The organism is Marinobacter fuscus, from assembly GCF_003007675.1.
In the GTDB taxonomy this organism is placed as follows: Bacteria; Pseudomonadota; Gammaproteobacteria; order Pseudomonadales; family Oleiphilaceae; genus Marinobacter; species Marinobacter fuscus.
Map to the genome: position 1 here is coordinate 1 of NZ_PXNP01000008.1, position 46,693 is coordinate 46,693.

The following is a 46,693-nucleotide window of genomic DNA, read 5'->3' on the forward strand; positions in this document are numbered from 1 at the left end:
TGCCTTCGTAGCGGGCGTAAAACGCACTCAAATCCAGCTCCTCGACAACATCACTGACAAAATAGGCCAGGTGGCCATCAGGCAGCCACTCGTTCAGGCTTGGGGGAAGGAGCAATTCCTGGTCGGGCGAGTACGGGCGGAAAGTGGTTCCCATCAGACGTCCTGTTGCCGAAAAATTTTCGGTTTATTATGCCAGAAACGGGCTTCTGCCGCGCAGACTCCTAGCCAAAGCCTGGCTCTCGGCCCACATCCAAAGAGACTACACCCGCTGGTTTATTATTCAGCGGACGCCAAGACCTGCTGAAAGAAGCGATCCAGATCCTGAACCTCTTCCAGGCACAGGCTGTGCTCCATAGGGTAACGGTGATACTCCGGCTGATAGCCGAGGGATTGCAGCTTTGACAATGCGGCCTGGCCAAGAGACTCCACCACCATCGGGTCGTGACTGCCATGGCCGATAAAAACCGGCAACTGGCGATTGGCCTCGCTCAGCCCGATAGAATCGACGGTGGCAAAATAGGTAGACAGCGCAAACAGGCCCCCCAGGCGTTCCGGGTAGCTCAGTGCCAGTTCATAGGCCACCGCCCCCCCCTGGGAAAAACCACCCACCACGATATCGGTACTGGCCAGCCCCCGGGCACGCTCCTGCTCAATCAACCGGGCCACCATGGCTGCCGAAGCCCGCAACTGCGAGGTGTCGACCGTGCGGTCGATGTTCATCGCCAGAATGTCGTACCAGGCAGGCATCACCATGCCGCCATTGATGGTGACGGGCAATTCGGGGGCATGGGGAAAAATGAACCGAACCGGTTGCTCGCGGCCGACCGTCAGCTCCGGCACGACCGGCTCGAAGTCATGGCCACTGGCACCCAGCCCGTGCAGCCAGATTACGGCTTTCTTCGGGTCTGGCCCGGTGTCGATTTGCAGAGTCTGAAGTGTCGTCATTTTGTGGCCCGCATGTTGAACTGAGGGCCGACTGTATCACTCTTTACAACTCTTTATCACTCTTGCTATCACCCCGTGGAACGGATGAGAAAGCGGCGGAGGGCTTTCGTAAAACCACGCTCACGCGGCCTTGCGAAAGCCCTCCATCCGCACGGCCTTGTCACGGCTACGCTTGTAGCGGGTTTTGTCTTCCACTACCCGCATCTGGTATTTAGGTGTTCTCAGCTCGCGCTGCACTGCGCTGTGCCGGGTAGCTTGCGCCTTCTTTCTGGCCATAGTGGCTCTCCTGCGGTCAGGGTGATCATTACGGCGCTGACTATAGCACCCTATTTTCAATCGGCAAGGTAAGCAATCACACTCATTGTCCGGGCAGCCAACTGACGGTCAAATAGTCAGACATCAACTAAGGAATGCTTCTGTGCTCATAGCCACCCTTGCCATTGTTGCCGGCCTTACCTTGCTGGTCTGGAGTGCCGACCGGTTTGTTGAAGGGGCCGCGTCTGTGTCTGCCTACGCTGGCCTGCCGCCGCTACTGATCGGCATGGTGGTGGTCGGGTTTGGCACCTCGGCACCGGAAATGGTGGTTTCGGCCCTGGCTGCAACCCAGGGCAATCCGGGCCTGGCCTTAGGCAACGCCTACGGTTCCAATATCACCAATATTGCGTTGATTCTGGGGTTGACCGCACTCATCACTCCCATTGCCATGCACTCGCGCATTATGCGCCGGGAGTTGCCGATACTGACACTGGTTACTCTCGGCGCCAGCTGGTTGCTTTTCGACGGCAACCTGAGCCGGATGGATGCGCTTGGCCTGCTGCTGGTATTTGCGCTGGTACTGGGCTGGAGCATCTGGAGCGGCATGACCAACACCGACGATGCCCTGGCGCCACAAGTAGATGCTGAATTATCGGCACACCACCTACCCGTGCGCAAGGCCGCGATCTGGCTGGTGATCGGGCTGATCCTGCTGATTGCCAGTTCCCGATTGCTGGTGTGGGGCGCCACGGATCTTGCCATGCGCTTTGGGGTAAGCGATCTGATTATTGGCCTGACCATTGTCGCCATCGGCACCTCCCTGCCAGAGCTGGCGTCTTCGGTGATTGCTGCCCGAAAAGGCGAGAACGATCTGGCCCTCGGTAACATCCTGGGCTCGAACCTGTTTAACACCCTGGCAGTGGTCGGTATTGCTGGCAGCATTGCGCCGATGGACGTGGCCGATGAGCTGTTGACGCGCGACTTGCCAGTGATGATCGGGCTGACAATGGCGCTGTTTGTGATGGGCTATGGCTTTCGTGGCCCGGGGCGAATCAACCGCTTTGAAGGGCTTATTTTGATGCTCACCTTTGCCGGTTATACCGGCTACCTGTTAACCACCGTTCTCTAGAAACCTGCGCGGCAGACACCGTGCCGGGCGAGCGCACTCCCATTAGTCAGGAGTGCGCTCTGTAGCGGGTTTCTGCCGCTGGTATCAGAACGTATAGTTTGCCGATACCCACAAACGGCGACCTTCGTCACTGTTCGCATAAACGTTGCCGTATTCGGTGCCGTTCTCATACGAACGATAATCAATGAAGTCCTTGTCCAGAAGGTTGTAGATAGTGGCGTTGAAGCTCAGGCTCTCCGTCGCTTGGAAGCTGCCACCCAAATGCAGCACCGCATAGGCCTTGAAGTCGCCCAGGTCTGCAAAGGAAGGGGCACCCCGCACGCGCTCACGGTTACGATAACGCTCACTCTCGTACTGGGCCTTCAGCCAGGTAGACCACCGGGGGGCTGGCTGCCATTTCAGAGACGCATTGGCCATATGCTCGGGCGTATCCGTCAGCGGCTCACCTTTGTTTTCGCCCGATTTTTGCTCACTGTCAGTATAAGTATAGTTCAGGCCCAGGCGCAGGCTATCCAGCACACGCAGTTCGGTAGCCACCTCAACGCCTTGGGTAATCGCTTCATCGATGTTGATATCCCGCCCGAACACTTCCGCTTTCGGCCAGTCACCACGATCCACACAGCCCGGGCGGTTGGGGTTATCTTCCCAGGAACAGTTCAGCTCATCCGGGCCAGCGGCAATTTTGTCCGTGAACTCGTTGTAGAACACCGTCATACCAAAGCTGTGGCCATTGGCATGCTGGTAGATCAGGCCCAGTTCAGAGGACGTGGTTTTCTCCGGTTCCAGATCCGGGTTACCAAAAATCGGAATGGTGCCCTGGCCGGTAAAGCCGACAATGCCATCCGCCAGTGCATTCAGCTCCGGAGTTTTGTAGCCGCGACTGACGCCGCCTTTCACGGTCAGCCCGGGAGTCGCACTCCAGACCAGATACGCCCGCGGGCTGAACTGGCTACCAAAGGCGTCGTGATGGTCGTAGCGGCCACCCAGAGTCAGCGCCACATCCCGGTGGAGAAACCACTCATCTTCAATAAACAGCGACTGAGTTTTCTGTTTGAACTCTTCCGCCGCAACACCGTCCTGCATGCGGGCATCCCACCATTGCCCACCAATGGTCACGACATGCTCTTCCAGCGGCATGACGAACTTGGTGTCAAAAATGCGATTTTCCGCTTTCAGCTCCCGGGGGGAGCCTGCAGGCTTGCCCGGAACACCTTTCGGCACAACGCGCCCGGAGGTTTCGGTTATGTTGCGCATGACACTGGTCTCCAGCGTTCCCGCCGAAAACTTGCCGGTGTGGCCAATGGCAAACTGATCCCGGTCGAACTCAAGTTTTGGGCCGTACCCCCTGGCTCCCAGGGTACCCAGCTGGCCTTCAGAGTTATCATAGTCCTGGCGGGCCGTTTCGATATCCAGCCAGAGTTCCTGGTTATCGGAGGGCATCGCCGTCAGGCGCGTTCCCAGCGTGTACTGATCCGATTCAACCGGGCTCGGCCCACGACGGTCCACTTCAATCACGTTCCCATTGGCGTCCAGGTACTCCAGATCAGACGCATCCCGCTCGAACCAGCGGCCACGCAACTGCAGGCCCAAGCCATCCTTTACCAGCGGCCCGGTGGTGAAGAGTGAGTAGGCTCGGCTATCGCCAAAGTCACGGTCTTCGTTAATGGTGGTCTCCGCAGTCAGGGACGTGGACCAGACCGGATTCACCTTCTTGGTAATGATATTGATCACCCCACCCATGGCATCCGACCCATAGAGTGTCGACATAGGGCCACGGATAACCTCTACCCGCTCAATCGACGACGGTGGCGGCAGGAAGCTGGTAGAGGTTTCGCCAAAGCCGTTTGGCGTTACATTCCCGGCGGTGTTCTGTCGACGACCATCGATCAGAATCAGGGTGTATTCACTGGGCATGCCACGCATACGGATGGTGAAACCACCGGTTTTGCCGGCAGAACCGGTTACATCCACGCCTTCTACATCATCAAGAATATCGGTCAGGCTGGCGGCCTGCTTCGTGCGAATTTCCTCGCTGCTGATTACGCTGATACTGGCGGGTGCCTCGGTCTTGTTCTGACTGAACCCCGATGCCGACACAACAATCTCTCCCAACTCGACCGGCGAGGACTGTGCCTGCACTCCAACCGGGATACTGGCCAGCGCAACCGCAGACGCCAACAAGGAAAAACGACGATACATGCAAAACTCCTTGGTAAGTGCTCTATACAAGCTGAACGACCCAAATCTCATATGCGAATCATTATCAGACGCAAGAACACTAACACAAGGTGCAACTCACTTTCTGGAACCATTTGTTCCAGGTTCCGGAACTCCGGCAGAAGGGTTGGGCGTCGTCTGCCCCCAGGCCAATGGCACTGCACTCCTCAGGTGCGCAATAAAAGCCCGCACACGCCGGGGAAGCACCCCGTGCGGATACAGCAGTGTGACTGGCACTTCCGGGCCAGACCACTCGGCCAGGCAGCGCCGAAATGTGCCAGGATGAGCACTCAGCCGACGCTCAACCAACCACAGGGGCATTAAGCCCAGGCCCCGGCCTGCCGCAATGGCATCACCCTGAACACTGAGCTGATCCACGGTAAACCGGCGTTCGGGCAGTGACAAAGGAAAACAGCCCATGCGGGAGTGCTGCAACGCCGTACGTTCATCGCCCAGGCCGACTAAATCAACCCAGGGGTGCCCAACCAATGCACCGGGAGATTCCGGTACACCATGGTTACGGAAATATTCCGGACTTCCGAAAACCCCTTGCTCCAGAACACCAAGACACTCCTGCCGCAACTCCGAATAGGCAGGCTGCCCCAACCAGACACATACGCCATCATCTACCCGGTCAGGCACGCTGCGCTGGGTGCGGAGCGAGATCGTCAAGTCTTCATGGTTTGCCATAAACGACTCAACTACGCCGGAAAACCAACCACGCACAAGGGCTTCATGGCACCGGAGCTCCAATCGCCCGGTGACTTCTTCCTTCAACTCATCCAGCGCCTCATGGCCCTGGGCAACAAGCTCCAGAATGTCGTTGCAATATCGATAAAAAACCCGCCCTGCATCATTGGGGACTATTTTCTTCGATTGCCGCAGCAGCAACGGCTGCCCCAGCGTTTCTTCCAACTGTTTGATCCGACGGCTCAGGGTCGATTTTGGCAAGCCGAGATCCCGGGTGCTGGCAGTCAGACTGCCGGTGCGCACCACAGAAACAAAGGCTTCAAGCTCTTGCAGGTCGTACATGATTTCATCCCGGAATTTGCAACCAACCGTTTCAATTTAACACTTTAAAAACGTAACGAGAACAATTATCATCACGAGTCACTTTAAAGATCGCTCACTAACCATTCCCAATCCCGGAGTTTCCTGCATGTCCCGCCCCGCCACAGTTGCCCTGAATGTTCTGCAACGCTGCTTCACCATTCTGGTACTGGCAGGCCTGAGTTCCGGGGCCGTAACGGCCGATACGAGAAGTCTGGATACCGCGTTCGGCCCGCTGGAAATCAGCGGCCAACCAAAGCGAATTGTTACTTTGTATGAAGGCGCACTGGATACCGCACTGGCGGTAGGCGCCCACACAGTGGGTGCCGTGATTACCCGGGGTGGCAACCATGTTGCGGACTACATCAAACCAGCGGCAGGTAACATCAATATTGTCGGCACCCCGGGCGAGACCAATATTGAAGCGGTATTGGCAGCACAGCCCGACCTTATCCTTGCCGCACCCCGCACCAGCGAGCAGCAATACCGACTGTTATCCCGACTGGCCCCCGTGGTTGTGCCCGACATACCGATGTTCGAGGCCGATACCTGGAAGCGGGAAACCCGCTTGTTTGCCCGGGCCATGGGCCGGGCCGACCAAGCCGAGCAGGTGATCGAGCAGGTTGAAGCCCGGATTGCAGAGGTAGCCAGCCTGGTGCGCGAGCGCATTCCGGCAGACCAGCGGAACGCCACACTTATTCGCTGGATGCCGCAAGGGCCGCTGGTGATGGCCGAAGGTCTGTTTTCGGCCGCCATTATCCAGGCCACCGGCTTCCGCCCCAATAGCAAGGGCCTGATCAAACCCGGCCGTCCCCACAGCGAACCGCTGAGCCTCGAGAACCTGTCTGGCCTCGACCAGAACTGGATGTTCCTCGCCACCCTGAATGCCGATGGCGACAAGGCTCTGGCAGCGGCCCGCAAGTCTCCCGCCTTTGCCCGACTCAATGCGGTACAGGCAAACCAGGTGATTGCGGTCAGCGGGCAGCTCTGGACCAGCGCCTCCGGCCCGCTCGCGGCACTCGCCATTCTTGATGATATAGAAGCGGCTGTACTGGCCCTGCAGCCCTGAACCATCTGACCTTGAACGCTCTGTCAGCAAACCGCGTGCTTGCGTCTCGCGAGCTTCTCCCGCAACTGCTGGTTGCGGGTATTTTTCTATTGCTTGTGATCTTGGCCAGTCTGTTGCTGGGCGCGGGCCCAATCTCAGCCCACGTGTCTCTGGAAACCCTGACCGGCAGCACCCACCCGGACGCCTGGTTTGTAATCAGTGAACTGCGCTTTCCCCGTACCGTCATCGCCGTGGTTACCGGCCTTGCCCTCGGGCTGGCTGGCGCCCTGTTGCAATCCATGACCCGCAACCCGTTGGCGGAACCGGGGCTGCTCGGGGTCAGCGCTGGCAGCGGGTTTGCCGTTGCCCTCGCCATCCTGCTGGGGGCCAGCACCGCCACTTTAACCACGGTAGTCGCGCAATTGGGAGCACTGGCGGGTTGTGGCCTGGTCATCGCCGCTACCCGGGTTCAGGGGCTGGGCAACGATCCGGTGCGGCTGGTACTCGCTGGCGCTACCTTGAGCGGGCTGCTGCTGGCGCTCACCTCCATGCTGATGCTGATAGATCAGCGGGCAGCCGACGAAATCCGCTTCTGGATTACCGGCAGTGTGGCGGGCAAGCCGCTGGCGGTACTGGCCACCACACTGCCCTTCATCGGCATGGCCCTGATGTTGGTGCTGGCCGTCGCTAAGCCTCTGGCGGCCATGTCGCTTGGCGAGAAGGCGGCCGTCGGCCTGGGCCACCACCCCGGGCGCATTCGATTGATGGTAACGCTGGCGGTGGCATTGCTGGTGGGCTCGGCAACGGCCCTGGCAGGCCCATTGATTTTCGTCGGCCTGGTGGTGCCGTTTATCACCCGCGCCATCGCCGGCCCGGATATTCGCCGCACCCTGTGGTTGTGCCTGCCAGTTGGCCCCGCGGTGGTGCTCGGTGCCGACGTCGTGTCGCGACTGGTTGCCGCCCCGGCGGAAATGCCGCTGGGTGTCGTCACCGCCCTGATCGGGGCTCCGGTACTGCTGGCTATCGTCCGGGCAGGGAGAATGCCGTCGCTATGAACCGGATAATCCCATTGCCGGATAAACGTAATGCCCTGGTCAACAGCCTGTTGCTGGCACTGCTGATGATCAGCACCCTCACTTCGCTTTCCACCGGTACAGTGCAGGTATCCCTGGCGGATACCCTGGCCGCCCTGCTCGGCCAGGCCGACCCGATGACCGATTTTGTGATCAATGAACTGCGACTGAACCGGGTGGTTGCCGGGCTTCTGTGTGGCGCGGCTCTGGCTCTGGCGGGTTGTCTGATGCAAACACTCGCCCGCAATCGCCTGGCCACGCCCGGAATCATCGGCATCGACAATGCCGCCACCGCCTTTGCGGTGGCTTCGGTGGTGGGTATCGGCCTGTCGCTGGCTCCCTCGGCAATGGCACTGGCCGGGGCGGCCACCGCCACCGCCCTTGCCTTCGGCCTGGCTGGCGCCAAGGGTACCCGGGGCTATCGCTTTATAGTTGCCGGAATTGGCATAGGCGCCATTGCGGCCGCCATCACCCAGGTGATGCTCAGTCGTGTGGCAATCGACGATGCCAACGCCGCCTATCCCTGGACGGTGGGCAGCCTGAACGCCCGGAACCCCGAAAGCGTAAAGGTTCTCGCCGCGGGCCTCGCCCTGGGCTATCTGGTACTGATGGCCATTACCCGTGCGCTGAATACCCTGCAGTTTGCAGACGCCGTTGCCATTGCCCTGGGTACCCGCCTGAAAGCCACCCGCATTCTTGGTCTGGGGCTGTCGGTGCTGCTCACCGGGCTTGCTGTTTCGGTATGCGGGCCGGTGGGCCTGGTGTCACTGCTGGCACCGGAGTTGGCGCGGGCCCTCAGCCGCCCCGGCAAAATCCCGCTGACCGCCTCGGCGCTGGCGGGCGCCAGTTTTCTGGTGGTCGCTGATCTGCTCGGCCGCAGCTTGTTTTCTCCCCTTGAAGTACCCGCAGGTATTATCTCGGCCATTGTTGGCAGCCCTTACCTGCTGTGGATTCTGCTCAGACCAACGCCACGGAGCCTGACATGAGCCAACACCAAACCGCCACCCTGGCCGCCGAACGCATTACCCTGGCGCACCGGCATTTTACCGTCGCCCGAGACCTGAGCGTCCAGTTGCCCGGCGGCAGGGTTACCGCCATTGTCGGCCCCAACGGTTGCGGCAAGTCCACCTTGCTGAACGGGCTTGCCCGCATTCACACCCCGGATGCCGGTTGCGTACTGCTCGACGGCAAGGACATCCATCGGCTGCCCTCGAAAGAAGTGGCTCGCAAACTGGCCCTGCTGCCCCAGGACAACCAGGCTCCGGAAGGCCTGACGGTGTCTGATCTGGTGCGTTTTGGCCGCCAGCCACACCAGGGCTGGATGAAACAGTGGTCAGAGGAAGATCAGCACGCTTTTGATTCTGCCATCGCGGCCGCCGACGTACAGGATCTGGCTCATCGGGCTCTGGATACCCTGTCTGGCGGGCAGCGCCAGCGGGCCTGGATTGCCATGGCCGTGGCGCAGCAAACCCCCTTGCTGTTACTGGATGAACCCACCTCGGCACTGGATCTTGGCCATCAGATCGAAGTGTTCGAACTGATCCGTGCCCTGAGCCATCACGGCAAGACCATCGCCATGGTGGTACATGATCTGCCAACCGCCTGCCGCTACGCCGACCACATGGTGGCCATGAAGGAAGGGTCGATTATCCGGGAGGGCGCTCCGGCTGACATCGTCTCGCCGGAACTGGTGAAGACACTCTATGGCGTGGATTGTGAGCTGATTCAGGACCCGGCCACCGGCAGCCCGCTGCTGGTAAACGTACGCCGCTGCCGGTGAACCGACTGGCCGGTCACAACCGGCCAGAGCGCCAGGGTTCAGGCCGCCGCCGGCTCGCCCTGCTCAAGGGATTTTTCCCGGGCCACCGCAGCGGGCGCACCCAGTGCAAGCAAAACCGCCCCCACCGAGCAGGCCAGCATACTCACCACAATAGGCATCAGCGAGTCACCGGCAAAGGTGGTGGACAGCGCACTGACGGTGCCCGCCAGGGTAAACTGGGAAGCCCCCAGCATGGCCGCAGCAGTGCCGCCAAGATGCGGAAAGAACTCCAGCGCATTGGCCATGTTATTGGGCACAATGCCGCCCTGGCAGCCCACCGCCGCAATAATGAACGCAACCACCGCCCACAGCGGGCCATGAAAAAACACCACCAGCACCAACCCCACCAGCGCCAGGCACTGCAGAATCACCTGCACCCGTAACAACACCACCGAGGAAAACCGCCGAAGCAAGGGCCGGTTGATCAGGTTAAGAACCGCCATCAGGCCAATATTGGCGGCAAACAGGATCGAAAAGGCACTGTTGGAAAGCCCGAACCATTCCTGATAGATAAATGATGCATGGGTGATGAACAGCATCATGGTGCTGAAACACAACACCTGAATGCCGACAAAACGCATGGTGGTCTTGTGCCTCAGCACCAGCAGGTAGTTGGTTACCAGGGTTTTTACCGGGGTCACCGCCGGTGGCCGGGGCTTCAGCCGCGGGAACAGGGCAAACTGCAACACCACCGCCAGGAAAAACGCATAACCGGCCAGCAACACAAAAATCCAGTGCCAGTCGCCCATCGCCAGCATCAGCGCCCCCAGTGACGGCGCGGCTGCCGGTGCGATAAACATGATCAGGCCGATCAGGCCGAACAACCGTGCGGCTTCCTGCCCGCCCACCTGATCACGCACAATGGCGGGCACCGAAACCGCACAGAAGGCGCCCCCCATGCCCTGCAGAACACGCCAGCCCACCAGGTCAGAAAGTGAACCTGCCTGAGCCACCATCACCGCTGCAACAGCAAACACCGTCAGGCCGATGAACAGAATGAGCTTGCGGCCATAACGATCCGACAGGGGCCCGCCAACCAGCTGAGCCAGTCCGAGCGTGGCCACATAGGCACTCAGGGACAAACCCACATCGGCCAGTGACACATCATAATCGCTGGCAATCTCCGGAAATGCGGGTAAATACGCGTCCAGCGCCAGCGGCCCGAGCGCGACCGTCATGCCGAGCAGTAACGCGAGTTGAAAATGCGACAAAGTCCACCTCCTTAATAAGATAGATAGCTAACCGCATTTCCCGCCTGCTGGCAATCAGAGCTTACCGAATCAATCAGTTAAGGATGCAGGATTGGCTGTAAAGCTGGCTGAGTTCCCGACGCTTCTGGCGAAGGTTATTGCCCCGGTCGTTGCTGTACCCGGCCCGCAGTTGCCCCTGGATACGCGCCAGCCGTTTGCGATAGCCCTCGCACTGGCTGGCCTCGCGCCGGGCTTGCTTGCCTGCGGCAAACCGATCCTTGCTGCCGGAGGTTAGCAGACGACCAACCGCAGCACGGCTCTGGCGCACCTTGTCGGCCTGGCGGATGTTTTCATTCATCGGCACGGTAACCGGTTCGGTCAGCTCCAGCCTGGAATGCTGCCGGTGTACCGGCGGAGTATCGGAAAAGTGGGTCGCACCGTTGCTATCCGTCCAACGGTAAATCTCGGCAGTTGCGGGAAACGCCACTAAAGCAAACAGCAACGCAACAAGTGTCTTCCTTGGCATAGTTCACATCCTGTGAGGTCAAAAAAATGATGGCCCCTCCGGGGCCATAAGACTATAACCGAAACCGGGCGCGCTTGCAGGGCAAGCCTCAACGATCCAGCAACTCTATCCAATGGTTCACCGGGATCGAAGCCCGGGTTTCCAGGTGCAGCTGGCAGCCGATGTTGGCCGTAACAATCCGCACAGGATCGTCCACGGTCAGCGCCGCCAGTTTGTTCTCCAGCAGCTTCTGGCTCATTTCCGGCTGGGTAATGGAATAGGTTCCCGCGGAACCACAGCACAGATGCTTGTCTTTGGTAACCGCCAGATCGATACCTGCGCGGGCCAGCACCTGCTCTACCACACCACCTTGCTTCATGGCGTGTTGCAGGGTGCAGGGGCAATGAAAGGCGACTTTCCCGGCCTGCGCATTGGCCTTGAGCGGTTCCAGGTCTTCTTTCAGCAGGAAAGCCCCAAGATCCATGCACAGCTCACTGACTTTCGCCGCCTTGTTGGCGTAAACGGGGTCATCCCGCAACAAATGGCCGTAATCCTGAACCATGGCACCGCAGCCGGAGGCCGTCATCACAAGGGCCTCGGCGCCAGCGTCAATGGCGGGCCACCAGGCATCAATGTTGCGGCGCATCTGTTCCAGGCCCCGTTCGTGCTCCGACAGGTGGTAGTTGACCGCCCCGCAGCAGCCCGCCTCTGGCGCCTCCAGCAGGGTAATACCCAGCCTGTCCAGCACCCGGGCGGTGGAGGCGTTGGTGTTCGGCGCGGCGGCAGGCTGAGCACAACCCGCCAGGCCCAACACCACCCGTGGATGGCTGGAGACCGGCCAAGGGCTGGCCTCGCGACGGGGCGGCACCTTCACCCGCAAGGCTTCCGGCAGGATCGGACGAAATGCCTGCCCCAGCCGCAGCATGGCACCGAACAGCTTCCGGTTCGGCAGAAACCGGGTCAGCCCCCAGCGCAGCCATTTTTCTTTCGCCGACCGGGGTAACTCCTGTTCCAGCAGCCCGCGGCTGATATCCACCAGGCGGCCGTATTTGACGCCAGACGGACAGGTTGTTTCGCAGCTGCGACAAGTCAGACAACGATCCAGGTGCTCCCGGGTTTTCGCGGTAACCTCGCCGCCTTCGAGGAACATTTTCATCAAATAGATCCGCCCCCGGGGGCCGTCTCGCTCATCGTTCAGCTCCTGATAGGTCGGGCAGGTTGCGGTACAGAAGCCACAGTGCACGCAGGCTCTGAGGATGTCCTCGGCCTCCTGGCCTTCCGGAGTATTGGCAAATTGTTGAACCAGATTCGTTTGCATAATTACAACCAGCTATAAAGGCGGCCCGGATTGAAAATGCCATCCGGGTCAAACGATTGCTTTACCCGACGTTGAAGCACTTTCAACGCCTCCGGCTGACGATGCATCACCTCGGCGGTGCGATCGCCGCCACGGAACAGGCTGACCTGGCCTCCGGCCGCCCGGGCCAGAGGCTCCAGATCGGCCATGGTCGCCTGCCCGCGATACCAGCGCTGGGCACCGGCCCAATCCAATAGCCAGGGGCCATCCAGAGCCGGAGTTGGCGCACTGGAATTAATGGAAAAGCGCCACAACGGCTGCTCCGGGTTCGCGAAAAACGGGTGTTGCAGGTTCTGTATCTGCTGCCAGAAGGCACTCGGATTTTCCAGCGGTTCGCCGCCCCAGGCCCGGGCCGTGGCCTCCACCGCCGATTGCGCACCCGCCAGGCGCAAATAGAGTTTGCCATCCACCCAACAGGCGCCCGTCAGGGGCTTGGGCTCACCCGCCCGACGGTTCATCAGCCCAACCACCTCATCCATGGCCATGTCTTTAACCAACGTGATGCTGGCGGCAGGTCTGGGCATCACCTTCAAACTGATCTCGGTTATCGCACCGAGGGTGCCCAGGGCACCTGCCTGCAACCGTGAAACGTCATAGCCCGCCACGTTCTTCATTACCTGTCCGCCAAACCGGAGGTGCTCACCCTTGCCATTCAATAACCGGATACCCAGCACCTGATCCCGCACAGATCCGGCCCAGGGTCTGGCCGGGCCGGACAAGTTACAGGCCAGGGTGCCACCAATGGTGCTGTTCTCGCCAAACCGGGGTGGCTCAAAGTGCAGACATTGCCCATGCTCCGCCAATACCGCATCAATTTCGTCCAGCCGGGTTCCGGCCCGTACCGTTAGTACCAACTCCACCGGATGATACTCCACCACCCCCGTGTGCCCGGACATATTCAGTTCTTCGGTCTCGGCCTCCATCAACCGCCCCATAAACGACTTGCTGCCGCCGCCAACGATGTTGAGTGCCTGGCCGCGGCTGCGAGCCTGGAGCACCTGTTCCTGAAGTTGGTTGATCTGATCAGCCATGTGACAGCCCCGCCTGGTCATGCTTGTGTTGCTTGTGTTGCTTGTGCTCGATGGAGCGGTATTCCTGACAGAATTTCAGGGTCGGCACCCCCTTGCCCGGGTTCAGGATGCCCTGGGGATCAAAGGCGGCTTTTACATCGTGAAACTGCTGCAGTTCCTGATCATTAAACTGCACCGCCATCTGGCGGATTTTCTCGACACCGACACCGTGTTCGCCGGTAATGCACCCGCCCACTTCCACGCAGAGTTCCAGAATGCGGCTGCCAAAGGCTTCCGCCCGCTCGAACTCGCCGGGCACATTGGCATCAAACAGAATCAGCGGGTGCAGGTTGCCGTCTCCGGCATGGAATACGTTGGCCACCCGCAGGCCAAAGTCTTCCGACATCTGCTCCATCGCCAGCAGCACTTTGGCCAGATGCCGGCGGGGGATGGTGCCGTCCATGCAGTAGTAATCCGGCGAGATGCGGCCCACCGCCGGGAACGCAGATTTCCGGCCTTTCCATAACAGGGCGCGCTCTTCTTCACTGCCGGAGGTTCTTATCGAGGTGGCCCCGAGCTTTCGGAACAACGCCTCCACTTCAGCAATGTGTTCGTGCACCTCTTCCTGTGTTCCGTCTACTTCACACAACAACAGCGCCCTGGCATCCCGCGGGTAACCCGCCTGGCAAAAATCATCGGCGGCAATGATGGCGTGGCCATCCATCATTTCCAGCCCGCCTGGGATAATGCCCTGGGCGATCACCGCACCAACCGCATCACCGGCTTTTTCAATGCTGTCGAAGCCGGCCATGACCACCTGGGCCACTTCCGGGGTTGGCAACAGTTTCACCTTCACCTCGGTTACCACACCCAGCAGCCCTTCCGAGCCGGTCAGCAGCGCCAGCAAATCCATACCGCAGGTGTCCAAGCCATCACTGCCCACGGTTACCCGCTCGCCCTCGGCGGTAATGATTTCGACGCTGAGCAGGTTGTGCACGGTCAGGCCGTACTTCAGACAATGCACGCCGCCGGAATTCTCTGCCACATTACCGCCAATGGTGCAGGCAATCTGGGATGAAGGATCCGGGCCATAATAGAGGCCATGTTCGGCCGCGGCTTCACTGATGGCCAGGTTGCGCACCCCGGGCTGCAACCGGGCGGTGCGTGCCAGCGGATCGATCTCCAGAATCCGGTTGAACTTGGCCAGCGACAGCACCACACCTTCTTTATGAGGCATGGCACCGGCACACAGCCCGGTACCCGCGCCCCGGGCAACCACCGGCACGGCCTGTTCGTGGCACAGCCGCATAACCCGCTGAACCTGCTCCACGGTCTCCGGAAGCACCACCATCATGGGCATTTCCCGGTACATGGCCAGGCCATCGCACTCGTAGGGCTTCAGGGTTTCGTCGTCGGTAATCACGAACTCCGGGTCAATAAAAGACCGGAATTTCTTAGCCAGCAAAGTCTTGCCAGCTTGTGCATTGGTCGTCATAACACTCTCGGCTTGTTATGTTTCTGTTCCCGTATTCGCAAGCTGCGATATTTTACCTGAATGTTCAATAGATCAATGGTCTGCTTACGTCACCGGCGACTGTTCTGTGTGCCAGCCCGGGCCTTCATTGGGGGCACAACACCGCCTTTCTGATAGCGATGGGAAACAGCCTGCGCTGAACTGCTTGCAATGAACAACAATTCCACCAGAATGAGCAAAGTGCCACCGGCTGCGAATTTCACCAAAACCCAACAAAGCGGTATTGATTTCCACGGCAACAGTCCGTAAAACTTGCGCCTTTGTATGACAGTCTCAGGAGCCAGCCATGGCGGAAACCGCCCCCTTGATTTGCAGGGACATCCACAAGACCTTTGATAAGCTGGAAGTGCTCAAAGGCATCTCTCTGGAAACCCGCAAGGGAGATGTGGTTTCTCTGATTGGCAGCTCCGGCTCCGGCAAAAGCACCTTCTTACGCTGCATCAACCTGCTGGAAACCCCCACCTCCGGCGACATTATTGTGCACGGCGATCCCATCCGCTTCACCAATAATCGCAAGGGTGAGCGGGTGCCTGCCGATAACCGCCAGGTGGAGCTGATCCGCGCCCGCTTGTCCATGGTGTTCCAGGGCTTCAACCTCTGGTCCCACATGACGGTGCTGGAAAACATCATCGAAGCGCCGGTGCACGTTCTGAAAATCCCGAAAAAAGAAGCCATTGAACGGGCCGAAGCCTATCTGGACAAGGTCGGCATCTATGAACGCAAGGATTATTACCCGGCTCAAATGTCCGGCGGGCAGCAACAGCGCGCGGCCATTGCCCGGGCCCTGGCCATGGAGCCGGAGGTGATGCTGTTCGACGAGCCCACGTCGGCGCTGGATCCGGAACTGGTGGGCGAGGTGCTCAAAGTGATGCAGAGCCTCGCCGATGAAGGCCGCACCATGATTGTGGTCACCCATGAGATGGCTTTCGCCCGGGATGTCTCCAGCAAGGTACTGTTTCTGCATCAGGGAGTGATCGAAGAACAGGGCACACCGGAGAAGGTGTTTGACCATCCGGAATCCGAACGGATGAAGCAATTTCTTGCTCCCAAGTTCTGAACACCGGTGCTATCTTGAATCGGTGTTGGATCAGGAGTTGTAACCCGGCTCCGCAGATGACCATAAAAAATAAAGCCCTTGAGGCAGATAACCGGAGAAGTGACAGATGAAAAAACTGATGATCGCCGCAAGCTGTGCCCTGGCCCTGGCGGCAGGTACTGCTCACGCCCAGGACAGAAACCTACGCATTGCCTTCGACGTGCCCTACGAGCCGTTCGAATACAAAGACGATAACGGCGAACTGACCGGCTTCGAAGTGGAACTGGCCGATGCCATGTGTGAGGAAATGCAGGCCAACTGCGAGTTCGTCATTCAAGCCTGGGACGGCATGATCCCCGGGTTGCTGGCACGTAAATTCGATCTGATCATGTCGTCCATGTCGATCACCGCTGAGCGTGCCGAGCGGGTGCTCTTCTCCGAGCCTTACTACAACACTCCGGGCGGCTGGTTCGGCCCCAACGATTTCAACACTGACGTAACCGACATGGATGCCATGAAGGGTAAAACCATCGGCGTTCAGCGCGGCACCACCATGGACACCTTTGTCACCGAAAACATGGGCGGCATTGTTACCATCAAGCGCTACACCACCGCGGATGACATGGTGCTTGATCTGGAAGGCCAACGCCTGGACGCCGTCTTCGTGGACTACCCGGTGGGTGAGCAGACCGTGCTGACCAAAGACGGCTTCAAGGAAGTCGGCGAGCCGGTCAAGCTGGGTGAAGGTGTCGGCGTGGCTATGCGCAAGCGCGATAAGGATCTCGCCAACGAGGTAAACGCGGCCCTGCGCACTCTGAAAAACGATGGTACCTACGACACCATCATGCAAAAGTACTTCAACTACGACATCAAGATGTGATGTCGCCGGGGGCAGCCAGGTGCTGCCCCCGCTGACCGGAATCTTCCATGTTTGATCTGAAAGGCTATGGTCCGGCCCTTGCAGAAGGGGCGGTTATCACCATCGAGCTGGCGTTCCTGTCGCTGGCGCTGGCGTTGTTTCTGGGGCTGGTGGGCGCCAGTGCCAAGCTGTCCGGCAGCCGGGTTGCCTCGGGTATCGCCACCGCGTATACCACGCTGATCCGGGGTGTGCCGGATCTGGTGATGATGCTGTTGTTTTATTATGGCGGCCAGGTTGCGGTCAACATGCTGTCGGATTATCTCTGGGAAACCCGGGAAATCGACTTTTTCTTCCAGTTCGATCCGTTTATTTCTGGCGTGGTCACCATCGGCCTGATTTTCGGGGCCTATATGACAGAAACCTTCCGGGGCGCGTTTCTGGCCGTGGATGTGGGCCAGATTGAGGCCGCCAAGGCCTACGGCTTTACCCGCTGGCACACCTTTCGGCGGGTGATGGTTCCGCAGATGTTACGGCACGCCCTGCCCGGCATCGGTAACAACTGGCAGGTGCTTCTGAAGACGACCGCACTGGTGTCGATTATTGGCCTGACCGATATGGTTCGGGTGGCCGAGGAAGCGGCCAAAGCGGAGCGGATGCCGTTTCATTTCTTTATTCCGGTGGCGGCGGTATACCTGATCCTGACCGCCGGTTCGGAACTGTTTATCAAGTGGCTGGATCGTCGGGCCAATGTCGGCGTGGTTCAGGGGAATTAAACGATGCCTGATTTCATTGTCGAATGGCTCGATCGCAACGACATTTTCACCGCCATGACTCTGATGGAATACTGGGACGGGCTGGTGACGACGGTTCACCTGGTGTTCCTGTCTCTGATCATCGGTCTGGCGGTGGCGGTGCCGCTGGCGATTTTGCGCACGGTGAAAAACCCTCTGATATCTGGCCCGATCTGGGTCTATACCTATCTGTTCCGGGGCACGCCGCTGCTGATTCAGCTGTACATTATTTACTATGGTGTGGCGCAGATTCCGGGCATTCAGGAAACCTTCTGGTGGGAGATTTTCCGGGAGCCGCTGTATCCTGCGTTGCTGGCGTTCACCTTGAACACGGCGGCGTATACCACGGAGATTATTCGCGGGGCGATTGTGTCTACGCCGCACGGTGAGATTGAGGCGGCGAAGGCTTATGGTATGAACTGGTTGCTTCGGATGCGGCGGATTATTCTGCCAAGTGCGGCGCGGCGGGCGGTGCAGGCCTATTCCAATGAGGTGATTTTCATGCTGCACGCCAGTGCGATTGCCAGTGTGGTGACAATTGTGGATCTGACCGGGGCCGCGCGGAATATTTACTCGCGGTTTTATGCGCCGTTTGATGCGTTTATTTTTGTGGCGCTGTGCTACATGGTGCTAACGTTTATTCTGGTGTTTGCGTTCCGCAAGCTGGAAAATCATCTTTTGCGCCATCAGCGGCCAGTGAGTTCCTGAAGCGTCAGGGCTTGATAACATACCCTTGGCGCATGGTCAGCTGGCAGGGGGTTCCTTCCGGGAACCGCTACGAGCACATCCATGTGCGCTTCTCGAAGGCCATCCATGGCCTTCGACATTCCCGGAAGGAACCCCCTGCCAGCTGACCCCGTACCGTATCTGGGGAGTCTATGAAAGCAACCAACCTTCTCTTCGACACCCATCCCGACTGGCTCACCCACACCCTCGCAAACGCCTCTTCCAACCTCCCCGAAGTAAGTACTTGTTTACCCGATGGCACCCGGGTTTCACGCAGAGCCAACGGGGTTCTGTGGCTGCAGCCACCCGCAGGCCGTGAGAACCCAAACCGTGAAGCGCTGATCGTATCCGCGGGGGTTCATGGTAATGAGACTGCGCCGATCGAGGTGCTGAACGGGCTGATGTCGGAGCTGTTCGAAGGGCGCTGGGCGCTGGCTTGTCCGCTGCTGCTGATTCTGGGCAATCCCCCGGCCATGGTGGCCGGTGAGCGGTTTCTGGATGTGAATATGAACCGGCTGTTTAACGGCGCCCATGGAAAGTCCGAATACGCGGGGCTGCCAGAAGCGGCCCGGGCCGCTTTTCTGGAAGGGCTTTGTCGGGAGTTTGCTCTGGCGGGGCAAGGGCTGGCGCTGAGTCATTACGATCTGCATACCGCCATCCGGCCCTCGAAGCGGGAGAAGTTTGCGCTGTATCCGTTTGTGGCGGGGCGGTCGGTTCCGGCCGGGCAGTGTGCGTTTTTGCTCGAAGCAGAAGTACAGACGCTGTTGCTTCAGCACCGGGCTTCGACGGTGTTTTCGTCGTTCACTGCGAGTGAGCTGCAGGCAGAGAGTTTTACCGTGGAGCTGGGTAAGGTGCAGCCGTTTGGCAAGAACGATCTGGCACGTTTCCAGGGCGTCGAGCGGGCGTTACGGCGGCGGTTTCTGGGTGAAAGTACGCCTCCGGTACGTGCGCCGTTTGATGAATTGACGGTGTTTGAGGTAGTGCACGAGGTGATCAATAGCGGGCCGGAGTTTGAGTTCCATGTTCCGGATGATGTCGCCAATTTCACCGAGTATGCCCCGGGGTCGATCATCTGGACGGATCGCAACGGGCGCTACCAGGTAGGTTCGGTGCCGGAGGCGGTGGTGTTTCCCAACCGGGCGGTGCCGGTGGGGCAACGGGTGGGTTTGATGATTCGCAAGAAGACGGTGATCCGGCCCGAATGAATTGTTCCGGCCGAACCACCACTCACTCCTGAGACCTCAGGCCGGGGCGTTTTCCGGTTCAGCCACCGGCACCCGGATCAGTTTGGTGCATACCGCAGGGATCACCAGCAGGGTCAACACGGTAGAGGCCAGCAAACCGCTGATGATCGCCCAGGCCATGGGCGGCCAGAGCGTGGAGCTGGAGAATGCCAGCGGCAGCAGGCCCGCCACGGTGGTGGCGGTGGTGAGCAGTATCGGGCGGGTTCTGCGCTCAACGGCGGTGCGTACTGCCTCGGCAATGGTTTTGCCTGTCTCCAGCTCCCGGTCCATCACATCCAGCAAGACGATGGCGTTGTTGACCACGATGCCCACCAGCGCAATAACCCCCAACAACGATTGAAAACCAAACGGGGAGCCCGACAGCACCAACCCCGGAAAGATGCCTACCGTGGCGAGAGGCACGGTCAGCAGGATAATGCCTACCCGCCGGAAGGAGTTGAACTGCAACAGCAGGAAGAACAGCAGCAGAAGTATGCCGATAGGTGCGGCAGTCAGCAGCGCGCTGTTGGCCCTGTCGGAACCCTCAGCATCACCGCCCAGTTCAAGCCGGGTGCCCTCGGGCAGCGGTTGCTGCTCCAATTGCCGATTCATGCCATCCAGTGCCTGGCTGAAACTGTAGCCGGTTGCCAGGTTGGCGGTAACGGTGTTCACACGCACACCGTTGCGCAGGTAACGGGCGGCTGGCTCCCAGGTGGTTTCAACGGTGGCGACCGCCGCCAGCGGGATGGCGTCACCCTTCTGGTTGTAGGTGTTTACGGACAGCAGGCGCGACAAAGACAAAGACGTACCTTCACGGGAACGCAGCACCATGGGAATCGGGTCTTTCTCCTGCCGGTATTGCTCGGCGACTGCGCCATAACTCTGGCCATAGAGGCTCTGAGCCACGTCGGCCCGGGTCAGACCGTAACGGGCGGCTGTGGCATCGTCCACGTTAATGGCAAGGCTGGGCACGCCGATATCCAGATCGTGTCGCACGTCGACGGTACCCTGGGTGGCGCGCAGGGTGGCATAGACCTGCTCGGTGGCTCTGGCCCGGGTTGCATCATCAGGGTGGTAAACCCGCACTTCCACCGGCGCCGCCCGGGGCGGGCCCTGGCCAAGTATGCCCACGGAAATATCCAACTCGGGCATGGTGGTGTTCGCTTCCTGGCGAATCCACTGCACCAACCCGGTGGTGTCTTCCAGCGTCGGCGTACGGATCACCAGCCTGGCCCGGTTCGGGGCCTGGGGCGATCGCCGAAGGTTGTAATAAAACGAGGGCCCGGTGAAGCCGACAAAACGGTGGATTTCCAGGGTCTCTGGCTGGCTGCGGATCATTTCTTCAAGCCGGGCCGTAGCCTCGGCGGTACGGGCCTGGTCGGTTCCCTCGGGCAGGTAGATTTCCACGATCACCCGCGGCCGGTCGGCGTTGGGGAAAAACTGTTTGGCCAGGAAAGGCGTCATGCCCAGGCTGAGCGCTACCAGCAGCACCCCCAGGGTAATCAGGCGGCCGGGATAGCGGTACACCAGATTGCCGAGAAAACGGGCGAGACCGATCAGCCGGTCGCCCTGGCGATTACCACGTACTTTCAGGAAACGAGCCGCCAGCAGGGGCACGGCAGAGATGGCCAGCAGATAGCTGACCGACAGGGTCAGCATGATCATCACCGGCACGCCCCGGGTAAAGTCGGCGGTGCCGCCTTTGGCCATCAGCAAGGGGGCAAAGGCGGCCAGGGTGGTACCTGTAGACGCACCAAGGGGCCCGGCGAGCTCACCCACGGCAGCACGCAGGGCATCGAGCCGCCGCATGCCGTCATCCAGATGGCCCTGGATGTTTTCGACGATCACGATGGCGTTGTCGATCAGAATACCCAGGGAAATAACCATGCCGATCACCGCAATCTGGTGCAGCACACCACCGCCCAGGTCGTACAGACCGACGCTGATCAACGCCACCATGGGCAGGATGGACGCCACCAGCAGGCCCATGCGAATGCCCATGCCGGTAAACACCACCGCCACGATAATCAGCACCGACAGCACTAGGCTCCAGGCCAGATCGTCCAGCCGGTCGGCTACCTTGTCCGGCTGGAAGAACATCTCTCGAATCTCGTAAGGTTCGAAATCACTCCGGATCTGATCCAGCCGTTCCCGAATCCGCTCACCAAAGCGAATGGCATCGGTGCTGTCTTCTTCCATGATAATGGACAACAACACCACCCGCTCACCGTCAAACCAGGTTTCCGGCTGCCGGGGCTCTGCTGGCCCTCGCCATACCTCCGCGGCTGCCGCCAGGGGCACCTGGGAGCCATCCGGCAACTCGATCGGTGTGGCCCGGATGGCGTCGATATCGGTAAACTCGGTGTTGGGCAGTACCGACAGCCTGCGGCCCTCCACCACCACAAAGCCCCCCGGAATGGTCTGGTTTCGGCGAGCCAGAGTGTCCAGAATGCGTTTGGGTGATATGCCCAGCCGGAACAACGCGGCGTCGTCCAGCGCCAGGGTAATCTGTTCGCTGGCGTCGCCTTCCAACTCGATTCGCGACATGCCGGGAATATCCGAAAGGTTCTGCTTGAGCCGCTCGGCAACGTCACTCAACTCGGTCACCGAGGCTGACCCACCCACGGCCAGCACCACCGCGGGAATATCGATCAATCGGTCGTCCAGCTCCATCAGGCCAACGTCATCAGGGAAATCCCGACGGGCCCGTTCCATGGCCTGGCGCACCCGATCCCAGGCGGAATCGGTATCGTAGATATGATCCTGCAGCTTCAGGCGCGCCAGCGCCACTCCGGTGCGGGCGGTGCCCTGGCTCCAGTCGAGTTCTTCTACCTGGCGCAGTTCGTCGGTCAGTGGGCGCAATACCAGCCGCTCCACCGCCTCGGCACTGGCGCCCGGGTAACTCACACTGATCATGCCAGCCCGGTAAGGAAAGGTAGGGTCTTCCTGCCGTGGCATGGTGCTGTAGGCAGCGATGCCCAGCAGGCAGAGCATGGTCACCACCATGCCCAGCAAGCGCTGGTAATTCAGCAGGCGGCGGGTCATCAGCGCACTTCCACGGTGTCGCCGTCCACCAGCCGGGTCATACCCGCATAGACCACGTGATCGCCCGGGCTCAGCGCTCCGGGATGTACCATCACCCGCTCACCAATCACCCTGTCCACTTCTACCGGTACCCGGTGGGCCGTGTTGTCTTCTACCCGAAACACACTGGTTCCGGTGCTGTCCCGAACCACCGCCAGCAACGGAACGGTAATGGCCGACTTACGCACCGGGGCAATACCTACCTCCACCGGCTCACCGGAGGCCAGGGAGTTGGGTGGCAGGCTGACCAGTACCGGGTGCAATTCCCCCCTGATGGCACTGCCCTGGGCAATCTCCACCACGGTGCCGGTGGCTGGCGTACGGTTACGATCCTGCACCCGCCAGACCGGCAATTCCTGCCCCACTCGCACGTGCGTCAGCAGGTGCGCGGGCAAGCGTACTTCCACCTCACGGCCCAGCGGGGATGACAGACGAACCACCGGCTGGCCTGCGGCAACGAATTCATCCCGTTCGACCAACAGCGCTTCCACCTGACCGGCAAACGGTGCCTTCAGCAAACTTTCTTCCAGCAGGCGGCTGGCCTCAGCCAGAGAAGCCTCGGCTGTTGCCATACTGGCTCTCAACGAATCCCGACGGGCCGCGATTTGCTCCAGGGTCTGCTCGGACACCACGCCCCGGGTATGCAAGCGACGGGAGCGCTCCCACTCCCGCTGCGCCTGTTCATACTGGGTTTTCAGCTCCTGCAGCCGGGCTGCGGCGGAATCCCGAGCTGGCTCAAGAGCCGGGTTATAGAGGTGCGCCAGTACATCACCCGGTTGTACGGTCTGCCCCAGCTCCACAGGCCGCTCCTTTAGGGTGCCGCTGACCTGAAAAGTCAATGTCGCGCGCTGGGCCGCCCGGACGATGCCGGAAAAACGCAAAGGGATTTCCTGTAGCTCACCGCCGGTAACGCTCGCCAAACGAACCGAAACCGGCGCGGACTCCGGCGCATCAGCCTGGCTGTCACCACAACCAGACAGAGAAATGGCAGCCAGTGCGATACCAGCAATAACAGACAGATTCAGCGACAGTCGAGACATGGCATTCCTGATCCTTTCCATGAAACATTGAATGGCTCCCTCCACTCCCTGGAAGGCTTTACCTTGATTCCGACATAATGTCATTCTTTGACAAGTTGTCAATAATAAGTTCTTATCCCATTTCGGTTATCATGAAGCCATGCAGACGAACGCCGGGATGACTATGAATGAACCCCTGAAATCACGACGAGAGCGGGAAAAGCAGGCCCGCTACGACGCCATACTGGATGCGGCAGAACAGGTTTTCCCGGAAAAAGGCTACGACCGGACATCCATGGACGACATTGCCAGAACCGCCAGCCTGAGCCGGGCCCTGCTGTATGTGTACTTCAAGGACAAAGCCGCCATCCAGCGAGGCATCATGTTGCGGGCCGGCCAGGATCTGGTGCACCGATTTGAAGCCGCCGCCCGGGACGCGGGCAACGGGCTGGAGAAAATCCGCGCCATGGGAGAAGCCTACTATCGCTTCTATCTGGAGGCGCCGGACTACTTCACACTGCTGACCAAAGCATCCACAGCCATCGCCGATGCCGACGAACAGCAGGCGCGGGATATGCTCTGCTCGAAAAACGAATTGATGGTGTTGATGGAAGCGGCACTGAAACAGGGGCTGGATGACGGCAGCCTGAACCGGCACCAGATCAGCTCAGCGGAGGAAACCGCCTTGTATCTGCGCGGCGCCCTGCATGGGGTGATCATGCTGTGTCAGGCGGAATCCAGCCAGAATCCGGCGTTTCCGTCTGACACCCTGATTCGCCACACCATGGAGATGCTCACCCGATCCATATCCACCCGCGCTCCCGCTGGTTAACGCTGAAAATCGTAGATACTGCCCAGGCCGAGAATACCGGTCAGTTCATCCAGCGCTTTGCGCACTTCTTCCAGCAGCATGGGATCGGCCAGATCCGCCTGACTCAGCTGGTCACGATAGTGGGCATTTACCCAGGTGACCAGCCGCTCATAGAGGGCGTCATCCAGAATCACGCCGCGATTGATGGCGGCCAGTTCCTGCTCATTCAGCACCACCCGTAAACGCAGGCAAGCCGGGCCACCCCCGTTTCTCATGGATTGTTTGACATCAAACATATCCACCGCAGTAATCGGGCCGCCGCTTGCTAGCAATTCATCCAGATACTGGCTGACACTGGCAATTTCCCGGCACTCACCGGGTACTGCCAGCATCATGCCCTCGGCGGTCTCCAGTAACTGGCTGTTGAACAGGTAGGAGGCCACAGCATCGGCCAATGGCACCTGTGCTGAGGTAACCCGCACCGGCTGCAATTCTGCCCCGGTCAGGCGGGCGCGGATATCCGCCAGCACCTGGGCCTCATCAAGAAATGCCTGCTCGTGGTAAAACAGGCAATGACCATTACCAACCGCAATCACGTCGTTGTGGAACACACCGGCGTCGATCGCTGCGGGATTCTGCTGGGCAAACACCCGGTGGCTGTCGGCCAGGCCATGCAAACGGGCAATAGCCCGGGAAGCTTCCAGTGTCTGCCGGGCTGGAAACTTACGGGGCGCAGGGCCGGACTCGTTAAATACTTCCTGACCGTAAACAAACAACTCCACCCCGGGCGCGCCATAATCACTGCACAGCCGGGTATGGTTGGCCGCGCCTTCATCGCCAAACTGGCTCACCGACGGCAGCGCCGGGTGATGGGCGAAATAGCTCTCATCAGAGAAAATGGCCTTCAGCGCCCGCCCGGTCACCGGATGTTCGATAGAGCGGTGAAACTTGGCGCTGAGATTGGCGGGGGTAAAGTGCACCCGGTGGTCGGCGGTATCGGCACTTGGCGACACCGTTGCCGCGTTGGCCGTCCACATGGCGGAGGCCGATGACACCGCCGCCAGCACGGAAGGTTCACTCCGGGCCACAGCCTCCAGCATCTGCTGATCACTACCTTCAAACCCCAGGGCCCGAAGCGTGGGCATGTGGGGACGTTCGTGGGGGGGCAAAACTCCTTGGACATACCCCAGATCGGCCAGCCGTTTCATTTTCGCCAGCCCTTGCAGCGCCGCTTCCCGGGGATTGGCGATCAGGTTGACGTTACTCTTCGACGCCACATTGCCCCAGGACAGGCCCGCGTAGTTGTGAGTGGGCCCCACCAGACCATCAAAGTTTGCCTCTACTGCCTTCGATGCCATAACTGCGGTTCCTGTCAGTCGAAATTCAGCCCGGGGGCCAGGGTGTCGGGTAACTCACTCCGGGGCGCTTCAAGCGAGGCCATGGGCCAGGCGCAATAATCCGCGGCGTAATAGGCACTGGGGCGGTGGTTGCCACTGGCGCCAACGCCACCAAACGGCGCGGCGCTACTGGCACCGGTCAACGGCCGGTTCCAGTTCACGATACCGGCACGCACCTCGTCCACCAACCGGTTATACAGTTTTCGGTCGTCGGTCAGAATGCCCGCCGACAAGCCATAACGGGTGTTGTTGGCCAACTCCAGCGCCTCGTCAAAGCTGCGGTAGCGATACACGGTCAGCAGGGGCCCGAAATACTCCAGGTCGTCCAGTTCCAAGCCGGTGGCATCGATAATACCTGGTGATAACAGGCCCGTGCCGGATTTCACCTGAGTCATTTCCAGCAGGGGTTTGGCCCCCTTGGCAATCATGTCTGCTTGGGCCTGCAAGAGCTTTTCTGCCGCCTCCGGGGAAATGACCGAGCCCATGAAGGGTTGGGGCTCGGCATCAAATTCTGCCACCGTCAGCCTGGCCGCCACCTGCACCAGTCGAGCAAGAAACTCATCGCCCTTTTTGCCCTTGGGCAACAGCAGGCGCCGGGCGCAAGTGCAACGCTGCCCTGCGGATAGAAAAGCCGACTGCAGGGCGTGGTGCACGGCGCCGTCAACGTCCGATACATTCTGCACAATCAGCGGGTTGTTACCGCCCATTTCCAGCGCCAGAATTTTCTCAGGCTGGCCGCCGAACTGTTCGTGGAGTCGATGGCCAACGTTAGAACTGCCAGTAAAGAACAGGCCATCAATCAGCCGGTGCCGGGCCAGACATTTGCCGGTGTCAGAGCCACCTTGCACCAGGTTCAGCACGCCATCCGGCAGCCCGGCTTTCTCCCACAGCCGCACGGTCATTTCCGCCACACCGGGGGTGAGCTCGCTGGGCTTGAACACCACGGTATTACCCGCCAGCAAGGCGGGCACTATGTGGCCATTGGGCAAGTGGCCCGGGAAATTGTAAGGGCCAAACACCGCCACCACACCGTGGGGTCGATGGCGCAGCACCGCCTGGCCGCCAGCAGCGTCGGACTCTGTGTGGCCGGTGCGCTCATGGTAGGCCTTGATGGAGATGGCAATCTTGCCGATCATGGCCGCAACTTCAGTGCGCGACTCCCACAGGGGTTTACCGGTTTCCAGTCCAATCTGATGAGCCAGTCGCTCTTTGTTGGCTTCCAGTTGTGCGCCAAAGGCCTCAATCACCGCCTGGCGCTCGGCCAGGCTCTTTTTGCGCCAGGCCGGGAAGACCAGGCGAGCCTCGCGCACAGCGGCGTCCACATCCTCCAGCCCCGCTGCGTTGCCGTCCCAGAGCACCTCGCCGGTTACCGGCTGAAACGACTCCAGCAGCGGCCCGTGGCCCTGCATCCAGAGCCCGCCAATAAACAGGTTCCCTGACAGATTCGCCATTGCTTGCTACCTCCTGGTTCGCAAAAAACGTTCAGGCAGTGTGCCTTGATTATCTGGTTAACGCTGCCCCTGCCGATTACGATAGCTGTGGCCACGGGGCGACGATTTGTCGCCAGCAGCCCCCTGCCCTCTGGCGCCGTGCATGGCCGACAGACCGCCGTCTTTGAGGGGCGCCAGCCGCACCGGATCGCCGGATTCAATCAACAGCGCTTCGGCCACTTCCCGGGAAATGCTCACCGTGTCCGGCCCAATGCAATCCACCGGCACGGTGGTTACCCGGAAATCCCGGAACGAGCGATTGGAGATCATCACTCGCTGCTCCGGCGCCACGCTGGTATTGATTGGTTTGTTAACCACCATAGCGTATCGGCTGAGAGATTCACGCACGGTGCGGATATTGTGAGCGAAAGCTTCCACCACCGGCCCACCGTCGAAGATATCCACCAGCCCGTTAAAGTTGAAGCCTTCGGCCTGCAGCATGCTCAGCGCGGGCCGGGTGTTGTCGTGTACCCGACCGATCACGGCCCGGGCTGCATCGGGTAACATGGGCAGGTAAATCGGATACTTCGGCATCAGTTCGGCAATGAAGGCCTTGTTACCCAGGCCCGATAAACGATCGGCCTGGCTGAAGTCCATGTCGAAAAACTTGCTGCCCAAAGCGTCCCACAAAGGGCTATGGCCCTGTTCATCAGACACTCCCCGCATCTCCGCAAACACTTTCTCCGAGAAGTGTTTGCGGAAATCGTCCAGATACATGAACCGGCAACGGGACAACAGCAGGCCATTGCCACCGCCTTTGTAGTCGTTGGCCAAGAGCAAGGAGCAAATTTCGGTGGTGTCGGTCATGTCGTTGGACAGGTGCAGGGTGGGCGTGCGCACGTGCACGCCCAGTTCTTTGGAGGCATTAACCGTCACGCTCAGGCGATAATTGTAGAACACCTCTTGCAGCCCCACCCGGGCCTCGATGCCGCTGATGCCCACGGCCTTATTAAGCTCGGTATCTTCCAGGGCAAACAGATACAGCCCCGCCTCGGGCGCACAGCGCTGGCTAAAGGACTCCTCGGCCCGACGGATTTTTGCCTGCAGCAGTTCCCGGTCGGCGGGCAGCGTGGTCAGGCCTTTGCCTGCGGCGGCGGCCATGGCATAAAGATCGTCCAGATCGGTTTCCCGGAGCGGTCGAATTACCAGCATGCCGAGCCCTCCTGTGTCGGCCCTGTTACCGGTGTCTGACTAAGATTCATAGCGGCGAAATCCTTACCTGGTCTCCGGCAGTTTTCTCCAGCCCGTGCCAGGTGTTCACCGGTACCTTCACATCGCCGGAGAGGGTCTCGGAAACCGGGGCCAACAGGCAGCGGAACTGATCGCCCTCACCCGCCGCAATAAGGCACTGGTCACCCTGGTCATGATGGCTGCCGTGCAGGGTTTTCAGCTGGCAGGTGACCAGCGTTTTCAGGCTGTCGGTGCGGACCTCCAGCACTGGCCCGCCGTCAAATATGTCGAGAAAACAGCCCGGGTGGAAACCTTCCTGCCGCAGCAGTTGCTGGCTGGGCTCGGCCAGAGGGTGCCCTTGCCCCATGGCCTGCTGTGCTTCGTCACTCAGCAGGGTGACATATATCGGGTTGGGCGGCATGAGTTCGGCAATAAAGGTTTTGCTGAGCTGGCCGGAGTACTGGTCGGCGGATTCGAAATCCATGTTAAAAAAGTGCCGTCCGAGGCTGTCCCAGAAGGGCACGCGGCCATCTGGGTGCTGGATGCCTTGTATCTCAACCACGGTATGGCTGCTGAACCAGTCTCGGTGGCTGGCGATGAACAGGATGCGGGCGCGGGCGAGCAGTTCGAAGGCAGACGTTTTGCGCAGTTCGTCTTTGATGGTGAAGGATCGCAGCAGGCTGAGGTCGGTCAGGGCGTGGCTGGGGTAGAGTACTTCTACGCGCCGGGAGACGCTGAGTTCGTGGGAGGCGTGGATCAGGTAGTCGCGACGGTAGTTGTAGAAGGGCTGGCCGTTTCCGGCCCGGCTGTCGATGCCGGCGGTGCCGCCGATTTCGCCGGTGTCGGTGTTTTCTAGGACGAACAGGAAGCGCCTGGGTTTGCGGTTGTTATGGGTCGGGCTCAGGGAGGCCTGGGTTTGTTCGATTGCGCGGGTCAGGTTTTCTTCGGTTTTGGGCAGGGTGGATGAAAGTCTGGCGGCCTGGGCGCCGACGATGCGCAATATTGGTTTCAGGTCGTCCAGTTTGGCGGGTCTGACTCGCCACATGGCACTAACTCCCCAGGGTTAAGGGCCACAAAGTTGAGCCCGCCCATGCGGCAGGCAGCTTGTTCCGGAAACCGCTACAAGCACATCCATGTGCGCTTCTCTCCGGCCATCCTTGGCCTCCGAAATTTCCGGAACAAGCTGCCTGCCACACGGGCTACGTTGGTTTATGCCGTCAACTTCTTCACTGCTGCCTCAAATCTTTCCAGTGCGTCTTCAATGTCCGTTTCCGGAATGATCAATGACGGCGCCAAACGAACTACGTCGGCACCGGCCACCAGCACCATCACACCTTCATCCAGGCCAGCATTCAGGAAGTCTTTGGCTTTGCCCTTCCATTGTTCGGTCAGGACACACCCCAAGAGTAGACCAGCTCCCCGCACTTCGGAAAACACGCCGTAGCGTTCGCCGATGTCCATCATGCCTTTGCGTAACTTGTCGGAGCGGGCTTTCACGCCTTTGAGTATTTCCGGCTGGCTGACGGTGTCGATGACTTTTTGTGCCACGGCACAGGCCAGGGCGTTGCCGCCGTAGGTGCTGCCGTGGGTGCCGACGCCGAGGCTGGCCGCGATTTTCGCGGTGGTCAGCATGGCCGATACCGGGAAGCCGCCGCCCAGGCCTTTGGCGCTGGTAAGGATGTCGGGGACGACGCCGTACATTTCGTAGGCGTAGAGGTGGCCGGTGCGGCCGACGCCACTTTGTACTTCATCGAAGACCAGCAGGGCGTCGTTTTCATCGCACAGCTGGCGCAAGCCCTGCAGGAATTCAAGGTCTGCGGGCATCACTCCACCTTCACCCTGAATGGGTTCGACGACGATGGCGCAGGTTTTTTCTTTCGAGACCAGGGCTTTTACCGAATCCAGGTCGTTAAAGGCGGCGTGATGGATGCCGCCCGGAGCGGGTTCGAAGCCTTCCAGATATTTAGGCTGGCCACCCACGCTAACGGTGAACAGGGTGCGCCCGTGGAAGGAGTTTTTGAAGGAGATGATTTCGTGCTTTTCCGGGCCGAAATGCTCCCAGGCATAGCGCCGTACCAGTTTGAAGGCGGCTTCGTTGGCTTCGCCGCCGGAGTTGGCAAAGAACACCCGTTCGGCGAAGGTCAGGTCGCACAGGGTTTTGGCCAGGCGCAGGGCGGGCTCGTTGGTCATGACGTTGGACAGGTGCCAGATTTTTTCGGACTGTTCCTGCAAGGCGCCCAGCAAGCCGGGGTGTGCGTGACCAAGTGCGGTTACGGCGATTCCACCCTGGAGATCCACGAACTCTCGCCCTTCCTGATCCCACACGCGGGAGCCCTCGCCTCGCACCGGGATGATGGCTCCGGGGGCGTAGTTGGGCACCATAACTTCGTCAAAAAGTTCGCGGGAGACAGGCTCTCTGTTCATGGAATTCTCTCTATATCTGGCTATGGGTGAATGAACACTTTCCCATAATACGCCACTCACGGCATAAGAACAGCCGGTTGCTTTATCTGTGGCAATTCGACGATCCGGCGGTGGTTTTTGTCTTTGCCCAACAGGGCTTTGACCAGCAGCTTGTATGAATCCAGGTCAAAAGTAACTGCCTCAGTGCCCGGGCAGTAGGCCTCCAGTTCCTCTTCGCTACTCAGGGTGTCTATGTGTATCCAGTTCCACACAATCAGGCAATCGGTACGGCCGGTTTGCGGGCAATTCTCTACCAGGGCGATCGGGCCGGGCCAGGGCCAGGTTTTCAGGCGCAGGCCATGGAAGGCAATCTGCATTCGCAGGTTGAAGCGGGTAACGTCTTCCTGTTGCTCACAGGCCCCCTGGCAGCGGCCGAGCGTGCGCTGGAAGCAGGGCCCGGGGGCCAGCGCTTCCAGCCCCAGGTGTTTGCCGCAAAGGTCGTTTTTGCCGGCGATGCCACGCAATGCTTTCTCGGCATCGCGCTTGCTTCGGAACAGTCCAAAATAGTCGCCAAGCCGCTCGGGCAACAGTTGGCGCGTTAGCCCCGCCTGCAGATAGCCCGATTCGTTTTCCCGAAGCGCAATGGTCACCAGCCGTTTGGCGGCGCGGGAACGGCGGTTGTACAGCGGGCTCAAGGTTTTGATCTGCTGCAGCTCCAGCAACAGGGCGCCGAGTTCACCGGCGGTTTCGGTGTATTCCACCCGTCGCAGGCTTTCCGAGAGGCGCACGCCCCGGCTGCTCTGGTGATCGCCAGAGAAATGCGACGCCACGCGCTGGCGAATGTTGGTGCTTTTCCCCACGTACAGCAATGTGTCGTTCTCGCCGTAAAAACGATAAACACCGGCCCGTTCAGGTAAGTCGTCTAGCATATCCACCGGCATATGGGAGGGGGTGCTTGGGCGCTGTAACAGTCGACTGACCGCACGGTTAACCTCCGCCTCACCATGCTCCGCCAGCACATGTTCAAAGAACGCCAGCATAGCCGCCACATCGCCCATGGCCCGGTGGCGCTGAACAGCGGGCAATCCGTGGCGGGCAATCAGGGCATCCATATTATGGCGTTTTTCCTCCGGGTTCAGTGCCCGTGACAGCCGCACGGTGCAAAGCACACGGGCGCTGAAGTCGGCACCCAGTCGCCGAAACTCACTCTTGAGAAAGCCGTAATCGAAGCGGGCGTTGTGAGCGACGAAAATGCAGCCATCCAATTGCTCGCGCAGCTGCCCCGCGATCTCGGCAAAGCGCGGCGCCTCTGCCACCATGGCGTTAGAGATACCCGTCAGGCTCTCGATAAAGCCGGAAATCCGCACTTCGGGATTGACCAAGGTTTGCCATTCGCCGACCACCTCGCCACCGCGCCAGAATCGGATACCAATTTCGGTAATCCGATCATGCTGCGCGTTACCCCCCGTGGTTTCGAGGTCGAGGAAGGCAAAGGTTTCTTCGGCGATTAAATCATGTTTGCTCGTCATTGATTCTCATTACGTAGCATCTGGCCGATGGATCGCAAAACGTCCGCCCGAAGAGCCATAGACGTTCGTCTAACGAATATGAAACTTAGTTTGAATTGTTACCAATTTATAACTACTTTGAGCGTGGGTCCAACAACAATAAACGCGAAACGTGTGGAGACAACAACAATGCAAAGCAACAAATTGAGAGTAGCTATTCGCGCAACAGCAGCGACGGCGGTACTGGGCTTGGCGAGTCAGGCTCACGCTTTTTCCTTCTCTGCTGGAGATATAGACGCGAGTGTGTATGGCTATGCTCGGCTGAATATGAGCTATGACATTGATGAAAACCTTGCGAATGGTGTGCAGGCAGGGAACCCGAACAGCATCACCGGAAGCGATATCGGCGGGCACTTTGGCGCTTCAGCCAACCAGAGCCGTGTTGGTATCCGGGCCACCAACCCCGACGGTGTCATGGTAAACGTTGAAGGCGATTTCGCCCCAGGCACCTTCCGTATCCGTCATGCTTATGGCTCTTATAAGGGTGTTCTGGCGGGTCAGACCTGGTCAAACTACAACAGTTTTGTCGGCTCAACACCCACGCTGGATTTCAACGGCGTTGTCGGTAACGCGGGCTATCAGTCACGGACAGCGCAACTCCGCTACACCACGGGAGCAATGTCCTTCTCGGTAGAAGACCCGAAGTCCAGTGTCCCCAACCAACGCGACAGCACCCCAACCTTCACGGCCCGTATGGAAAACAGTGGCGACAGCCTCTCTTACTCCGTAGCGGCACTGGTCAAACAAAACGCCTATGACACTGGAGCAAACGACGATTCAACCGTAGCATTCGGCGTTTTTGGTGCGGCCAAGTTTGCCATCTCTGACATGATCAGCCTCCAGGGTGCGATCAACTATGTGGATGGCGCAACAAACTACCTCTACCTCTCTGGCGGTTCCGACGCGTACCTGCAAGGCTCCAGCCTTGAGAACAACTCCGGTATGGGCGGCACTCTGGGCACCTCCATCAAACTCGGTGGTGGCAGCAGCATCAACGTTGCTTACGGCATGACGACTCTGGATGATGAGGGGCTGGCTGCAGGGGATACAGAAACAAACCAGAACCTGTTTGTTAACTATATGTGGACTCCCGTCAAGAACGTCATGATGGGCGTTGAATATGGGCTGTTTGACACCGAGAAGGTTGGTGGTGCCAGCGAAGACGCAAGCCGCGTTATGTTCGCTGCCCAGTACAACTTCTAAGCCTTCTTGCGTTAACTCAGAATTTACCCCGGCTTCGGCCGGGGTTTTTCGTTCCAGGATGGTGCGCCGGCACCATTCCTGCTCAGCTCACACCTTCCAGTCTCAAAGCCAATTACTCCTTATTTAACGCTTTCATAGACTTACCTTCTGCCAACAGATTTGGCACGGCCAATGCAAAAGCCTGGATACGCTGGCGACAGCGAACTCGCATTCCCATCGCAACGACGTGAGGTAACGCCATGAAACTCGCCAAAGACCAAAACCTGTTGTTCGAACTGACCCAACCGGCGGAAGCCTGGGCCATGCAGGATCTGCACGATTATTTCGACTGGATGTTCTTTGCCAACTGACGCGTTTTCAGTCTGACTGTTGTTTCAGTCAGACTGAACTCCGGCCATAAAAAACGGGCTGTCCCCATACCGGGACAGCCCGTTCAGATTCATCCCAGCCCTCAGAAGAAGGCCTGGATTCCGGTCTGTGCCCGCCCCAGAATCAGAGCATGGACATCGTGGGTGCCTTCATAGGTATTCACCACTTCCAGATTCACCAGGTGGCGGGCCACTCCAAATTCGTCGCTGATACCATTACCACCGAGCATGTCCCGGGCGAGCCTGGCCACATCCAGGGCCTTGCCGCAGGAGTTGCGCTTCATGATGGACGTAATCTCCACGGCAGCGGTGCCTTCGTCTTTCATCCGCCCCAGGCGCAGGCAGCCCTGCAGGGCCAGGGTGATATCGGTCTGCATGTCCGCCAGCTTTTTCTGGATCAGCTGATTGGCTGCCAGGGGCCGGCCAAACTGTTGGCGGTCCAGCACGTATTGTCGAGCGGTGTGCCAGCAATCCTCGGCCGCACCCAGGGCGCCCCAGGAAATACCGTAGCGGGCGGAATTCAGACAGGTGAACGGGCCTTTCAGACCACGCACGCCCGGAAAGGCATTTTCCTCTGGCACAAACACCCCATCCATCACGATTTCGCCGGTGATGGATGCCCGCAGGCCTACCTTGCCATGAATCGCAGGAGCACTCAGGCCCTCCCAGCCCTTTTCCAGCACAAAACCGCGGATGGCACCGTCGTCGTCCTTGGCCCACACCACAAACACGTCGGCAATGGGGCTGTTAGTGATCCACATCTTGCTTCCGGTCAGGCGATAACCGCCTTCCACCTTGCGGGCGCGAGTAATCATCGACCCTGGATCAGAGCCATGATTGGGCTCTGTTAAGCCGAAGCAGCCAATCCACTCGCCAGAGGCCAGCTTGGGCAGGTATTTCTGGCGGGTTTCTTCGTTGCCGAATTCGTAGATGGGCACCATCACCAGAGAGGACTGCACGCTCATCATGGAGCGATAGCCGGAATCCACCCGTTCCACTTCCCGGGCAATCAGGCCATAGCAAACGTAGTTGAGGCCGCTGCCACCGTACTGTTCGGGAATGGTGCATCCCAACAGGCCGGTCTCCCCCATTTCCCGGAAGATCTCCGGATCCGTCTGTTCATTGCGAAACGCGTCCAGCACCCGAGGCCGCAACTTGCTCTCGGCAAACTGGCGGGCGCTGTCCCGCACCATGCGCTCTTCCTCGGTCAGTTGCTGGTCCAGCAACAGGGGATCTTCCCAGTTGAAACTTGCTTTGTTAGCCATGTTGGTTTTCTCCGTTGTCAGTCTTGTTGTGAGGGCGGGGCGTCAGGCCACCTGCCGGGGAAGATCCAGCAGTGCCGAATACTGTGCGAGGTGGAAGTCATCATCACCGAACTGATGGGCCAGCATCACCAGCCGTTTGGCATGGTGTGCCAGGGAGTATTCCCAGGTCATGCCAATACCACCGTGCAGTTGAATGGCCTGCTCCGCAATAAACTGGGAGGCGCGGGCAACCACAAACTTGGCCGCCGAGAGTTGCCGGCTGCGTTCATCAGATACCGGATCATCCGCCACGCAAGCCGCGAGGATAACCATGGACCGGGCCAGCTCCAGTTCACCACGCATATCCGCCATACGGTGCTGGAGCGACTGGAACCGACCAATCGGTGCCCCGAACTGCTGCCGGGTTTTCAGGTAGTCGAGCGTCAGCCGGAAAGCCTCTTCCATGTTGCCCAGAGCCTCTGCACACTGGGCAGCACCCGCACGCCCCCGCTGGTAAATCAGCGCAGGAGCGGCTTTGCCGGGCGCACCCAACAGGTCATCACACTCTACATACACCCCGTTCAGGGCCAGATCGCAGGCCCTGGGGCCATCGATGCAGGGGTAGCTCTGTGAGGTAACCCCATCCGCTTCCGGATCAATCAGGAAAACGCTGACGCCGTCGGTATCCTGTATTTTTGCACTGACCAGTATGAACTTTGCCGAATCACCACCGATAACAACCCGTTTGGAGCCTTCCAACCTCCAGCCCCGGTCACAGGGAATGGCCATACAGGCAATCGACTCCGGGTCGTAATGGCTGCCAGGCTCTTCATCCGCCACCGCCAGCCGCCACTCCCCCGCCGCAACCTTGGGCAGGAGGCTCCGGCGCTGCTCGGAAGAACCCAACTGCTCCACCAGGCCGGCCGCGTAGATCTGGGAATGCAGGAAGGGCTCAAGGCAGAGCCCGCGCCCCAATTCCGTCATCACCAGCATGTTCTCCACCCCGGAACCTCCGAAGCCCTCGTAGTCGGCGCCGACCGGCACCGACGTTATCCCCAGTTCCGACAGTTGTTGCCAAAACTCCGGGCTGAAGCCATCAGAACTCCGGTAATAGCCCTCGCGCTTTTCAAAGCTGTACTGGTCGCGGACCATGCGCTGCACCGTATCGGCCAGCATTTGCTGCTCTTCGTTGAGATTGAAATCCATGGTCCCCTCCTAGAGTTCCAGAACCATCTTGGCGATGATGTTTTTCTGAATTTCATTGGAGCCGCCGTAAATCGACAGCTTGCGCATGTTGAAGTACTGACTGGCCGGTGCCGCACTGTAATCCTGGTACAGCGGGTCACCGTCAAAGTCCGGCTCCAGCTCATGCTCCAGGAATGGCAGAGCATTGGGCCCGAGCGCCTTGCGCATCAGATTGGTAATGGCCTGGCGAATTTCGGAACCCTGAATTTTCAGCAGCGAGCTTTCCGCACCCGGCACGCCACCATCACGGGTAGCCGCGAGGATGCGCAACGTACTCATTTCCACTGCCATCAGGCGCATTTCCACTTCCGCAATGCGGGCCCGGAACATAGGGTCCTCAATCAGGGGCCGACCACGAACCGTCTCGGCCATCGCGATCCGCTTGAGCTGCTCCAGGGCGGCCTTGGACAGACCAATGCCCGCCTGGCCGGTGCGCTCGTGGGTTAGCAGGTATTTCGCGCAAGTCCAGCCGCGGTTTTCCTCTCCCACCAGGTTTTCAACCGGCACCCGGACATTGTCGAAGAAAACTTCGTTCACTTCGTGCTCGCCATCCAGAGTAATGATCGGCCGCACGGTAATGCCCGGGGTGTCCATATCGATCAGTAAAAAGGAGATACCTTCCTGCTTTTTGGCGCCAGGATCGGTGCGTACCAGGCAGAAGATGCGGTTGGCATGCTGGCCCAGGGTGGTCCAGGTTTTCTGGCCGTTGACCACGTAATGGTCACCATCCCGATGAGCCCGGGTTTTCAGGCTCGCCAGGTCTGAGCCGGCACCCGGTTCAGAATAGCCCTGGCACCACCAGTCTTCGCCGGAAAGGATACGCGGCAGGTAATAGTCCTTCTGGGCGGGCGTACCGAACCTGATGATCACCGGAGCCACCATGTTGACGCCAAAGGAGACAATTCTCGGAGCACCGGCGGCGGCACACTCTTCATCAAAAATATGCTTTTGCACCACCGACCAGCCAGTGCCGCCATGCTCAACCGGCCAGTTGACGGCGTACCATCCCTGCTGGCTCAGTATTTTCTGCCAGCGCTGATGATCGGACTTCGCCAGCCGGCGACCAAGGCGGACTTTCCGGGCCAGATCGTCGGGCAGGTTGCTCCTGAGAAAGGCCTGTACCTCTTGCCGGAACGCCTGTTCTTCCGGAGTAAAATGAATGTTCATAACGGCTCCTCGGCTTGCTTCCGTTAACGGTGGGTCCAGTCTGGCTGGCGCTTTTCCAGGAATGCGCCCATGCCTTCATCTCGGTCAGCGGAGGCAAAACTGGCCCAGAGCAACCTGCGCTCATAGTCCACGCCCGCTTTCAGACCAGTTTCAAAGGCCTGGTTAACCGCGTCTTTGTTTAGCATGGTCGCCATCAACGAATGGCCAGCAATCTCGGCCGCCACGGCCAGGGCCTGATCCACCAGCGTCTCTGAGGGAACCACCCGGCTTACCAGACCACTTCGTTCTGCTTCTTCAGCATCCATGGTGCGCCCGGTCAGGCAGAGATCCATGGTCTTTGCCTTGCCGATGGCCTTTGCCAGGCGCTGGGTGCCTCCGGCTCCGGGCAAGGTTCCCACCTTGACTTCAGGTTGACCGAAACGGGCATTGTCAGCTGCAATGATCATGTCGCACATCATCGCCAACTCACAGCCACCACCCAGCGCCAGGCCAGCTACCGCCGCAATCACCGGTTTCCGACAACGGGTCACCGCTTCCCAGTTCGCCGATACAAAGCCTTCTCTATAAGCCCGGGAAAAATCCAGTTGGCGAACCTCCGAGATGTCGGCACCGGCTGCAAACGCCTTGTCACTTCCCGTCAGTACGATAGCGCGGATTTCGTTATCGGCCTCCAGCATGACCAGCGCATGAGACAGCTCATCCATCAAGTCGCCGTTCAGTGCGTTATACACCTCCGGCCGATGTAACCGGATCATGGCCACTGACCGGCGCCTTTCAAGCAATATATTGTTGTAATTCATAATTCTCCCCACTTCAGGAATCGCCCGCCTAACCACAAAGCCAACGCAAGCAATCTTCAACGTCTTTTTCCGAGACTACACCCGAATATTTTTTAAGGCAACATGTTGACATATTATTTTGAGCAGGCGTATCTTGCATACAACCGGGGCAGGCTTTTCACACTGCGCCCCTTACAACAACAAACCGGACGCAATAGGTGAATCAGATGGAGACAGGTATCTCTCTTAATCCGGAACGTCGTGCTGCCATGCTGGAAAGCGGCGCCTGGAACGACAAGATCATTACTGATTATCTCGACGAGGCGGTGGCCAGAACCCCTGATCGCAGCGCCATCGTGGGCTACCAGGTCACTGAAGATTCACGCACCACACTGACCTACCGACAACTGAACGACACCGTGACACGCATGGCGGCAGGGCTTGCCGCCCTGGGTATCCAGAAGGGTGACGTGGTGGCGTGCCAGCTGCCCAACTGGTGGCAAACCACCGCCCTGCACCTCGCCTGTATGCGCATTGGCGCCATCCTCAACCCGTTGATGCCGATTTTCCGGGAACGGGAACTGCGCTTCATGCTCAACCATGGCGAGGCCAAACTGCTGGTTATCCCGAAGGTATTTCGTAACTTTGATTACGAAGCCATGGTCGAGGGCCTTCTGGCGGAACTGCCAAAACTGGAGACCCTGCTGGTGATCGGCGGTGAAGGGGAACGCAGTTTTGAACAACGCCTGCTGGCCACGGACTGGGAAAATCAACAGGACACCGACGCACTGTTTGCTGCGGCCAAGCCCGGTGCGGATGACGTTATCCAGATTCTCTACACCTCCGGCACCACGGGTGAACCCAAAGGGGTGATGCACACCTCCAACACGTTGTTCTCCAACGTACGCCCCTACGCCGACCGACTGCACCTGAGTTCTGACGACAGCATTCTGATGGCATCGCCCGTGGCACATCAGACCGGTTTCCTGTACGGCATCATGATGCCCGTCTATCTGGGCACAACTGCCATCCTTCAGGACATCTGGGATGCGGATTTCGTGTGCAAGGTCATTGCTACCGAGGAACCCGCATTCACCATGGCCTCGACACCGTTCCTGGCCGACCTGGTAAAGACCGCACCTAAACACGAGGGCGAACTGGATTCGCTCCGTATTTTCGTATCCGCCGGTGCGCCGATTCCGAGCGCCATCGTCGAGCAGGCCAGCAAAACCCTGAAAGCCAAAATCGTATCCGCCTGGGGTATGACCGAGAACGGCGCTGTCACGGTGACCCGCCCGGAAGACCCAGCCGAACGAGCCAGCCAGTCCGATGGCATGGCCCTGCCATTTATTGAGGTGAAAGTTACTGACTTCAAAGGCAACCCCGTGGCTGCCGGCGAGGAGGGCAACCTGATGATGCGCGGTGCCAGCCTGTTTGTTGGCTATCTCAAGCGCCCCGAATTGTACGGCGTGGATGAAGATGGCTGGTTCAGCACCGGTGACCTCGCCCGCATGGACGAGCAGGGCTACATCCGCATCACTGGGCGCACCAAGGATGTGGTGATCCGTGGCGGTGAAAACATACCCGTCGTTGAAGTCGAGAACCTGCTCTACAAGTTCCCTGGCATTGCCGATGTGGCCCTGGTCGGCTGCCCGGATGAGCGCCTGGGGGAGCGGGTCTGCGCCTACGTCACGCTGGATGAGAACCGCACAGACCTCAGCCTGGACGACGTCAAGAACTACCTCATGGAACAGAAGCTCTCCAAGAGCTATCTGCCGGAATACCTGCAGGTGATCGAAGCCATGCCCCGCACCGCATCCGGCAAGATCCAGAAATTCAAACTGCGCGAGCAAGCCAAAGACATTCGTGTTGAGCCCGCCAAACGCAGCTAACCCATTTGAAACACAAGACAGGAGATCAACATGAGAGGCCTTAACGGAAAAACAGTCATTGTGACCGGCGGTGGTGGTGGTATCGGCCGCGCCGTCTGCCTGCGCTTTGCCGAAGAAGGCAGCCCGGTTGCGGTCCTCGATCGTGACGCCGGCGCTGCCCAGGCCACCGTTGACCTGATCACTGAAAACGGCGGCAAAGCCAAAGCCTACGCGGCAGACATCACCAATTACGCCGCCATCAATGACACGGTTGCCGCTATTGAGAGCGAGTTGGGCGTACCGACCGTGCTGGTAAACAACGCTGGTTTCGACCGCTTCATGCCATTCCTGAAAACTGAACCCAAGCTTTGGGATCAGCTGATTGCCGTTAACCTGACCGGCGCCCTGAACATGCACCACGTGGTGCTGCCGAGGATGATCGCAGCCGGCGGCGGCAAGGTCATCAACGTAGCCTCAGACGCGGCTCGCGTTGGCTCTTCCGGTGAATCTGTCTATGCCGCCTGCAAAGCTGGCCTGGTGGGATTCAGCAAGACCGTTGCGCGGGAACTGGCCACCAAGAACGTGTGCCTGAACGTGGTCTGCCCCGGCCCCACCGATACCGCACTGCTCAAGGGCGTGGCAGAAACCGCCCCGAACCCGGAAAAACTGCTGGAAGCCTTCCGCAATGCCGTGCCTATGAAACGCCTGGCCCAGCCGGAAGACTACCCCGGCATCATCGCCCTGCTTGCCAGTGACGACGCCAACTTCATCACCGGCCAGGTAATCAGCGTGTCCGGCGGCCTGACCATGGCCGGCTAAGCGAACCACGACAGCATTCAGGAGAACGCATCATGAATTACGAAGACATTCTGTACGAAGAGAACAACGGCGTAGCCACCATCACCATCAACCGTCCGGACCGCTATAACGCCTTCCGGGGCCAGACCTGCATGGAGCTGCTGGACGCCTTCAACCGTGCCGGCTGGAACAAGGACATCGGAGTGATTGTGTTCACCGGCGCCGGCGACAAAGCTTTCTGCACCGGCGGTGACCAGGGCGCCCACGAGGGTCAGTACGACGGCCGCGGGCTGATCGGCCTGCCGGTCGAGGAACTGCAACGAACCATCCGCGAAGTCCCCAAACCCGTCATTGCCCGGGTGAACGGCTTCGCAATCGGTGGCGGCCACGTGTTGCACGTGATCTGTGATCTGAGCATTGCCTCCGAGACGGCCATCTTCGGCCAGGTCGGCCCCAAGGTAGGTTCGGTGGACCCAGGCTTTGGCACCGCCTATCTGGCCCGTGTTGTTGGCGAGAAACGCGCCCGGGAAATCTGGTACCTGTGCCGCAAGTACAGTGCTCAACAGGCGTTGGAGTGGGGCCTCGTAAATGCCGTGGTGCCACCCGAACAGCTGGATGAGGAAGTGCAGAAGTGGTGCGAGGAAATCCTCGAGAAGAGCCCGACGGCACTGACCATCGCCAAGCGCTCCTTCAACGCGGACAGCGACAACATCGGTGGCATTGGCGCCCTCGGTATGCAGGCACTGAGCCTGTACTACGACACCGAGGAGTCCAAGGAAGGCGTGAATGCCTTCAAGGAAAAGCGCAAGCCGGAATTCCGCAAATACTACAAATAAGCCCTGAGCCCGGCCGCAACTCTCGGCCGGGCGGCAACCAGACCCGGAGAACACCATGAATTTCGCATTCAATGAAGAACAGAACGCGATCCGCGAGGTTGTGGCCCGTTTCAGCGCCGAGGTGCTGGCTCCGGGCTATCGCAAGCGCGATCAGGAAGGGGTAATCGAGCGCGACGTGATCCGCCAGCTTGGTGAGATGGGCCTGCTCGGTGGTGAACTGCCCGAAGAATTCGGCGGTAGCGGCATGGACTGCGTAACCAGCGGCCTGATCATTGAGGAGATCGCCAAAGGCGACTTCAACGTAGGCTACATCCCGCTGTTGACGTCCCTGAATGGCCAGATCATTGCCAGCCATGCCAATCCGGATCTTGCCAAAGAATGGCTGCACGGCATGACCACCGGCCAGAAGGTTGCCTGCATTGCCCTGACCGAGCCCCATGGTGGCTCCGATGCCGCCAACCTGCGCCTGAAAGCCGAGAAGAAAGGCGACGTCTACGTGCTCAATGGCGAGAAAACGTCCATCTCCATGGCTGACCAGGCGGATGTGGCCGTGGTATTCGCCCGCACCGGCACCGTTGAACAACGGGCCTCAGGCATCAGCGCCTTTCTGGTGCCCATGAACACCCCAGGCATCACCACCACCCGCTTTGAAGATAACGGCCAGCGCGCTATCGGCCGCGGCTCCATCTTCTTTGACAACGTGGAAGTGCCCGCCAATCACATGATGGGAGACGAAGGCAAAGGCTTCAAACAGGTGATGCAAGGCTTTGATTACAGCCGTGCCCTGATTGGCCTCCAGTGCCTGGCGGTAGCCCAGCAATCCCTGGATGAAACCTGGCAGTGGCTAACCGAGCGTACCGCCTTTGGCCAGAACCTTTCCGCCTTCCAGGGCCTGACTCACCCCCTTGCCGAGTATCAGACCTATGTGCATGCCGCACGCATGCAGTGCTACCACGCCTTGTGGCTGAAGGACAACAACCTACCCCACAACGCGGAGGCCGCCATGAATAAATGGTGGGGGCCAAAGCTGGCGTTTGATGTGGTGAAACAGTGTCTGCTGGCCCATGGCCATACCGGCTGGGGCGAAGATCTGCCCTTTGCCCAGCGACTGCGCGACGTGCTTGGGCTGCAGATTGGCGACGGCACCGCTCAGATCATGAAGAACATCATCGCAAGGGAATACCTGCCCAGGTAAGCGAATCAATCAGTCCTTGGGCTTTTCACCCATCTTCTCCGGTAACGGGAAGATGGGGCTTTTTCCATCTTGCCAGATTTAAACAATGACAAAAGGCGGCATGATGACCAGACCAGTTCTTGAAGCACGCAATCTGACCAAAGAGTTCAGCGGCTTTACTGCCGTAGATGACGCAGACCTGCTGATCGGTGAAGGCAGCATTCACGCCCTGATTGGCCCCAACGGTGCCGGCAAGACCACCGTATTCAACCTGTTGACGAAATTTCTTCAGCCTACCCGCGGCCAGATCCTCTTTCGCGGGGAAGACATCACCCCCCTGAAATCCGCCGCCATTGCCCGTAAAGGCATTGTTCGCTCCTTCCAGATCTCTGCCGTGTTTCCCCACATGACCGCGCTGGAAAACATTCGCGTGGCCCTGCAAACCGCAGAGGGCTCCTCCTACAGCTTCTGGAAATCCGGCAACTCCCTGCACAAGCTCAACGAGCGCTGTATGGAGCTGCTGGAGTCTGTTGGCCTGGCCGAGTTCGCCAATACCACCACGGTAGAGCTTGCGTATGGCCGAAAACGGGCGCTGGAGCTGGCCACCACCCTGGCCATGGAACCCCAGCTGTTGCTGCTGGACGAACCCACCCAGGGCATGGGCTCGGAAGACGTTGACCGCGTAGTGGAACTGGTGCGCAAGGCCGCCCAGGGTCGCACGGTACTGATGGTGGAGCACAACCTGAGCGTGGTCAGCAAACTGTGCGACCGCATCACCGTGCTGGCCCAGGGTGCAGTATTGACTGAGGGCGATTACCAGACGGTCTCCGCCGACCCGCGGGTGCGCGAGGTGTATATGGGCAGTGATGGCAGCGGCGAGCGGGGGGCACAGGCCGCCGCCAGCGAAAACGTGGAGGCGGCCCAATGAGCAAGAATCCGAATCGTGAATACGAACAGCTGCGCATCTCCGGCCTGCACGCATTCTATGGCGAATCTCACATTCTGCACGGCATCGACATGGTGGTTCAGCGGGGCGAACTGGTCACACTGCTCGGCCGAAATGGCGCCGGGCGCAGCACCACGCTGAAAGCCATCATGAACATGGTGGGCCGGCGCACCGGCTCCATCATGATCAACGGCGAAGAAACCATGCAGTGCGCGCCTCATCATATTGCCAGGTTGGGTGTCGGGTATTGCCCCGAGCATCGGGGCATTTTTTCCTCCCTCAGCGTGCAGGAAAACCTCACCCTGCCGCCCGTGGTGCGCAGCGGTGGCATGAGCCTGGAAGAAATCTACACCATGTTCCCCAACCTCTATGAACGCCGCTTCAGCCAGGGCACCAAGCTCTCTGGTGGCGAACAACAGATGCTGGCCATGGCCCGCATTCTGCGCACCGGCGCCAACATGCTGTTGCTGGATGAAATCACCGAAGGCCTGGCCCCGGTGATCGTGGAGAAACTGGGGGAAGTCCTGATAGCCCTGAAGAACAAGGGTTTGACCATTGTTCTGGTGGAGCAGAATTTCCACTTTGCCGCGCCGTTGGCCGACCGACATTACGTGGTGGAGCACGGCCAGATTGTGGAAGAAATCAGCGCCAACGAACTGAGTGCCAAACAGTCGGTGCTGGACAGCTATCTCGGGGTCTGACTCCCGAATCAACAACCTCAACCAACGCAAGACAGTATTGGAGAAACAACAATGACAATCATGAAAACACTTCTTGCCTCTGCCGTTGCCTCAGCCCTGATGGCCAGTGGTGCCCAGGCGGCCATCTCGGATAACACGGTGAAAATCGGTTACCTGGCCGACATGTCTGGCACTTACCGGGATCTGGCTGGCCCGAACGGGCTGAAAGCCATGGAGATGGCAGTCGCGGATTTCGGCGGACGAGTCAACGGGGCAAAGATTGAAATCGTCAGCGCGGATGATCGCAACAGCGCCGATGTAGCCTCAAGTACGGTACGCCGCTGGCTGGAGAACGATGGCGTGGACATGGTGGGCGGCCTGGTCGCGTCTTCGGTGACTCTGGCGGCAGTACGCCTGCTGGAGCAGAACGATAAACTCGGGTTGGTATCCGGTGCCGCTGCAGCGAGTATTTCAAACGAAAGCTGCACACCCAATCACATTCACTACGTGTACGACACCTATGCCTTCTCCGTAGGCACCCCGACCGCCATGGTCAAGGAAGGTAACAAACGCTGGTTCATTCTGACTGCGGACTATGCGTTTGGTCATGCCCTGGAGGCCGACGTGACCCGCGTGGTCGAGGCCAACGGAGGAAAAGTGGTGGGCAGCATTCGCCACCCCTTCCCAACGTCTGACTTTTCCTCCTTCATCCTGCAGGCCCAGTCTTCCGGTGCCGACGTTATCGCGCTGGCGAATGCGGGCTCCGATACCACCAACGCCATCACCACCGCGGCGGAATTTGGTGTGACCCAGGCAGGCCAGGCCATTGCCGGCCTGGTGGTGTTCCTGAGCGACATTCATGCCCTGGGCCCGGAAGTCGCACAGGGGCTGGAGCTCACCACCGGTTGGTACTGGGACATGAATGACGAAACCCGCGAATGGTCCGATCGCTTCATGGAGGAAACCGGCGTTCGACCCACGATGATTCATGCCGGGGTCTACTCCAGCACCATGCAATACCTCAAAGCAGTTGAAGCTACCGGCTCTGACGATGCCCAGACCGTACGGCAGCAAATGATCAAAACACCGATCAACGACATGTTTGCCAGCAACGGCTACATCCGTGAAGACGGCCGCATGGTACATGACATGTACCTGACTCGGGTAAAGACGCCAGAGGAATCCGCCAATGAGTGGGATCTGTATGAAATCGTTCGCACTATTCCGGGAGACGAAGCCTTCCGCCCGCTCTCCGAGAGCAAGTGCAAGCTGGTGAACTAAGCAACGGGGAATGACCCGGTGCCCGGTCTCTAAGCGCGACCGGCGCCGGGTACCCGCCCGGACGAACACCCCAACAAAAACAACGTCTGCGCTGCTTGTGGAGTTAGCAACATGACCATGATTTTCGGCGTCCCCCTTGCTGTGCTGTCTGGCCAGCTGCTGATCGGGATTATCAACGGCGCCTTCTACGCTCTGTTAAGCCTTGGCCTCGCGGTTATCTTCGGTCTGCTGAAGATCATCAACTTCGCCCATGGCGCCATGTACATGCTCGGTGCCCTGGTCACCGTGGTTCTGTTTGACCTGCTGGGCGTCAATTACTGGGTCGCGCTCTTCGTCGCTCCCGTACTGGTTGGCGCTTTCGGTATGCTCATCGAATACTTCCTGCTCCGGCG

41 protein-coding genes and 1 pseudogene are annotated in these 46,693 nt (G+C 59.4%); 20 read left to right on the forward strand and 22 right to left on the reverse strand.

Going from position 1 to position 46,693, the window contains the following annotated elements; translation table 11 throughout:
- The 3 genes and pseudogenes from C7H09_RS20085 to C7H09_RS19815 all read right to left on the reverse strand — a co-directional run.
- A pseudogene (locus tag C7H09_RS20085) lies at positions 1-154 on the reverse strand (IS5/IS1182 family transposase); the annotation flags it as partial.
- A 122-nt stretch (positions 155-276) separates the two neighbouring features.
- The gene (locus tag C7H09_RS00875) at positions 277-945 is read right to left on the reverse strand and encodes an alpha/beta hydrolase (RefSeq protein WP_106760780.1); all 669 of its coding nucleotides are present in this window, start codon (positions 943-945) and stop codon (positions 277-279) included.
- 120 nt (positions 946-1,065) lie between these two features.
- A complete protein-coding gene (locus C7H09_RS19815; protein WP_165794761.1) occupies positions 1,066-1,221 on the reverse strand; it encodes a hypothetical protein in 156 nt (51 codons plus the stop codon).
- Positions 1,222-1,363: 142 nt separating this feature from the next.
- On the opposite strand from C7H09_RS19815, the gene C7H09_RS00880 reads away from it, so the two are divergent.
- On the forward strand, positions 1,364-2,329 hold the full coding sequence (locus C7H09_RS00880; protein ID WP_106760781.1) for a calcium/sodium antiporter: 966 nt from the start codon (positions 1,364-1,366) through the stop codon (positions 2,327-2,329).
- Between the two features lie 84 nt (positions 2,330-2,413).
- Here C7H09_RS00880 and C7H09_RS00885 read toward each other — a convergent pair whose 3' ends face one another.
- Positions 2,414-4,528: a TonB-dependent receptor domain-containing protein gene (locus C7H09_RS00885; protein WP_106760782.1), complete on the reverse strand. Its 2,115-nt coding sequence runs from the start codon at positions 4,526-4,528 to the stop codon at positions 2,414-2,416.
- A 96-nt stretch (positions 4,529-4,624) separates the two neighbouring features.
- Positions 4,625-5,578, reverse strand: coding sequence for a LysR family transcriptional regulator (locus C7H09_RS00890; RefSeq protein WP_106760783.1), 954 nt, complete (start codon positions 5,576-5,578; stop codon positions 4,625-4,627).
- Between the two features lie 127 nt (positions 5,579-5,705).
- Between C7H09_RS00890 and C7H09_RS00895 the strand changes: the two genes are divergently transcribed.
- The 4 genes from C7H09_RS00895 to C7H09_RS00910 are packed head-to-tail and all read left to right on the forward strand — an operon-like array spanning position 5,706 to position 9,497.
- On the forward strand, positions 5,706-6,665 hold the full coding sequence (locus C7H09_RS00895) for an ABC transporter substrate-binding protein (RefSeq protein ID WP_106760784.1): 960 nt from the start codon (positions 5,706-5,708) through the stop codon (positions 6,663-6,665).
- A 35-nt stretch (positions 6,666-6,700) separates the two neighbouring features.
- Positions 6,701-7,699, forward strand: coding sequence for a FecCD family ABC transporter permease (locus C7H09_RS00900; RefSeq protein WP_240616467.1), 999 nt, complete (start codon positions 6,701-6,703; stop codon positions 7,697-7,699).
- Entirely contained in the window at positions 7,696-8,703 is a 1,008-nt protein-coding gene (locus C7H09_RS00905) for a FecCD family ABC transporter permease (RefSeq protein ID WP_240616468.1), read from the forward strand. The genes C7H09_RS00900 and C7H09_RS00905 overlap by 4 nt, the downstream gene beginning before the upstream one ends.
- A complete protein-coding gene (locus C7H09_RS00910) occupies positions 8,700-9,497 on the forward strand; it encodes an ABC transporter ATP-binding protein (RefSeq protein WP_106760785.1) in 798 nt (265 codons plus the stop codon). The genes C7H09_RS00905 and C7H09_RS00910 overlap by 4 nt, the downstream gene beginning before the upstream one ends.
- 38 nt (positions 9,498-9,535) lie before the next feature.
- Here the strand turns inward: C7H09_RS00910 and C7H09_RS00915 are convergent, their stop codons facing one another.
- The 5 genes from C7H09_RS00915 to C7H09_RS00935 form a co-directional block, all read right to left on the reverse strand.
- Positions 9,536-10,747 (reverse strand): multidrug effflux MFS transporter, encoded by a 1,212-nt coding sequence (locus C7H09_RS00915; RefSeq protein ID WP_106760786.1) that lies wholly within the window; start codon positions 10,745-10,747, stop codon positions 9,536-9,538.
- Between the two features lie 73 nt (positions 10,748-10,820).
- A complete protein-coding gene (locus tag C7H09_RS00920; RefSeq protein ID WP_106760787.1) occupies positions 10,821-11,252 on the reverse strand; it encodes a DUF4124 domain-containing protein in 432 nt (143 codons plus the stop codon).
- An 88-nt stretch (positions 11,253-11,340) separates the two neighbouring features.
- On the reverse strand, positions 11,341-12,549 hold the full coding sequence (glcF, locus tag C7H09_RS00925) for a glycolate oxidase subunit GlcF (RefSeq protein ID WP_106760788.1): 1,209 nt from the start codon (positions 12,547-12,549) through the stop codon (positions 11,341-11,343).
- 2 nt (positions 12,550-12,551) lie between these two features.
- Positions 12,552-13,619 (reverse strand): glycolate oxidase subunit GlcE, encoded by a 1,068-nt coding sequence (glcE, locus tag C7H09_RS00930; protein WP_106760789.1) that lies wholly within the window; start codon positions 13,617-13,619, stop codon positions 12,552-12,554.
- Positions 13,612-15,093, reverse strand: coding sequence for an FAD-linked oxidase C-terminal domain-containing protein (locus tag C7H09_RS00935; protein ID WP_106760790.1), 1,482 nt, complete (start codon positions 15,091-15,093; stop codon positions 13,612-13,614). The genes glcE and C7H09_RS00935 overlap by 8 nt, the downstream gene beginning before the upstream one ends.
- A 325-nt stretch (positions 15,094-15,418) precedes the next feature.
- On the opposite strand from C7H09_RS00935, the gene C7H09_RS00940 reads away from it, so the two are divergent.
- The 5 genes from C7H09_RS00940 (at position 15,419) to C7H09_RS00960 (ending at position 19,749) form a co-directional block, all read left to right on the forward strand.
- Positions 15,419-16,189: an ABC transporter ATP-binding protein gene (locus C7H09_RS00940; RefSeq protein ID WP_106760791.1), complete on the forward strand. Its 771-nt coding sequence runs from the start codon at positions 15,419-15,421 to the stop codon at positions 16,187-16,189.
- Between the two features lie 106 nt (positions 16,190-16,295).
- A complete protein-coding gene (locus tag C7H09_RS00945) occupies positions 16,296-17,048 on the forward strand; it encodes a transporter substrate-binding domain-containing protein (protein WP_106760792.1) in 753 nt (250 codons plus the stop codon).
- Between the two features lie 47 nt (positions 17,049-17,095).
- Complete coding sequence (locus C7H09_RS00950) at positions 17,096-17,800, forward strand: ABC transporter permease (RefSeq protein ID WP_106760793.1); 705 nt, start codon at positions 17,096-17,098, stop codon at positions 17,798-17,800.
- 3 nt (positions 17,801-17,803) lie between these two features.
- Positions 17,804-18,526 (forward strand): ABC transporter permease, encoded by a 723-nt coding sequence (locus tag C7H09_RS00955; protein WP_106760794.1) that lies wholly within the window; start codon positions 17,804-17,806, stop codon positions 18,524-18,526.
- Between the two features lie 170 nt (positions 18,527-18,696).
- On the forward strand, positions 18,697-19,749 hold the full coding sequence (locus C7H09_RS00960; protein WP_106760795.1) for a succinylglutamate desuccinylase: 1,053 nt from the start codon (positions 18,697-18,699) through the stop codon (positions 19,747-19,749).
- Positions 19,750-19,785: 36 nt separating this feature from the next.
- On the opposite strand, the gene C7H09_RS00965 is transcribed toward C7H09_RS00960, so the two are convergent.
- Both C7H09_RS00965 and C7H09_RS00970 read right to left on the reverse strand, forming a co-directional pair.
- Positions 19,786-22,812: an efflux RND transporter permease subunit gene (locus C7H09_RS00965; RefSeq protein WP_106760796.1), complete on the reverse strand. Its 3,027-nt coding sequence runs from the start codon at positions 22,810-22,812 to the stop codon at positions 19,786-19,788.
- Positions 22,812-23,891, reverse strand: coding sequence for an efflux RND transporter periplasmic adaptor subunit (locus C7H09_RS00970; RefSeq protein WP_106760797.1), 1,080 nt, complete (start codon positions 23,889-23,891; stop codon positions 22,812-22,814). Before C7H09_RS00970 ends, C7H09_RS00965 begins: the two co-directional genes overlap by 1 nt.
- 163 nt (positions 23,892-24,054) lie before the next feature.
- On the opposite strand from C7H09_RS00970, the gene C7H09_RS00975 reads away from it, so the two are divergent.
- Positions 24,055-24,702, forward strand: a complete 648-nt coding sequence (locus tag C7H09_RS00975) for a TetR/AcrR family transcriptional regulator (RefSeq protein WP_106760798.1) — start codon at positions 24,055-24,057, stop codon at positions 24,700-24,702.
- Here the strand turns inward: C7H09_RS00975 and astB are convergent.
- The 6 genes from astB to C7H09_RS01005 all read right to left on the reverse strand — a co-directional run bounded on the left by astB (position 24,699) and on the right by C7H09_RS01005 (position 32,670).
- The gene (astB, locus tag C7H09_RS00980) at positions 24,699-26,039 is read right to left on the reverse strand and encodes an N-succinylarginine dihydrolase (protein WP_106760799.1); all 1,341 of its coding nucleotides are present in this window, start codon (positions 26,037-26,039) and stop codon (positions 24,699-24,701) included. The two genes, C7H09_RS00975 and astB, sit on opposite strands and share 4 nt — an antisense overlap.
- Positions 26,040-26,053: 14 nt before the next feature.
- Positions 26,054-27,529, reverse strand: coding sequence for a succinylglutamate-semialdehyde dehydrogenase (gene astD, locus C7H09_RS00985; protein ID WP_106760800.1), 1,476 nt, complete (start codon positions 27,527-27,529; stop codon positions 26,054-26,056).
- A gap of 57 nt (positions 27,530-27,586) precedes the next feature.
- Positions 27,587-28,720, reverse strand: a complete 1,134-nt coding sequence (astA, locus tag C7H09_RS00990) for an arginine N-succinyltransferase (protein ID WP_106760801.1) — start codon at positions 28,718-28,720, stop codon at positions 27,587-27,589.
- Positions 28,721-28,766: 46 nt separating this feature from the next.
- On the reverse strand, positions 28,767-29,783 hold the full coding sequence (locus C7H09_RS00995) for an arginine N-succinyltransferase (protein ID WP_106760802.1): 1,017 nt from the start codon (positions 29,781-29,783) through the stop codon (positions 28,767-28,769).
- Positions 29,784-29,947: 164 nt separating this feature from the next.
- Positions 29,948-31,162: an aspartate aminotransferase family protein gene (locus C7H09_RS01000; protein ID WP_106760803.1), complete on the reverse strand. Its 1,215-nt coding sequence runs from the start codon at positions 31,160-31,162 to the stop codon at positions 29,948-29,950.
- 56 nt (positions 31,163-31,218) lie between these two features.
- Positions 31,219-32,670, reverse strand: a complete 1,452-nt coding sequence (locus C7H09_RS01005) for an exonuclease domain-containing protein (RefSeq protein ID WP_106760804.1) — start codon at positions 32,668-32,670, stop codon at positions 31,219-31,221.
- Between the two features lie 168 nt (positions 32,671-32,838).
- On the opposite strand from C7H09_RS01005, the gene C7H09_RS01010 reads away from it, so the two are divergent.
- On the forward strand, positions 32,839-33,912 hold the full coding sequence (locus C7H09_RS01010) for a DcaP family trimeric outer membrane transporter (RefSeq protein WP_106760805.1): 1,074 nt from the start codon (positions 32,839-32,841) through the stop codon (positions 33,910-33,912).
- Between the two features lie 451 nt (positions 33,913-34,363).
- Here C7H09_RS01010 and C7H09_RS01015 read toward each other — a convergent pair whose 3' ends face one another.
- From C7H09_RS01015 to C7H09_RS01030, 4 genes are read right to left on the reverse strand one after another with little or no spacing between them, the layout of a single operon-like run.
- On the reverse strand, positions 34,364-35,545 hold the full coding sequence (locus C7H09_RS01015; RefSeq protein ID WP_106760806.1) for an acyl-CoA dehydrogenase: 1,182 nt from the start codon (positions 35,543-35,545) through the stop codon (positions 34,364-34,366).
- A 42-nt stretch (positions 35,546-35,587) separates the two neighbouring features.
- Positions 35,588-36,730, reverse strand: coding sequence for an acyl-CoA dehydrogenase family protein (locus tag C7H09_RS01020; RefSeq protein WP_106760807.1), 1,143 nt, complete (start codon positions 36,728-36,730; stop codon positions 35,588-35,590).
- Between the two features lie 9 nt (positions 36,731-36,739).
- A complete protein-coding gene (locus tag C7H09_RS01025) occupies positions 36,740-37,936 on the reverse strand; it encodes an acyl-CoA dehydrogenase family protein (RefSeq protein WP_106760808.1) in 1,197 nt (398 codons plus the stop codon).
- A 23-nt stretch (positions 37,937-37,959) separates the two neighbouring features.
- Positions 37,960-38,736, reverse strand: a complete 777-nt coding sequence (locus tag C7H09_RS01030; RefSeq protein WP_106760809.1) for an enoyl-CoA hydratase-related protein — start codon at positions 38,734-38,736, stop codon at positions 37,960-37,962.
- 206 nt (positions 38,737-38,942) lie between these two features.
- Between C7H09_RS01030 and C7H09_RS01035 the strand changes: the two genes are divergently transcribed.
- From C7H09_RS01035 to C7H09_RS01070, 8 genes are all read left to right on the forward strand, one after another.
- Complete coding sequence (locus C7H09_RS01035) at positions 38,943-40,607, forward strand: AMP-binding protein (protein WP_106760817.1); 1,665 nt, start codon at positions 38,943-38,945, stop codon at positions 40,605-40,607.
- Positions 40,608-40,637: 30 nt separating this feature from the next.
- Positions 40,638-41,405: an SDR family NAD(P)-dependent oxidoreductase gene (locus C7H09_RS01040; protein WP_106760810.1), complete on the forward strand. Its 768-nt coding sequence runs from the start codon at positions 40,638-40,640 to the stop codon at positions 41,403-41,405.
- A gap of 32 nt (positions 41,406-41,437) precedes the next feature.
- Positions 41,438-42,220 carry a 2-ketocyclohexanecarboxyl-CoA hydrolase gene (gene badI, locus C7H09_RS01045; RefSeq protein WP_106760811.1) on the forward strand — a complete coding sequence of 261 codons (783 nt, stop codon included), beginning with the start codon at positions 41,438-41,440 and terminating at the stop codon, positions 42,218-42,220.
- A 55-nt stretch (positions 42,221-42,275) separates the two neighbouring features.
- Complete coding sequence (gene aliB, locus C7H09_RS01050) at positions 42,276-43,415, forward strand: cyclohexanecarboxyl-CoA dehydrogenase (RefSeq protein ID WP_106760812.1); 1,140 nt, start codon at positions 42,276-42,278, stop codon at positions 43,413-43,415.
- Between the two features lie 103 nt (positions 43,416-43,518).
- The gene (locus C7H09_RS01055) at positions 43,519-44,322 is read left to right on the forward strand and encodes an ABC transporter ATP-binding protein (RefSeq protein ID WP_106760818.1); all 804 of its coding nucleotides are present in this window, start codon (positions 43,519-43,521) and stop codon (positions 44,320-44,322) included.
- Positions 44,319-45,041: an ABC transporter ATP-binding protein gene (locus C7H09_RS01060; protein WP_106760813.1), complete on the forward strand. Its 723-nt coding sequence runs from the start codon at positions 44,319-44,321 to the stop codon at positions 45,039-45,041. The genes C7H09_RS01055 and C7H09_RS01060 overlap by 4 nt, the downstream gene beginning before the upstream one ends.
- 51 nt (positions 45,042-45,092) lie before the next feature.
- Positions 45,093-46,301, forward strand: coding sequence for an ABC transporter substrate-binding protein (locus C7H09_RS01065; protein WP_106760814.1), 1,209 nt, complete (start codon positions 45,093-45,095; stop codon positions 46,299-46,301).
- A gap of 111 nt (positions 46,302-46,412) precedes the next feature.
- Positions 46,413-46,693 (forward strand): ABC transporter permease subunit (locus C7H09_RS01070; protein ID WP_420844155.1); only part of this gene is annotated, 281 nt, incomplete at its 3' end.

Bases quoted from the DNA above. Each gene is read 5' to 3' on its own strand.
- C7H09_RS00890 (WP_106760783.1), bottom strand. From the start codon at position 5,578: ATGTACGACCTGCAAGAGCTTGAAGCCTTTGTTTCTGTGGTGCGCACC.
- C7H09_RS01010 (WP_106760805.1), top strand. From the start codon at position 32,839: ATGCAAAGCAACAAATTGAGAGTAGCTATTCGCGCAACAGCAGCGACG.
- C7H09_RS01060 (WP_106760813.1), top strand. From the start codon at position 44,319: ATGAGCAAGAATCCGAATCGTGAATACGAACAGCTGCGCATCTCCGGC.
- C7H09_RS01015 (WP_106760806.1), bottom strand. From the start codon at position 35,545: ATGGCTAACAAAGCAAGTTTCAACTGGGAAGATCCCCTGTTGCTGGAC.
- C7H09_RS00995 (WP_106760802.1), bottom strand. From the start codon at position 29,783: ATGTGGCGAGTCAGACCCGCCAAACTGGACGACCTGAAACCAATATTG.
- C7H09_RS00965 (WP_106760796.1), bottom strand. From the start codon at position 22,812: ATGACCCGCCGCCTGCTGAATTACCAGCGCTTGCTGGGCATGGTGGTG.
- C7H09_RS00940 (WP_106760791.1), top strand. From the start codon at position 15,419: ATGGCGGAAACCGCCCCCTTGATTTGCAGGGACATCCACAAGACCTTT.
- C7H09_RS01065 (WP_106760814.1), top strand. From the start codon at position 45,093: ATGACAATCATGAAAACACTTCTTGCCTCTGCCGTTGCCTCAGCCCTG.
- C7H09_RS01035 (WP_106760817.1), top strand. From the start codon at position 38,943: ATGGAGACAGGTATCTCTCTTAATCCGGAACGTCGTGCTGCCATGCTG.
- glcE (WP_106760789.1), bottom strand. From the start codon at position 13,619: ATGGCTGATCAGATCAACCAACTTCAGGAACAGGTGCTCCAGGCTCGC.
- C7H09_RS01040 (WP_106760810.1), top strand. From the start codon at position 40,638: ATGAGAGGCCTTAACGGAAAAACAGTCATTGTGACCGGCGGTGGTGGT.
- C7H09_RS19815 (WP_165794761.1), bottom strand. From the start codon at position 1,221: ATGGCCAGAAAGAAGGCGCAAGCTACCCGGCACAGCGCAGTGCAGCGC.
- C7H09_RS00910 (WP_106760785.1), top strand. From the start codon at position 8,700: ATGAGCCAACACCAAACCGCCACCCTGGCCGCCGAACGCATTACCCTG.
- C7H09_RS01020 (WP_106760807.1), bottom strand. From the start codon at position 36,730: ATGGATTTCAATCTCAACGAAGAGCAGCAAATGCTGGCCGATACGGTG.
- C7H09_RS00875 (WP_106760780.1), bottom strand. From the start codon at position 945: ATGACGACACTTCAGACTCTGCAAATCGACACCGGGCCAGACCCGAAG.
- C7H09_RS00970 (WP_106760797.1), bottom strand. From the start codon at position 23,891: ATGTCTCGACTGTCGCTGAATCTGTCTGTTATTGCTGGTATCGCACTG.
- C7H09_RS01030 (WP_106760809.1), bottom strand. From the start codon at position 38,736: ATGAATTACAACAATATATTGCTTGAAAGGCGCCGGTCAGTGGCCATG.
- C7H09_RS00975 (WP_106760798.1), top strand. From the start codon at position 24,055: ATGAATGAACCCCTGAAATCACGACGAGAGCGGGAAAAGCAGGCCCGC.
- C7H09_RS00920 (WP_106760787.1), bottom strand. From the start codon at position 11,252: ATGCCAAGGAAGACACTTGTTGCGTTGCTGTTTGCTTTAGTGGCGTTT.
- C7H09_RS00895 (WP_106760784.1), top strand. From the start codon at position 5,706: ATGTCCCGCCCCGCCACAGTTGCCCTGAATGTTCTGCAACGCTGCTTC.
- C7H09_RS00950 (WP_106760793.1), top strand. From the start codon at position 17,096: ATGTTTGATCTGAAAGGCTATGGTCCGGCCCTTGCAGAAGGGGCGGTT.
- C7H09_RS00905 (WP_240616468.1), top strand. From the start codon at position 7,696: ATGAACCGGATAATCCCATTGCCGGATAAACGTAATGCCCTGGTCAAC.
- C7H09_RS00955 (WP_106760794.1), top strand. From the start codon at position 17,804: ATGCCTGATTTCATTGTCGAATGGCTCGATCGCAACGACATTTTCACC.
- C7H09_RS00885 (WP_106760782.1), bottom strand. From the start codon at position 4,528: ATGTATCGTCGTTTTTCCTTGTTGGCGTCTGCGGTTGCGCTGGCCAGT.
- C7H09_RS01055 (WP_106760818.1), top strand. From the start codon at position 43,519: ATGACCAGACCAGTTCTTGAAGCACGCAATCTGACCAAAGAGTTCAGC.
- C7H09_RS00945 (WP_106760792.1), top strand. From the start codon at position 16,296: ATGAAAAAACTGATGATCGCCGCAAGCTGTGCCCTGGCCCTGGCGGCA.
- astD (WP_106760800.1), bottom strand. From the start codon at position 27,529: ATGGCGAATCTGTCAGGGAACCTGTTTATTGGCGGGCTCTGGATGCAG.
- astB (WP_106760799.1), bottom strand. From the start codon at position 26,039: ATGGCATCGAAGGCAGTAGAGGCAAACTTTGATGGTCTGGTGGGGCCC.
- C7H09_RS01000 (WP_106760803.1), bottom strand. From the start codon at position 31,162: ATGAACAGAGAGCCTGTCTCCCGCGAACTTTTTGACGAAGTTATGGTG.
- C7H09_RS00960 (WP_106760795.1), top strand. From the start codon at position 18,697: ATGAAAGCAACCAACCTTCTCTTCGACACCCATCCCGACTGGCTCACC.
- aliB (WP_106760812.1), top strand. From the start codon at position 42,276: ATGAATTTCGCATTCAATGAAGAACAGAACGCGATCCGCGAGGTTGTG.
- glcF (WP_106760788.1), bottom strand. From the start codon at position 12,549: ATGCAAACGAATCTGGTTCAACAATTTGCCAATACTCCGGAAGGCCAG.
- C7H09_RS01025 (WP_106760808.1), bottom strand. From the start codon at position 37,936: ATGAACATTCATTTTACTCCGGAAGAACAGGCGTTCCGGCAAGAGGTA.
- badI (WP_106760811.1), top strand. From the start codon at position 41,438: ATGAATTACGAAGACATTCTGTACGAAGAGAACAACGGCGTAGCCACC.
- C7H09_RS00935 (WP_106760790.1), bottom strand. From the start codon at position 15,093: ATGACGACCAATGCACAAGCTGGCAAGACTTTGCTGGCTAAGAAATTC.
- C7H09_RS01005 (WP_106760804.1), bottom strand. From the start codon at position 32,670: ATGACGAGCAAACATGATTTAATCGCCGAAGAAACCTTTGCCTTCCTC.
- astA (WP_106760801.1), bottom strand. From the start codon at position 28,720: ATGCTGGTAATTCGACCGCTCCGGGAAACCGATCTGGACGATCTTTAT.